The 46,322-nt window shown below is 50.8% G+C and carries 39 protein-coding genes and 1 pseudogene (1 of these 40 only partly in view); 7 read left to right on the top strand and 33 right to left on the bottom strand.

The features are described from left to right. A partial coding sequence (locus tag GCWU000341_RS03825; protein WP_009214428.1) for a helix-turn-helix domain-containing protein occupies positions 1–949 on the bottom strand: 949 nt, incomplete at its 3' end. Positions 950–1,207: 258 nt separating this feature from the next. Between GCWU000341_RS03825 and GCWU000341_RS03820 the strand changes: the two genes are divergently transcribed. Then, positions 1,208–1,669: a helix-turn-helix domain-containing protein gene (locus GCWU000341_RS03820; protein WP_040653055.1), complete on the top strand. Its 462-nt coding sequence runs from the start codon at positions 1,208–1,210 to the stop codon at positions 1,667–1,669. Positions 1,670–1,974: 305 nt separating this feature from the next. Here the strand turns inward: GCWU000341_RS03820 and GCWU000341_RS03815 are convergent, their stop codons facing one another. The 12 genes and pseudogenes from GCWU000341_RS03815 to GCWU000341_RS03775 all read right to left on the bottom strand — a co-directional run bounded on the left by GCWU000341_RS03815 (position 1,975) and on the right by GCWU000341_RS03775 (position 14,021). Beyond that, positions 1,975–4,161 carry a serine/threonine-protein kinase gene (locus tag GCWU000341_RS03815; RefSeq protein ID WP_009214426.1) on the bottom strand — a complete coding sequence of 729 codons (2,187 nt, stop codon included), beginning with the start codon at positions 4,159–4,161 and terminating at the stop codon, positions 1,975–1,977. 40 nt (positions 4,162–4,201) lie between these two features. Then, on the bottom strand, positions 4,202–7,492 hold the full coding sequence (locus GCWU000341_RS03810; RefSeq protein ID WP_009214425.1) for a DEAD/DEAH box helicase family protein: 3,291 nt from the start codon (positions 7,490–7,492) through the stop codon (positions 4,202–4,204). 27 nt (positions 7,493–7,519) lie between these two features. After that, a pseudogene (locus GCWU000341_RS14445) lies at positions 7,520–7,591 on the bottom strand (HNH endonuclease signature motif containing protein); the annotation flags it as partial. A gap of 116 nt (positions 7,592–7,707) precedes the next feature. Next, positions 7,708–8,232 (bottom strand): super-infection exclusion protein B, encoded by a 525-nt coding sequence (locus GCWU000341_RS03805; RefSeq protein ID WP_009214424.1) that lies wholly within the window; start codon positions 8,230–8,232, stop codon positions 7,708–7,710. Between the two features lie 3 nt (positions 8,233–8,235). After that, positions 8,236–8,391: a hypothetical protein gene (locus GCWU000341_RS13425; RefSeq protein ID WP_009214423.1), complete on the bottom strand. Its 156-nt coding sequence runs from the start codon at positions 8,389–8,391 to the stop codon at positions 8,236–8,238. Positions 8,392–8,555: 164 nt separating this feature from the next. Further along, positions 8,556–9,713: a restriction endonuclease subunit S gene (locus GCWU000341_RS03800; RefSeq protein WP_009214422.1), complete on the bottom strand. Its 1,158-nt coding sequence runs from the start codon at positions 9,711–9,713 to the stop codon at positions 8,556–8,558. Between the two features lie 48 nt (positions 9,714–9,761). Next, the gene (locus GCWU000341_RS03795) at positions 9,762–11,261 is read right to left on the bottom strand and encodes a class I SAM-dependent DNA methyltransferase (RefSeq protein ID WP_009214421.1); all 1,500 of its coding nucleotides are present in this window, start codon (positions 11,259–11,261) and stop codon (positions 9,762–9,764) included. Between the two features lie 12 nt (positions 11,262–11,273). After that, positions 11,274–12,332 (bottom strand): Fic family protein, encoded by a 1,059-nt coding sequence (locus GCWU000341_RS03790; RefSeq protein ID WP_009214420.1) that lies wholly within the window; start codon positions 12,330–12,332, stop codon positions 11,274–11,276. A 186-nt stretch (positions 12,333–12,518) separates the two neighbouring features. Continuing rightward, on the bottom strand, positions 12,519–12,863 hold the full coding sequence (locus GCWU000341_RS03785) for a hypothetical protein (protein ID WP_009214419.1): 345 nt from the start codon (positions 12,861–12,863) through the stop codon (positions 12,519–12,521). Positions 12,864–13,064: 201 nt separating this feature from the next. Then, positions 13,065–13,325 (bottom strand): tyrosine-type recombinase/integrase, encoded by a 261-nt coding sequence (locus GCWU000341_RS12565; RefSeq protein ID WP_009214417.1) that lies wholly within the window; start codon positions 13,323–13,325, stop codon positions 13,065–13,067. Between the two features lie 3 nt (positions 13,326–13,328). Beyond that, a complete protein-coding gene (locus GCWU000341_RS12560; protein WP_009214416.1) occupies positions 13,329–13,763 on the bottom strand; it encodes an Arm DNA-binding domain-containing protein in 435 nt (144 codons plus the stop codon). Positions 13,764–13,820: 57 nt separating this feature from the next. Continuing rightward, positions 13,821–14,021, bottom strand: coding sequence for a hypothetical protein (locus tag GCWU000341_RS03775; RefSeq protein ID WP_009214415.1), 201 nt, complete (start codon positions 14,019–14,021; stop codon positions 13,821–13,823). 518 nt (positions 14,022–14,539) lie between these two features. Between GCWU000341_RS03775 and GCWU000341_RS12555 the strand changes: the two genes are divergently transcribed. Then, positions 14,540–15,091, top strand: coding sequence for a helix-turn-helix domain-containing protein (locus GCWU000341_RS12555; protein WP_009214414.1), 552 nt, complete (start codon positions 14,540–14,542; stop codon positions 15,089–15,091). A 112-nt stretch (positions 15,092–15,203) separates the two neighbouring features. Here the strand turns inward: GCWU000341_RS12555 and guaA are convergent, their stop codons facing one another. The 9 genes from guaA to GCWU000341_RS03720 all read right to left on the bottom strand — a co-directional run bounded on the left by guaA (position 15,204) and on the right by GCWU000341_RS03720 (position 25,764). Then, a complete protein-coding gene (guaA, locus tag GCWU000341_RS03765; protein WP_009214413.1) occupies positions 15,204–16,745 on the bottom strand; it encodes a glutamine-hydrolyzing GMP synthase in 1,542 nt (513 codons plus the stop codon). A gap of 122 nt (positions 16,746–16,867) precedes the next feature. Then, positions 16,868–18,814: a selenocysteine-specific translation elongation factor gene (gene selB / locus GCWU000341_RS03760; RefSeq protein WP_009214412.1), complete on the bottom strand. Its 1,947-nt coding sequence runs from the start codon at positions 18,812–18,814 to the stop codon at positions 16,868–16,870. After that, positions 18,804–19,280, bottom strand: coding sequence for a glycine/sarcosine/betaine reductase component B subunit (locus tag GCWU000341_RS03755; protein ID WP_009214411.1), 477 nt, complete (start codon positions 19,278–19,280; stop codon positions 18,804–18,806). The genes selB and GCWU000341_RS03755 overlap by 11 nt, the downstream gene beginning before the upstream one ends. Positions 19,281–19,319: 39 nt before the next feature. Continuing rightward, positions 19,320–20,096 (bottom strand): proline reductase cluster protein PrdD, encoded by a 777-nt coding sequence (gene prdD / locus GCWU000341_RS03750; protein ID WP_036600621.1) that lies wholly within the window; start codon positions 20,094–20,096, stop codon positions 19,320–19,322. A 149-nt stretch (positions 20,097–20,245) separates the two neighbouring features. Beyond that, entirely contained in the window at positions 20,246–20,971 is a 726-nt protein-coding gene (prdB, locus tag GCWU000341_RS13020; RefSeq protein WP_081443126.1) for a D-proline reductase (dithiol) protein PrdB, read from the bottom strand. Between the two features lie 47 nt (positions 20,972–21,018). Further along, complete coding sequence (locus GCWU000341_RS03735) at positions 21,019–21,261, bottom strand: CBO2463/CBO2479 domain-containing protein (RefSeq protein WP_009214407.1); 243 nt, start codon at positions 21,259–21,261, stop codon at positions 21,019–21,021. A 23-nt stretch (positions 21,262–21,284) separates the two neighbouring features. Further along, positions 21,285–23,156 (bottom strand): D-proline reductase (dithiol) proprotein PrdA, encoded by a 1,872-nt coding sequence (gene prdA, locus GCWU000341_RS03730; RefSeq protein ID WP_040653050.1) that lies wholly within the window; start codon positions 23,154–23,156, stop codon positions 21,285–21,287. A gap of 102 nt (positions 23,157–23,258) precedes the next feature. Further along, on the bottom strand, positions 23,259–24,725 hold the full coding sequence (prdC, locus tag GCWU000341_RS03725) for a proline reductase-associated electron transfer protein PrdC (protein WP_009214405.1): 1,467 nt from the start codon (positions 24,723–24,725) through the stop codon (positions 23,259–23,261). A gap of 403 nt (positions 24,726–25,128) precedes the next feature. Further along, entirely contained in the window at positions 25,129–25,764 is a 636-nt protein-coding gene (locus tag GCWU000341_RS03720) for a hypothetical protein (RefSeq protein ID WP_009214401.1), read from the bottom strand. Between the two features lie 211 nt (positions 25,765–25,975). Between GCWU000341_RS03720 and uvrA the strand changes: the two genes are divergently transcribed. Then, positions 25,976–28,843, top strand: coding sequence for an excinuclease ABC subunit UvrA (uvrA, locus tag GCWU000341_RS03715; RefSeq protein WP_009214399.1), 2,868 nt, complete (start codon positions 25,976–25,978; stop codon positions 28,841–28,843). Here the strand turns inward: uvrA and GCWU000341_RS03710 are convergent. Beyond that, entirely contained in the window at positions 28,804–32,508 is a 3,705-nt protein-coding gene (locus tag GCWU000341_RS03710) for a UvrD-helicase domain-containing protein (protein ID WP_009214398.1), read from the bottom strand. The genes uvrA and GCWU000341_RS03710 overlap by 40 nt on opposite strands. 109 nt (positions 32,509–32,617) lie before the next feature. Continuing rightward, complete coding sequence (locus GCWU000341_RS03705) at positions 32,618–36,097, bottom strand: PD-(D/E)XK nuclease family protein (RefSeq protein WP_009214397.1); 3,480 nt, start codon at positions 36,095–36,097, stop codon at positions 32,618–32,620. A 190-nt stretch (positions 36,098–36,287) separates the two neighbouring features. Between GCWU000341_RS03705 and GCWU000341_RS03700 the strand changes: the two genes are divergently transcribed. Then, positions 36,288–36,875, top strand: coding sequence for an ECF transporter S component (locus GCWU000341_RS03700; RefSeq protein ID WP_040653045.1), 588 nt, complete (start codon positions 36,288–36,290; stop codon positions 36,873–36,875). A 295-nt stretch (positions 36,876–37,170) separates the two neighbouring features. Then, the gene (locus GCWU000341_RS03695) at positions 37,171–37,881 is read left to right on the top strand and encodes a polysaccharide deacetylase family protein (RefSeq protein ID WP_040653387.1); all 711 of its coding nucleotides are present in this window, start codon (positions 37,171–37,173) and stop codon (positions 37,879–37,881) included. A gap of 49 nt (positions 37,882–37,930) precedes the next feature. Here GCWU000341_RS03695 and GCWU000341_RS03690 read toward each other — a convergent pair whose 3' ends face one another. The 3 genes from GCWU000341_RS03690 to GCWU000341_RS03680 form a co-directional block, all read right to left on the bottom strand. Beyond that, complete coding sequence (locus GCWU000341_RS03690) at positions 37,931–38,716, bottom strand: class I SAM-dependent methyltransferase (protein WP_009214393.1); 786 nt, start codon at positions 38,714–38,716, stop codon at positions 37,931–37,933. Between the two features lie 301 nt (positions 38,717–39,017). Next, entirely contained in the window at positions 39,018–39,284 is a 267-nt protein-coding gene (locus GCWU000341_RS03685) for an acylphosphatase (protein ID WP_009214389.1), read from the bottom strand. Positions 39,285–39,403: 119 nt separating this feature from the next. Continuing rightward, positions 39,404–40,126: a DNA alkylation repair protein gene (locus GCWU000341_RS03680; protein WP_040653043.1), complete on the bottom strand. Its 723-nt coding sequence runs from the start codon at positions 40,124–40,126 to the stop codon at positions 39,404–39,406. A 454-nt stretch (positions 40,127–40,580) separates the two neighbouring features. Here GCWU000341_RS03680 and GCWU000341_RS03675 point away from each other — a divergent pair, with 454 nt between their 5' ends. Together GCWU000341_RS03675 and GCWU000341_RS03670 are read left to right on the top strand one after the other, a co-directional pair. After that, positions 40,581–40,919 (top strand): PadR family transcriptional regulator, encoded by a 339-nt coding sequence (locus tag GCWU000341_RS03675; protein WP_040653041.1) that lies wholly within the window; start codon positions 40,581–40,583, stop codon positions 40,917–40,919. Further along, the gene (locus GCWU000341_RS03670; RefSeq protein WP_009214385.1) at positions 40,903–41,451 is read left to right on the top strand and encodes a DUF2812 domain-containing protein; all 549 of its coding nucleotides are present in this window, start codon (positions 40,903–40,905) and stop codon (positions 41,449–41,451) included. Before GCWU000341_RS03675 ends, GCWU000341_RS03670 begins: the two co-directional genes overlap by 17 nt. A 38-nt stretch (positions 41,452–41,489) precedes the next feature. Here GCWU000341_RS03670 and GCWU000341_RS03665 read toward each other — a convergent pair whose 3' ends face one another. The 6 genes from GCWU000341_RS03665 to recD2 form a co-directional block, all read right to left on the bottom strand. Continuing rightward, on the bottom strand, positions 41,490–42,047 hold the full coding sequence (locus GCWU000341_RS03665; RefSeq protein WP_009214384.1) for a GNAT family N-acetyltransferase: 558 nt from the start codon (positions 42,045–42,047) through the stop codon (positions 41,490–41,492). Between the two features lie 19 nt (positions 42,048–42,066). Beyond that, the gene (locus tag GCWU000341_RS03660) at positions 42,067–42,891 is read right to left on the bottom strand and encodes a 4Fe-4S binding protein (protein WP_009214383.1); all 825 of its coding nucleotides are present in this window, start codon (positions 42,889–42,891) and stop codon (positions 42,067–42,069) included. 328 nt (positions 42,892–43,219) lie between these two features. Next, entirely contained in the window at positions 43,220–43,531 is a 312-nt protein-coding gene (locus GCWU000341_RS03650) for a YbjQ family protein (protein ID WP_009214381.1), read from the bottom strand. Next, positions 43,512–43,739, bottom strand: a complete 228-nt coding sequence (locus tag GCWU000341_RS03645; protein ID WP_009214380.1) for a hypothetical protein — start codon at positions 43,737–43,739, stop codon at positions 43,512–43,514. Before GCWU000341_RS03645 ends, GCWU000341_RS03650 begins: the two co-directional genes overlap by 20 nt. 548 nt (positions 43,740–44,287) lie before the next feature. Beyond that, positions 44,288–45,133: an AraC family transcriptional regulator gene (locus GCWU000341_RS03640; protein WP_009214378.1), complete on the bottom strand. Its 846-nt coding sequence runs from the start codon at positions 45,131–45,133 to the stop codon at positions 44,288–44,290. Positions 45,134–45,573: 440 nt separating this feature from the next. Continuing rightward, a protein-coding gene (gene recD2 / locus GCWU000341_RS03635; protein WP_009214376.1) for an SF1B family DNA helicase RecD2 crosses the window boundary here: on the bottom strand, positions 45,574–46,322 show its 3' portion. Its footprint extends 2,074 nt past the window's final position; 749 of the gene's 2,823 nt are visible here — the last part of the coding sequence; the start codon falls outside the window, past its right edge; the stop codon is at positions 45,574–45,576.

Here is a 46,322-nt window from a genome sequence, read left to right as displayed (position 1 = left end):
CCGCCAGAAGTACCGGGAACAGATCGGGAAACGTGTTCGGGCCAAGTTCCAGATACAGCCTGCGGAAGAGATCGGTTACCGACTGAGAATCGTTATGCTCTCGTCGGACAGCGAGCTGCAGGCCGTCTGTCACGAAGGTGATCGTAAGCATGACAGCCCTCCCTTTTGTACCCTCTGCCGAATCGAGCTCGACCAAAGGGGTGTCCGGATTCTCATCCATAAAGACCTTGAAATCTTCCAGAGTGCGCCCTTCACGACACCTGGGATCGACTTTTACGGTATCCGGCCTTTTGCGGCGGGGATGCATCCTCACCTTGCGCGGCATATCGATGTTCCGGGCAGAGAAGAGGTTTGCGTCCATGTAGGTATACAGCGTCCGTTCACTGACCATGAGTTCTGCCTTATGGTTCAGGCAGATATGGTGCAGCGACTGGCCTTTTAACAGAAGGGGAGAAATGATATCGTCCAGTCGCTTTTGCTCCTCGTCGGAGAGGGCGATTCCCTGACGCGCCTCGGAGAGCACGTCACGGTATTCCATCTGGGCTTTTGCCCCATCGTAGAAGCGCTTCTCAAGCGTACAGAGCCGCTGTTGGCTGCATCCATTGCAGACGTACGGAGGTTTTGCCAGCCTGGGGCATTCTTCCTTCTTGTAGAGTGTGCAGGAAGTCGTGCACTTGCCGCAGACAGAGCAGTAACGAACCCGAGCCTTTTCCGGTGAACATGCCTTGCAGGCGCTGGAAATCCGGCATCCCTTGCGGTTGATGCAGTCATTGAACGGCCTGCCGTAGGCTCCGCTTTTCTTAAATACCAGGTGAGAGCGGACCTCTTTCGAGACGGTGGAGCAGTCCTTACCGATCCTCTCGCCGATGCCCCTGAAGGAATTCCCCTCCTTGAGACCGGCCTCGATCAAGAGCCGATTATCAAGGGTAAGCTGCTTATATTTAGTCATGGATCCTCCTGTTCTGGTCGGAGCAACAGGTGGTGGACCAAGACCTCCATTATAATACTTTTTCAGAAGAATTAACTTCCATCCCATTCTTCGGAAGAATTAAGTTCCACCTTTCAGATTTCCAGGTGGAACTTCGAATAGCAATTAACAACTGGAAAATTTATAAACTTTTTTGCTTAATTCAACTTGATGTTATCCTTTCTCCGCTGTATACTGTCTTTAGCTTTTATGTTTAATTTCACTCGCAGGGAGCCGCTTATGACAATAGGTGAACGGATCAGGCGCGTACGGATGCAGCGCGGTCTGACACAGAAGGAACTGGGCATCGCGCTGGGTTTTCCGGAACGATCCGCTGATGTACGTATCGCGCAGTATGAATCAGGAACCAGAAAGCCCAAGGACGATCTGATCCGGCAGATCGCCGAGGTGCTGCAAGTCAATCCACATGCCATTTCTTCCGTGGATTACGGAACCTACATAGGTCTCATGTACACCTTGTTCGATCTCGAAGACACCTACGGGATGCACGTGGATGAGATCGACGGAGAACTCTGCATCCGGCTCGACCGGCACCGCAAGGATTATCCGGAGCTGTTCGATATGATGCAGCACTGGTATGAAGCCTGGAAACAGGACCAGAAGGATTCCGCCTCGCTCGATGACTACAGCAACTGGAAGCTAAACTACCCGCATTACATAAATTGGAAAAAAGATAAATAGGAAGAACAGAAAAATAGCGCTGCCTGACTTACACGATGTAAATCAGACAGCGCTACTTTTTTAGAATGATTCAGATGTCAGATACTGTTGCCAAAACGTTGCCACAGCTTAAGCATTTTTGCTTGAACCCCGCATAAAATAAAGCTTTTTAAGAGGTGAGATATTATTCTAGCTCAATTACTCGGGAAATTCAAACCGTTTTTTTCTATTCTTTTCGTATTTCTTATACGTATTATTTGATACGCTTTTCGATATATTCATACCGTTCAAATGCTATTGTACCCAAAGTGTACCCAAAACGGAACTTAAATGGAGACAAATCTTTTTGCTATGACATCAGTAATATTTAACTCCTTTAGTTTGTATGTAGCAATAACATTTTTCCAGTTCTGCCTCATCTTATTGCAATTTGTAATGTAATCCTGTAACTCCTCTTCCTCCTTAAAATACTGCTCCAAATACGTCCTCCATTCAGTTTCTGTTAATCGGGCTAACAACCTGTCCGCTATATCTTCAGCAGACCAACTTGTTCCATACTGATTCCCTAACTTTATAAAGAGTATCGCTGTTATACAATCTTTTAAAGCCAATGAAGGAATTATCGTTCCCAAATCCTCTAATAGCTTAATCTGGCTCGGCTCATTATAAAAATTATTCATTGAGAAATGAATATCTTTTAATTTACGTGCAACTGCAATATATGTACGCAATCTTTCGTTTTCTTTAACATAATCAAATCCATGAACGGCTACCATTATTTTACTAAGTACATTTACGCGCTTAGAATCTCTGTTACTTTGATAATCTGAATACATATCTGCAAGAGCTCTTCTCTCATCAAACTTTAGCCGCCCCCATGCCTTCGGGAAGAAGCTATTCATGTTGATAGAAACATTATCGAACTCAATTCCTTCCGTATCAGAGAACAAATTCAGCAAAGATCTAACTGTTATCTTCAAGTAAAAATATGGGCATGACTCAAACATAACCTCATCATCTTCAAAAAGTTCTGATATTCTGCCTGTTTTTAATTTCTCCCTAAAATCATTAAATTGAAGCCCAAAAGAATCTTCATTGTTATATAAAATGTACTTAATCCCATTTTTTATTATTATATTTGCCTCATCCTTTGGCATTTCTTCATAATCGTCAGCCTCTGTATTTTGGAAAAAATTATAATACTCATTAGCATTAAGAAGTTGTCTTTTCCCTTTCTTATCTATAAATCCGAGCTCACTAGACAACTCTATAACTTTGTACGCAGGCAACTCTCTAACATACTCCAAATCGGTTGTCTCGACCATATCTGCTACAAAGTCTTCGCCCAATGACAGGATTCTTCTACGAAGAATGTTGATTGCCCTGGGCCAAACATGCTCTGTAGCAGTTGCAAAATCCCCATCCATATAATACTTTACTACTTTTGCTTGAACAGGTTTCGGCAACGCGATTCCATACGTGATTAACTGTTCAACATTTGTCTCTAATGGTAACTGCAATCCCGCAGGATTACATATTTCTAAACAAGGATTTAAATTGTTCATCAATTCAGAATATCGCAAAGTAGTAAGCCCATTACTGGTATTCTGGGACATCTCAGCATTTATTACCATTATATCTCCTCCAATCTCTGTCACGCGACGTTCATGTATATTCTGAATTTCTCGTAACAATTCTTTTTCATCCGAATAACGTTCCTCAACATTATTAGCAAAGCATCTACTAAGAATACAGTTTATATTATCCCACGCATTTCTTTCCAATACTTTGGAGCGCAAAGCACTTTGGCACCGATGTCTAAGATGCGGTTGCTTTCCCTCACCATCAAACAACGAATTTGGAATACACCCCGTCAATATATATAAAAACACTGCAGCTGCCTGCGTAATATCAGACTGTGGCATTCTCTTCTGTTCAGAAGACCCACTCACAAGTTCCGGCAAAAGGATGAATCGGTTCCCAAGCTGCTGATTTGTTTCGGTTATTCCCTCTTGCTCTTCACGATTAAACGATAATCCAAAATCTATAAGAACAAAAGACATCAGTTCACCATTTGGTAACATAATATTATCTGGTTTAATATCTCTATGAATGATATTATTCGAATGACAATAATACAAAACATTCAACAATTCCACAAAAAAGTTTAGCGCCGTATCAAAATCTGTATCATGTGATTCAACATATTTTTCTAAGGACATTCCTTCGATAAAGTCTGCAACATAATACAGTTTTACCGTTTCATCCTCATATTGATCCGTATTTGATTCCACAATCCTCATCAAATGAACACTATCCAACTGAGAAACATTCTGAACCTCATAATGCATTCTCTCTCTACGCTCTTGATCTTTTTGTTTATGCAAAAACTTTAATGCATATTCCTCTTCACTTGCATCTTGTTCTACTACCTTATATACAGTTCCTTGGCCTCCCCCTTCACCTTCAGCCTTTACTAGCCACTTTCCAGCAATAATATCTCCAGCCTTCATTTTTCACCAACAGGCCTTTTAAGCCATTCTCCTTTACTATTTACGCCGCTATCGCGTTATCATTTATGCTTTCTATTACCTTCCGGATTCCCATCCAGACATTGAGGTCCGTAAATATCTCAACTACGCTGCCCTGATCTGTAAACGGAGATTCTTGAAGAACGGACAGATCCTTCATCATGCCATTGTGAACGATATACTCTACAATCTGGTTCACAAAGTATATCTGCCGGCTATCAAGGTTGTTGCTCTCCAGGTACTCTGAAAATGCCGCCTTAGCAGCATTCATATCAAGACCGACAATTTCACGAACGAGCTCGCCCAGAGGCTTAGATCCATATTCCTGCTCATATTCTTCCTTGGTGCCAAGTTCTGACCAAAGTACCTTTTCCAATGCCTCAATATCACAATGCGACAGCGGTATGTTGGACTTAAGTTTCTTAATTGCCTCGTTATCCTGATGTTCACGGATGTAGTACTCTGCTTTTGCCTTGTAATTCTTCAGGTCATCATTCTCAAGTTCTGATTCCTTCCATGAAATATCAAGGATATCATCCTCAAAGTTCGTATCATAACGAAGCTTCGTATGAGGAATATACTTCATAAGATTACGAAGTTTTTCTCTGATTTCCTCAAACTCGTTGATGCCACAGTTATCGATATAATCCGTATGAAGAATCTTATCGATAAGTTCTGCCTGCACTTTTATTTCAGGAATATTTGCAACACTTGCAATGCCCCTGACACGTTTAAACAGGTCGCTACGGGCTCTGCCATATTTCTTGCCAACAAGATATGCAAGCTCTATGCCATACATAAGCGCATCAAAACGTACCGCACTTGCCTCGTCATCGTTCGGAAGAATCAGCGGAGCCAACTCTTCCCTGACAAGTAACGTATCTTCATACGTCAGTGTCTGATAATTTGTCTCAACCGAATATAAATCAACATATTTCAAATGTTGCCTTACCGCAAAGTTTTCACGAGGGAGCTCCTGCACCTTTCCGGTCATCATCTCTACCAATGCGTTACGATATGCTATAAGCCTGTCTACCTGGTAATCCAGATCTTGCAGTTTATAAGCAATCTCAAACTGTAGATTAAAGATGGCTCCCTGAAGGGCAATCATATTGGCTGTAGGTTTTCCTTTACTCATGCGGAAGAATTCAAAATTCCCACAAAAGTCAAATATATAAAACTTGCTCTTATCTTCACCATCTATAAGTCCCGGACAAAGTCTGGTTCCTCGACCAATCATCTGCCAGAACTTAGCGTAACTCATTACTTTCTTGAAAAAAACAAGATTCAATACTTCCGGTACATCGATACCGGTATCCATCATATCTACGGATATCGCTATCTGCGGAAGTTTTTTAGGCTCCGAGAACTCATCTATCAATGTCTGGGCATAATTAATCCTGTTATCAATAATCTGTGCAAATCCGTTTAAGTGCGGATAATCCTTATTAAATATCTCAAGGATCTTTTCTGCGTGATCATGATTCTTTGCAAAGATGATAGTCTTTCCAAGCTTCTGTCCATAATCTATCTTAATGCCCTCTGTCATAACGGTATGAAGCACCTGACGAATGGTATCTTCGTTAAAAATCCATGAGTTAAGTGCTGATGAACTTATGGCTTCCGGAACATCTCCGTCTTCCATTTCAAAAGTACTTTCATAAATTGCTTTATCTTCCTCAGAAAGATCTCCATACACGATTCCCTGCTCTATGAACTTAAGCTTTGTCTCTACGGACAAGAAATCCACAAGATATCCATCGGTTACAGCCTGCCCAAGCTCATAACCGTAAGTCGGAACGCCTGGTTCCAGTTCAAATATCTCATAAGTATTCTTATCAATATCATCCTTCGGAGTAGCCGTAAGACCTACAAGTGGCGCATCAAAGTAAGTAAAGATATCTCTATATTTGTTATATATTGATCTATGAGCCTCATCACATATCACGAGGTCAAAATGGCCGCTAGTAAACAGCTTTTGATCTTCAGCCTTTACAGAATCGATACAACTCATCATTGTCTGATAAGTTGAAAATACACAGTGGGCATTATAGTTGTCTTTTTCTTCGCAAAGATTTGTAACCGAAAGAGAAGCATAGTTATTTACAAATGCTCTCTTAGCCTGTATTACAAGAGATGTTCTATCAGCTAAGAAGAGAATGTTTTTAATCCATCCTGCATCTAGAAGCACATGACATAGTTCTATTACTGTTCTTGTCTTACCGGATCCTGTAGCCATGACAAGAAGCGCTTTCCGACGATTCTTCTTATCAAAGCTGTCACATACCGCTTTTATAGCAGCCTCCTGATAGTAACGACCGGCAATCTTCTCATCTACATTTATATGATCAAGAGATGTCCGCATCCTTCTGAGATTAAACATCTTTTCAAGGTCAGCTTTAGAATAAATGCCGGCAACCTTTCTCTCGGGGTATTGCCCATCTATGATTCTTGTCTCGAAACCATTTGTTAAGAAAACGCAAGGTCTTCTCTTATATTGCTTTTCCAAAAGATCTGCATAGAGTTTAGCCTGCCGATGCCCTTTTGAAACGTCGGCGCATGTTCTTTTTGCCTCAATAACGGCAAGCGGTTTATGCGAATTGTCATAAAGAACATAATCAGCGTATCTCACTTCAGATTTGTTCGGCATTCCAGGAAGTTCTACTTCATTGATCCAATCGGAGCCTTCCTTCCATCCCGCATCCATAAGCATTGCATCAATATAAATCTTACGAGTTTTATACTCAGAAAGATCCAACGGCTTCGGAACGTAGGTCTCCACCTGTTCTTCACGACGTGAAGTCAATTCTTTCTTTAACGCAGAATTCTCTTCAATGAGCTTTTCAATATCTACATCCGGGAAATCATTATTAAACTGTGCTGTTTCATCCTTTACCAGGAGAGCCTTGTCAAAGGTATGTTCTTCATACTCATCTGCATAGCAATAGCATACAAAATCAAAGAAAATCTGAAGATTTTCAAGACACAGGATAGCTTGATCCTCTGTAATCTTCTTGTTTGAATGAGCAGCATTATTCCCCATCTTACGGATGAAGTCCATACGTTTCATAAGGTCATCATCGATAATATCCCTGAATTCTTCTGTGCTCATAAGACTTATCAGATTGTCCTGATAAGGCATGGTCAGGGATGCATCAACGGAATACATCCACTTTATTGCAAACTCCATTGCCCTACGACAGTTAATTATGCAGGAGGTAGGATCTATATATAATATTTTTTCAGCTGCAATCGCCACATCAGAAAATGTGTTAAATTTTGCCTCCTTTTTCAAATAATCGAAATTGGTCATGTAACTACCTCCTTGCCAGTAAGCATTTTACAGTGTGTCGCTCTTTTTCGAATTACAAGTCGGACACAATACCTGTCTGTTCTCTATCTCAGTATTGCCGCCTTTGCTTCATGGAACAATATGATCCGCTTCCCAATCATTTTCTTAGATAATGTAAATAATGGCCAGGTGGCTTTTGTAGGCATGCTAACTCTCCTTCCAGGACTCAAATCTGATTACTTAAACAAATCAGGTTCTTCATTATACAATTCGATCAACCAAGGCTGAGGAACATATGTCAATATCATTTCATTATTCCATCCTAATGTAAAAGCTTGCCCTGGCATGTGCAAAAACAAGTTGTTTACCAAATAAATGGTATCTCCAGAATTTTTGTCCAGTGATATAGTTTTATCTTCGCTTCTCAAAACCTGTAAAATAATAGTTTTTTGTTTCGGACTTAGTGTCTGATATTTTTTCCTCAAATTTGCTCTAATACGCTTATTTCTCCTTTTTTCAGTAATCTGAGAAATCACTGAAAAAACAACCATCGTAGAAATCAGCGCTACGCTAAGCAGGAACACTATTCCAATAATTTGCTTCCATAAATCCGGCAGTTCATTGAGGCTCATTCGCGCCAAAACATTTTCAGGAAGAAACAATAGCAGTCCTGCCAAAATTGCAACAGCTACCAAAGCTGGCGTTATTTTTTTAAAATTATCAAATGTCTTTTCAGCTATGCTATCAACTGATACACTCATCTATCATTTACCTTTCTTCATTCCTTGTGAAATCTGTTGTCTTATCTCTGGTATTTTCATTGCTTCAGTCAGCAACGATGAACTCAGAGTCGCTTCAAATTCCTTTTGTTGAAGTTCCAACTGATGCGTATGTTCCAAATTCAATTTTTCAAGCTCCATCTAATGCTTGCGCTCTAATGCCTCTAAATCAACTTCATGTTGCTTAGTGATGATCTTTATATCATTTTTTGCCTGTTTTCTTGCTATTGCATAACTAAAAATTCCTGATAAGAATGCACACAGCACAGAAACAACGTATGGTAAATATTCCTGCATACACTCACCTATCCAAAATATTCTTGCATCAAACTATTAAATAAGACTTGCGTTTCCTCCAATGCCTGGCCAACTATATTTTTTGATTTCTCAATTTGTTTTACAAAAGTCGAAAATTCTTCTTGCTGTTTAACTGGGGGCATAATCATTTTAAATGTTTTAATATCGCCAACATTGATATGTGGCGACGCCGAACCGCTCATACCCTTAAGCGCATTATTCAAAAAAGAATCAAAATTCATTGCTACAGATAGAAATTCTGACGTGCAAATTTTATCATCAGGTGACACGAGCATGGATCGCTGACCAAGTGCAACATTGCAATCCCTGTCTATAATGGCAGCTATCCCTAAAATCGCGCCTTCACGAGTATAGACGACATCTCCCTTCTCTGGCTTTTTTCTTTGAGTCCTTTGTTTATACTCTTCCTCTGGTATGAATTCTATATCATCCCACATAATTCTATTTTTTTTGACAATCGATGTTCGAATGCACATAAATCCAGTGTTTTCAGACGTATAGTTTGGGGTGGAATGAGGACAATCGACAATAGACCTGCAGGCATCCTCCAGCGCCTTTGTAGACCATTTTTTTTCATTATTTACCGGATCTCCAAACATCTCAACAAACCGCGCATTGATTAATTCATCAAGTTTGATTAGCTGGTTTTTCCTTTTCGAAATAATAACAGCAAGCTTATCCAACTCATCTGCTATCCTTTCCTGTAAATGGTAATCAGGAACCCTAATGAATATTTTCTCAAGGCCGGCGTTTGTAATCGCTTTCTGTGTTGCTCCTGAGCAATTCTTATCTTTTTGAGATAAAAACATTTCACTTGTCACCAAATGATATAAGCATCTATCTGTAAGCACGTCATCCTTTGGTCTCACCGCGCAAAACCCAGTAGAATATATATTTTGCGATAATGCATCGTCTATCAAAAGAGTCTTTTTAGTACCCTGCATTTTTGCAAAAATAATATCACCTTTATTGACTTCAAGGTTAGCTCTAGAAGGACGATTTTCAAATTCGAATCGTTCTATCTCGTCCGACACTATATAATCCACATCCACAGCGCCAGTACTTATGTAGTTCTTTACACCATCATATTGCTTACATGCGCTGCCAACAATTTCGACGCACTCGGTAAATGCTCTTTTTTTCATATATATCCCTACAATCTTTATTTTTCTTTATCCATTAGACCGCTACTATTACACATTAAGAAGCTTTTCAAGCTCGTCCATTTCCTTGCCTATCTGCTTCTCGATTTCTCTAATATTTGCCATAATCTCAGATGTCGGCGGGTACTCTACAGCAACATACTCAACCTCTTTATATTTATTAATTGAAAGATCATAATCATTATCAGCAATCTCCTTCTTGGATACCATGAAGGATTTATCTGTACGTTTTCTGCCTTTTTCAGCCTCCAGATTCTTGAATCGGCTGATAATATCCTGAATGTCATTATCCTTTATTTCAGTTCGCTTATCATCAAGGCTGAATCCGTCCGCTGTCATATCATAGAACCATACATCATCTGTTCCACCGTGACCGGTCTTCGTGAAGATAAGTATTCCGGTGGAAACTCCAGCGTATGGTTTAAATACGCCGGAAGGCATCGAAATCACCGCTTCAAGTCGCTGATTTTCGACTATTTCTTTTCTGATTGCCTTATGAGCATTGGAAGAACCAAAGAGCACTCCGTCAGGTACGATGCATGCGCATCTGCCGCCTATTTTAAGCATCCTTACGAACAACGCCAGGAATAATAGCTCTGTTTTCTTAGTCTTGCAAACTTTCTGAAGATCCGTTGATACTGTATCAGCGTCAAGGTTTCCCTTAAAAGGCGGATTTGCCAGAATAAGGGAATACATCTCCTTATCAGGATTCTGATCCGATAAGCTGTCACGATACTCTATAAACGGATTCTCCACCCCGTGAGTCATCATATTCATGGCCCCAATACGAAGCATGGTTCTGTCCATGTCATATCCGTGGAACATATCATTCATAAAATGATTTCTGTTCTGCTTATCAAGAAGAACTTCCTTCTTGTACTTTTCTCTGAGATAATCTCCACTGGCAACAAGGAATCCGGAGGTTCCGCAAGCAGGATCACAAATAGAATCTGTCGGCTTAGGATCCATCATCTCTACCATCATGCGGATAATATGTCTCGGCGTTCTAAATTGACCGTTAACACCGGACTGAGCAATCTTGGAAAGAAGATACTCATATACATCCCCGCGGATATCTGTCTGGTGAAGTTCTTCCATCATGGAATAAATCTCATCCATGGCATCCACAATCTTGGAGAGCATCAAAGGTGTATTTACCTTGAAGATTGCATCATCCATATATTTGCTGTACGCAGAGTTCTTATCCCCGTGAAGATTCTTAATAAACGGAAATACCCACTCCTGAACCACCGCGTACATTCTCTGTGCCGAAAAATCATGAAATGTGGACCACTTAAGCTGATTGCCGTCAATCTTTCGATCACCGATTTCAACCTCATCTGCGAATATGCTCTTATACGGAAGTCCCAGCATAGCAGCTTCCTTAGCACGAAGGTTGTCTGTATCATCCAAATCCTTTATAAACATGAGGTATGTCATCTGCTCAACAACATCAAGCGGATTGGTGATTCCTCCGTTCCAAAAAATCTCCCATAAACTATCAATCTTATTACCAAGTTCACCGGTCATTATCGTTCTCCTTTATTCCTTGTCTCTGTTCCAAACATATTTTGTATATCTACCGCCACCGATCTTTATAATACTTTCTGATGACAACAATTCAGACAATGCTCTTTCTACCGTTATACGGCTGATATCAGGACACTTTTCCATAATCTGAGACTTTGTGATCTCACCGTATGTGTTCTTAATCAGTTCAGCCACACGTTCCGGTTTTGAAAGTCCGCTTGTAACCAATACCTGTACTCTGTCAGAAAAATCTCTATATGCTGCAATTACAACGCCCAGCATATACTGAACAAACGGAACGTAATTGTTTTCGTCTTCATGCCAGTTAAGAGAGCTTTCCTGCAAGCATTCATAATATGATTCTTTTGTCTTTTCAATCAGGTGCTCGATACTGATATATTTCCCTACGATGTATCCGGCTCTGTATAGCATCAGCAATGTGAGCAATCTACTCATTCTGCCGTTACCGTCATTAAACGGATGGATACAAAGAAAGTCCAATATGAACATCGGTATCAGAAGAAGCGGATCTATTGTCCCGGAACCGAGAGCTTTATCAAATTCATTACAAAGGTTCTCAATTGACTCAGGTGTCTCCCAAGCAGGGACCGGTCTAAATCTGACAAACTTGTTCCCCTTTTCGTCTTCCTCCTCAATGATATTGTCAGCAGCTTTATATTTTCTGCCGATATCATATCCTTCAAACTTGTATAAATCTCTATGTAACTGAAGAATCATATTCGGTCTGATTGAAATATAATCATGATTTTCATGGATGGTATTAAGCACATCCCTGTAGCCGGCAATCTCACGCTCATTTCTTGTCTTAGGTGTAGTCTTATCCTTTACAAGAGCTTTCAATCTGGCATCAGAAGTATAAATACCTTCAATCTTATTGGAAGACTCAGTACTCTGGATTTTTGCAATCTCCACAAGTTGGGTCAGTGTATCTGCCTTTGCTTCTATAAAAAGTGACTGCTCGCCTTTATACTCGTGGATTTGCGTAAGCAATGCCACGATTTCTGGCGTCAGTAGTTTTTCCCATTTTTTACTGTAATCAAAATTTCTCATTTCAATATCCTCATTCAAACATCAATTCACTCATAAGCGGATTTTATGATGCATTTAAATAATAACACTCATTATACTCATTGTCAATGTTAACTACGTCAAATTTTAGAGAATGATGTAGTTAAGCAAGTGATGATGTAATTTAAAAAAACCGGCGGGAGAATTATCTCTCCCGCCCATTTTACATCATTCCATCGTTTCTGCAGCTACCCAGGTGTAATTTCCCTTCTCATTTTTCTCAACAGCACAGCGCCACCAAGTGCCATCTTTGACTTTTTCAAAATCAACCTCGCACAGCTTCGGACGATATTGGTCCTCACCATTCTTAGCGTGTCGGAAGCAAAATAATTTACATCGTTTTCCATCAACCGTTTCAAAATAACATATTAAGCCCATCGAAAATGCCTTTCGATACCACCCTCTGAACTTTAGCTTAAGTCCAAATATGCCTTCCTCTTTCAAGGTTTCATAAGAGTGGTCATCACGCTCCTCAAATTCTTCCGATATTGTTAATACTCCATATACATTCATATTAAAATCCTTTCCCACTACTATATTGCGATATCATATTTTTTATTCGTTACTACGGTTAAGTTTTTCTTTTGAATCTCCATCTTACGAGATTTTTGCTTTCCGATTTCCAGTTTTTCCTTCATGGACTTTGGTCTGATAAATTTCCTAAATGCTTCCATTAGACCATGTTCGGAAACGAAATCCGTGAACTCTCTGACTTTACAATTCTTCCGTAAGTTCTTCATGGATGACTATGGTTCTGATAGAATTCTCTGTTTTCGGAGAGGATATGATATCCTTGCTCTTTAGCCTTGTGTACGACTCATCAATTCTGATGAGTCTGGCTTCAAGATCAATATCTTCCACTTTCAAAGCCAGAAGCTCTCCAACCCTGATCCCCGTCCAAAACAGAATCTGAAATCCCATCCATGCTTCGTGTTTATTACTTATGGCATCACTGAATTTATTGAATTCTTCCAAGGTCTAGTATGGTCTTTCGTCCGCTCTTCCCTTACCCATGCTCCCCGCTTTCAAACAAGGATTAGAACGAAGGTCATAAAATCTCACCGCGTAATTCATAACTGCTGAGAGCTGGCTGTTGATTGACTTCAGATAAGTCAGCTTAAAACCTTTTTCAATCATCTCGCTCTGCCACCGGCGAATCCTTGACGGAGTAATTTCATTTATGGGAAGATCTCCGAAATACGGCTCAATTTTGCATCTCCATATATGTTCTTTATTCTCTATGGTAGTTTCCTTGAGTCTTTTACCCATATCCTCCATGTGAATCTTCCAAAAATCCCGAAGCGGCATACTCGGATCTGAAGACTGCTGATACTTGAAGTGAGCAACCCATTCCTCCGCTTCCTTTTTGGTTTTGAATCCACGTTTCTGTGATTTACGCTTTTTCCGGTCCAATCAGTAAATCTATAATTCGCCATGTACCGTTTGGATCTCTCTTCGCACTGCTCGCCATCAGGCACTCACCTCCTTACCTCTTGTTCCTCCGAAATACTTTGCATCAAAGAATTCCTTAGGCACCTTACCTCGAACTGCCAGGAAGCCACGGCTCTTGAGCTCCTCATTCATTTGTTTAACGATTCCATAGGCAGTTGTTCTTCCAACGCCTATCCTCTGCGCAATTTCTGCAGCAGTGTAATAAAGTTTTTCATTCATATAGTTTTTATCCTTTCTTAAAATAGTTTTTTGTTACTGTCTCCAACAACCGGTCTGATGGTAGGATTCCCATCACACATGCATCCTTTCAGCATCTCCGAGAATTAGTTCCCCCAAGCTTCCCCCATTACGTGCGACGGATTTTCACCGTTCAAGTTGTGGCTGGGAAGGAATATCATTTGTGGCCTTCATTGCGATTGAAGATTCCTTTTCTTCATTTTGGAATTCCCCGTTATTCGCTCCGTCTATTGACATCTTCGCGCGGGATCCGCATCGCTCGTTACCTGTGTAACCGATTGCGCCTTATTCACTTGTCAAGGTTCGATAAACGGTTATTCGTTCGTTTTATTCTATGCGTATCTTTTAATACGTTTCTTTGTTTTGTATATTCCGTATCTTTTGATACGTGTCAATATCTTTTTCTTGTATTTCCGTATCAAATGATATATTATTTATCTAAAAGGTACGCACAGTACATTTTTTTTGTTTTATAATTACAGCGACAGGAGCATAAAATCATGACTATTGGAGAAAACATCAGGCGTATCCGCAAGGAACGTGGTCTGACGCTTAAACAGCTTGGCGATGAAGTAGGTGTGAGCGAAGCCTATATCCGTGCCTATGAAACAGGCAGAAGAAACCCTAAGCTAAAATCTCTCGAAGCACTTGCTAAAGCATTACACGTAAATGTCGAAGCATTAACCGGCGCTGATTTCGATGGTGTCAAAGCCATGCACATGCTTTTTCAGATTTTCCGTCAATATAGTGGGGAACTTGTTGAATACAAAGATAAGGAAGGCAATAATCAGATTGCTGTTTCCTTTGGGAGTCTCATGTTAATGAGTTCCTGGCTTGAAAGATATGAAGAATATCAAAAAGAAATTAAGGAATGCGAAAAGATAAAAGATGTTTTCGAAAGAGGTCTTGCCCTTATTAAGGCAGAAGAAGCCTTCAACCTCTGGATGGATATTTATCCCGAATCTGAGCGCTGGCCCGATAAGCTGAAAGCACAGAAAGCACACGATCAGTTCATGGATCATATCGGTTTGAATCCTAAGAATGAGTATTAAGTCATTGGGTATAATTCCGAAGAATAATGAAAGTGTACCCAAATCGTACCCAATGCCAATTAAAAAATCCCTACAACCCGCTTAAATTCACGGTTTGTAGGGATTTCGTGTATTACTCCAACTCAATCGTCCCCGGCGGCTTGCTGCTGAGGTCATAGAGCACGCGGTTCACCCCTTTGACCTCGTTTACGATGCGGTTCATGATTCTCTGTAAAATCTCGAAGGGGATATTGGAACACTCCGCACTCATAAAGTCATCCGTTTCGACGGCGCGAAGCACAACGGCATAATCGTAGGTCCGGAAGTCCCCCATGACGCCGACTGAGCGCATATTGCTCAGAGCTGCAAAATACTGGCTGATCTTTCTTTCAAGCCCCGCCTTCTTAATTTCCTCCCGGTAGATAAAATCGGCATCTCGGACGATGCGGAGCTTTTCCTCCGTGACCTCTCCGATGATGCGGACGCCGAGTCCCGGCCCCGGAAAGGGCTGACGATAGACGAGGGACTCCGGGAGCCCGAGCTCCAGACCGACGCGGCGCACCTCGTCCTTAAAGAGATCCCGGAGAGGCTCAATGATGCCGCGGAATTCGATATTCTTCGGAAGCCCTCCCACATTGTGATGGGACTTGATGACGGCGCCGTTTCCGAGCCCGGACTCTACGACATCCGCGTAGATCGTCCCCTGAGCGAGAAAGTCTACTGCTCCGATCTTCTTTGCCTCCTGCTCGAAAATGCGGATAAACCGCTCTCCGATAATTCTCCTCTTCTGCTCCGGCTCCTCCACTCCCTTCAGCTTCTCCAGATACAAGGGACCGGCATTGACGCGGATAAAGTTCAAATCGTACTTTCCCGTCGACCCGAAGACGGCCTCCACCTCATCCCCCTCGTACTTTCGAAGCAGGCCATGGTCCACAAAAACGCAGCTGAGCTGTCTCCCGATCGCCTTGGACAAAAGCGTCGCTGCGACGGAGCTGTCCACGCCGCCGGAGAGCGCGAGCAGGACCTTCCCTCCGCCGACCTTCTCCCGGATCGCCTCGATCTGGTCTGAGACAAAGCTGTCCATCCTCCAGTCCCCGCGGAAATGGCAGATATCATAGAGGAAGGCGTGGATCATCTTCCTCCCCTCCACGCTGTGCTGCACCTCCGGATGGAACTGAAGGGCATAGATGCCCCGCTTCTCATCCTCCATCGCAGCGATCGGGCAGTTTTCCGTGCTCCCGGTGATAGAAAACCCTTCCGGCGCCCTCGCGATATAATCGGTATGAGACATCCATACGCTCGTTCGCTCCGATACCTCCCGGAAAAGTCCCGCGCTTCGGTCTACCGAGAGCTCCGTCCTCCCGTATTCACTGATCGGCGCCTTTTTCACCTCTCCGCCAAGCTCGTAGGCGATGAGCTGCGCCCCGTAGCAAAAGCCCAGGATGGGGATCCCCATATCGAAGATCCGGGGGTCTATGTGCTGACTCTCCTCCCGGTAGACGGACTGCGGCCCCCCGGTAAAGATGATGCCCTTCGGCCTGCGCTCACGGAGCTTTTCGAGGTCGATGTCCGAGCGGTAGATCTCCGCATAGACGCCCTCATCCCGCACCCTTCTCGCGATCAGCTGATTGTACTGTCCGCCGAAATCCAGAACGGCAAGCAGTTCTTTCTCCATCCTTCTCCCCCTCTTTATAAGCCTCTGCAAATCTTCGTAATACGCTGTTCTCCGCTTCGGAAATATCGCGCCGGGAGCGGACGCCCGGCTGAGTCGCTGCAATCGGGACGGCAGAGCCGGACCTAAAAACGTTCCCGCTCGCTCTCTATGCCATTGTACCTTGTAATATGATTTCTATCCAGAGTGCGGAAAAAGATTTTTGCGTTTTTTCGGGAGATTCCCGTCTCATCCCTCAGCCGGTCGATCGTGAGCTTCCCGCTCTCTGAAAGCTCCTGCTCGGAGAGAAGAAGGAGCTTCTTATAAATGCTGTTCAGCGTGCAGTATTCCTCGTCCAGCTTCACGATGGTCTTCTTATCGAAGAGGCAGTCTGAAACATCATTGACCCAGGGCTCCAGCTCCTTTGGAAAGGAAATATCCCGGATCCTTAGAAAGGAAAGTCCGGTCTTTTGCAGGGAATTTACGATCTGATTTGAGATCTCCGTATAGCGCGCGTCCTTTATTACCCGATATCCCGCGGCGGATACTCTGTCCTTATTTTTCCAGATCCTCTTTTCCTCATTCCATGCATCGAGAAGCAAAAGATAAGGCTTCGTATCGAAATCCGAAAAGATCCGGCTTCGAAGCACCATCTGCTTTTCTCCCGCCCGATAGGGATAGGCTTTGTGGAAGTCCGCAAGATACTTCTCCAGCTCTTCGAGCTTTTTCTCCAAAAGCTCCTCGCTGAACACATAGCGCTCCGGGCCGGAGGAAAGGATGCGAAGCTCTCCTTTTTGTCTCAGCGCCTCTGCCATTTCAGAGAGCTCCGAATCCCGGAGCTGCATCTCCCTTTTTAAGGCGGAGAAGGAAACAAAGCCTCCCCTGCTCCTACGGAGCTTCTCCCGAAGGACTGCATCCTGACTCCCCCTCTCGAGCTCCAGGAGCTCAAGATACGCGGCTCTCCCTCTCCGGTGCTTTCCCCTTGGCACGGGGTCGATGATGCATCCTCCTCCGAGGGTCTCCCGGATGGACTCGTCTCGGAGGATGAAGCGATCCCCCCGACTCGCCGCGGCCGGCTCCTCCAGCTGAAGCTGCGCGAGTTCGCTTTCTCCATTTCGTACCTCCTCCAGGGATGCCTTGAGAAGGACGAGCTTCGCGCGGATATGCGCCGTGCCGAGGAGTAGCTCCAGGTTCGCGTTGTGGCGGATGCTTCTCCCCGCGTCATTCAGACTGCGGATCCTCACATCGAGGAGGAGGGAAGGGCGCATGGAATGCGGCTCTGCGAGGACCGCGCCCCGTCTCAGCTCCTGCTTTTCAATCCCCGAAAGATTCAGAGCAGTGCGTTCCCCTGCGAGCGCTCTCTCCGCGTCCGCGCCGTAGACCTGGACATTCCGGATCCTGACGAGCCGCTCCTCGGGATAGATCATGGCGCTGTCCTGATTTCGGATCCTGCCGGAGAGGAGGGTCCCCGTGACGATCGTGCCCTGGCCCGGGATCGAGAAAACGCGGTCGATCGGAAGGCGGAAGACTCCCTCCGGGGATTTCCCCCTAAGCTCTCTCCCGCCCTCGCTGATCGCCCGCGAAAGCTCCGCAATTCCCTCCCCGCTCTTTGCGGAGACCGGATAGATCCCGGCACCCGCGTAGGCCGTTTCGGAGAGATAGCTCCGAATCTCCTCCTCCCGGAGAGAGACCTGCTCCGGCCCTGCGAGGTCTGTCTTTGTGAGCGCGACGATGAGCTTCGGGATCTGCAAAAGCTCCAGGATCGAGAGATGCTCCCGGGTCTGCGGCATGATCCCCTCTGCCGCGGAGATCACAAGCAGAGCGAGATCCATGCCCACTGCGCCGGCGGCCATGGTCTTTACGAACTTCTCATGCCCCGGCGTGTCGACGATACCGATGATATGTCCGTCTGCTCCCCGAAAGGAGGTGAAGCCGAGCTCGATCGTGATGCCCCGCCGCTTCTCCTCCTCCAGCCGGTCCGTGTCACAGCCGGTCAGCGCCTTGATGAGCGCTGTCTTTCCGTGGTCGATATGTCCCGCCGTTCCGACGATGATGGGGTGCTCCTCCGCCCCCGCCGGAGCGCTATTTTCCATTTTCTCTCTTCCTCATCTTGAGCTTGAGAAGTGCAGCGGCCTTCCTCGCATCCCGCTCGTCCAGGTTGTTCTCTCCGACCACATTGGTCTCAATCCCTTCCGCGCTCTTATTGATGTCCACGATCGTATCCATGTACTCATTGCTCACGACAAACTGGGCCTGCGTCCCGACGAAGCTGACGCCGACGACGGAGATGCCCCGCTTCCCGATCTCCTCAATCGCGTGGGCGAAGTCCACATTGCTGTTTCCCCAGCTGTCCTCGCTCACGACGGCGCCGTCCGCCCTCATCGCCTCCAGCCAGGCGGCGACGCGCTCTCCGGTGAAATATTTATTCTCGTTGTCCTGCGGGATACCGGCGATGACGATCCCCAGAAGATCCAGGTCCTGGTCCTCAGAGAGAACCGAAAGCAGCGGATCTCTGAAATGATGAAGTGTGGTTTCCTTTGTAGAGGGTCCGATCCCCATAATTCCTCCCTTCTTCCCCGGGGAAGCTCTGAATCTCCCCTAGTAGAGCGCGCGGATCGCTCCGTCCCGGTACTCATTGGGAGACAGTATCATCGGAGCGCCTGTGATATCAATGATGGATCTCCCGCCCAGAAAGGCCGAGGGCTCCTTCGCGAGAAAGTGCGTATCATACATCGCCCCCTGGCCGGACACGAGCTTCACGAGTGCGACCTTCTTCTTTCCCGGCCGGGCGATGTCCTGGTAGCTGTGCTTCTCGGTGAATTTCCCGGGGTTCAGCTTCTTAAGCTTCTCCCGGATCTCCTGGCAGAAGCGGTCGCAGAGACGGTGGACCGCATCCGGTCCTGTCCTGTGATAGCCCTCCATCGCCTTCAGCGTCACATCCAAAAGGAGAATGATGTCGTCCTCTCCCGGTGTGCCCGCCCGTCCGAAGATCATATGCTCATCCAGCATCCCGTCCGAGTTTCCGAAGGCGCTGATGGGATTTCCCTCCGTATCCGCCCCTGTCAGCACCACATAGACGCCGGTCAATGTATGCGTGATGCCCTCTCCGAGTCTCCCGAGCACCTTCGCGGAGATCGGAATGACATCCATGATGGAATTCACCGGGATGTGTCTCTTTCCGGGAGGAAGGATGCTGAGCCTCGCATCCGTGATCAGCGGCTCCTCCTTCCTAAACTCCGAGAGCGCGGCGGGATTCAGCGAGAGCAGATAGCTCCCATCCTCTCTCTGTTTCAGAGAAAAGCGCTCGGACTCCTCCACCTCCGATACATGATAGGCCTTGATGCAAAGCTGGCGGAATACGATTTCTCCGTCCATGCTGTCTCTCCTCTCTTCTTCGCTCTCCCGCGGCATCCTCCGAAAAATACCCCGATGCCTCTCCTTTCGGAAAATCCGGCGGAGAAAGCGCTGTCACAGGCGAAGCCGGATACATGGATGGATCCCATGCATCCGGCCTCGCGGATCACTTATACTTTTGCTGCGTATTCATACGGTAACGGAACTACCTTTCCTGCTGACTCGATCTTCTCGAGCTGCTCTAAAGTATCCTTTACAATATTATACTGCATTTCCCTGTTATTTGGCTCACCGGCATTTGCACCCATCGGAACGAGAGGAGCAACTGCTCTCGGAGAACCGGTCTGTCTTACGACAGGAGGAAGCGCGGCAATGATGATTGTCGGAATGCCCGCTGCCTCGATCGCTCTCTGCACAAGCACGGCAGAACGATGACAGGTTCCTCAGCCAGCGGTGAGGATTACAGCGTCAACGCCTTCATCCTTTAAGATCTTCGCGATCGCAGGTCCCGTTTCGTTTTTGAACTTTTCCTGATTTCCGCCGCCGCCCATGAAACCGACGTGTACCGGAGCTACACTGCCGATGACGCCGTCACGCGCGAGCTCATGCAGACGGTCAATCGGGAACATACAGTTGATATCTTTATTGACATCACTGTTATCATATCCGCCGTGAGACACCATCAGATCGCTGGAGGGCATCGTATCCTTGATGATCCTGTAGCTGAAGTCGCCGGCCAGGTTAAAGCGCTTGTCCTCTTTCCAGTGGACACCGGCCGCCGTGGCAATCGCGATCTTCATCTGATTCAGCGGCTTTGTGACCGGAGCCCATACAGGAGGAGGCGTGACCGGTACGAAGATCTCGGACTGGAGCCCCTTTACTACTGTAAAGCCCATGTCTTTTCTCCTTTCATAGATTTTTATGTAATCCTCCGCTCCTTCGGTCAATGACCTCTATGGCGGAGATTACAGACGTACTTTTCATTGACCTCCGGGCCGAGCTGTTCGATGAAGCTCATGCGAAAGCCGACCTCCTGCCCGACCTTTGGTTCATAATCCGTGATGAGCATCCTCATCGGGATCTCCAGATAGCCGAGCCTTCCTTTCAGGTCAATGCCCACGGAACCATCATGCACCTCCACGATGATCCCCTCCATGTCTATGATTTTGTCCATGTATTTCGGCATATCTTTCCAGCCTTCCCGCCGAATTACATGTACTTTTCCTTGAACTTCTCGCTCATGGGAAGAGAGGTCTCATTCTCCACAAGCTCGACAGGCTTTCCTGTGACATTGGAGATCAGCTCCTCATTCTGCGACTTGACGCTCGGATTCCACTTCTTCTCCGCCTTCTTGATCTCCTCACCGGACATCTCAGCCTTCAGCATATACATCGCGCGGACCGCATCCTCCGGGCAGAGAGTATTGTTCGCGAGAATCTCGTTCTCGATGCCTCCCTCGGACTTGTTGTTGTCCACCATCGCGGTCATGTACTTGTTTCCGACGACGAGTGCGCCCTGGTTCGCGCAGAAGGACATTCCGACGACGTGGATGCCGCGCTTTCCGATCTGCTCGATGTGGCTTGCGAAGTCGATATGGTTATTTCCGAAGCCCTCGGTGGTGACGAACGCGCCGTCCGCTCCGATGACCTCCAGTGTCATGCCGACTCTGCGGGAGACATAGAACTTCTCCGCATTGATCTGCGGGGATCCGACGAGCACCACGCCCGCGAAGTCGATCTCCTTGTCATAGAGCGCCTCCAGGACAAGCGGCTCCCTCCAGTAATGGCGGGACATCTCCTTCGACGCCGGCCCGATACAGGTCAGTGCGTGGATGCAGCCGTCCAGAAGTTCGAGTGGAGATACGACGACCGGGACATTTCCGAGGTCTACGTTCGGGCGCGCCCCCAGGACGCCGACCGGCTCGACCGGGAGGAGGAGGTTGTCATGCATCGCTCCCTGTCCCATGATCTCCTTTACGACGACGACCTTCTTCTTTCCGGGGTGCCTGTGCTGCTCAAAGGTCTCCGTCCCGACGACGAGACTCTCATCTGCCTTCTTCAGGGCCTCGCGGATCTCCTGGGTGATGACATCCGTCGCGCTGTGCGCTGCCAAGGGGCCCGGGCGCTCCATGTTCATCTTCGCCTTGATCGTGACATTGGTCTTGATGAAGATGTCTCCCTTGTCCGGCGCACCGGGGCGGCCCCACATGATATTCTCATCGAGGAAGCCCTCGGAGGAGCCGAACTCACCGATCTGAACGCCGTTCTCATCCGTCCCGGATACGACCATGACGACATCGTCGAAGACTCTGGTCACGCCGCTTCCGAGCTCATCCTCTCCCTCCTTCACCGCGATCGGCTGCACATCCATGATCGTGTTGGAGAAGGTATGGTACTGATCGGGGGTGATGATGTCGATCTTCAGATCCAGCACGATATCCTGGGAGTCGACCGCTTCCTTCTCAATCCCCTCGCGGATCGTAAGGACCGTGCCCTCCAACTTCGTCTCCGGACCTCTCCGGACCTCTGTGATCTTAAAATGCTTTCTCGTGAGGCTTCGGACGAGGATATCCTCCTCCTTCTCAGACGCCTCGGCCTGGGGCAGCGCGGGAAGAGCCTGTCCGGCAGCCGCCGCGCTCCGTCCTGCGGCGGGAGCCGCTGCCGCAGCGATCCCCATCGGGATCTGAATGTCGATCCCCTTCCCCTCTCCGATATGAATCTTCAGTGTGCCGCCTGCTGCCAGGGGAGCGCTCCCCTGTACCGGCGCGGGCGCTGCTGCAGGCTCTGCCGCAGCGGGGGCCTCCGCCTCCTTCTTCTCCTCTGCAAAGCTCTCCGCCGATCTCTCCACGAGATCCGCGGTGAGCGGCGTCAGGGAATCACAGGTCTTTAAGAGCTTTCCTCCCAGAACCTCGCCGATCTTCAGCGCTCCCTTCAGATTGAGAAGTCCGGAATCCACGAGCTCATCAAAGATCTCCGGATCCTCCAGATTGTGACTGGAGAGAATCACACCTTCCTCTGCACGGCAGCAAAGCACTGCCGGGCTGTCCTTGTGACTCTCCGCATATTCTGCCGAAATAGACATAAAACCTTTCCTTCCTTTCCCGCTGCTCTGATTCCCTGTGACTCTATCCCTCGCCATCCGGCGCGGCAAAGCGCTGTCCGCCGCCCCGGATTCTGCCGTCCATCAGACGACTTCGATGTGGATATCTCTTCCGGAACCTATATGGATACTGAAGCAGCCATCCTCCGTCCGGAAGACGTAGTCCTGCTCCTGGCTCTCTTCTCCGCCCTGAGGCTCCGAGGGCGCGGCTTCCTTCACCGCCTCCTCCGCTTCCTCTTCGACCTTCTTCGACTTTGTGAGATAGCGCATCGGCTCCATCCCCACCGTCTCGAAGACATGGTCCGTCTGATGGTGTACGACGAGCCCCAGCTTCGGGGCCGATCCCATGACGGTATTGGTGCAGTCGCTGCAGTTCCCGATCAGGATGTCGGTGCAGCCGGCCTTCTTGAAATTCAGGCACTTCTGCGCCTGGCCGGGGCAGTTTCCGGGGTTCTCACACTTTAATGTGCCCTTCACATCTACCGCCTGCTTGCAGGCCTGGACCTCCGTGACCACCGCGTTGTACTTTTTCGCGAGGTCCTCCATCCTCTCCCGATTTCCGCCGCAGGCGCAGAGGAGAAGCCCGAGCTTTGCCTTTTTCAGATCCGGGAAGGGCTCCGTCACGATGATCCCGCCTGTCGTCTTTGTGATCGGCTCATCCATCCCCACCGCATGTCCGGTGAACGGTCCGCCGAGGATGATCTCCCCGTACTCTCCGTCGATGCCCCCGGCTCTCTCGATCAGCTCTCCGACGGTCGTTCCGATCGGAACATCCTGGAAGACCTGGGACTCCGTGCCTCTCTTCAGCTTTCCCGCGACCGTCAGGTTCTTCGTGAAAACCGGCCGTCTGTCCTCGATCGCCTCCGCCACTCTCAGCACGGTCTCCACATTGATGACCACGGCATCCGCCGCGGAGGGAAGAGCCGTCGGAGGCAGCAGCTTTCCGAGGACCTCGCGGACCACGGCGCGCTCCTCTCCCATCGGATAGAGATCCGGGAGGAGGTGGATTCCGATGCCCGGGTGCTCCGGGAGGTATTTCTTCAGCTCCTCGATCTCTCTCTTATGCTTCGCCTTGATCGCGATCACCGCCTGCGGAGCATGCGTTATCTTCATGCAGTACTCGACGCCGCGGAGCGTCTTCTCGCACTGCTCCATGATCTGCTTCATGTTGTGGGCGAGCAGCGGCTCACACTCCGCCGCATTGACAAGGACATAGCCATTCTTCAAGTCGAGCTTCAGCTTGACATCCGTCGGGAACCCCGCGCCGCCCATGCCGACGACGCCGGCCGCTCTCACGAAGGAGAGAAGCTCCTCGTCCTCCGGCTCGATCTTCACAAAATCCTCCGGCTGCTCCCCGCTCTCTTCGATCACGACTGCGGAATCCGTCAGCTCCTTCACCCTGCCTGCCGTGCTGGAAAAGATGCGGGCTCCGAGCTTCTCCGGCTTTGCGAGAAGGCTGCCGGGCCGAACCTCATCTCCCACTGATACAAGCGCTGTGGCAGGCGCGCCGATATGCTGCTTCAGAAGTATTGTTTTGTACCCCTTCCCCATCCGGGCTCTCCTCCATTCTCCTTTATCTCCATCCCGCCCGAAAAGGGTTTCCCGAGAAGCCCTCTCCCCGCGGGGAGCTGCATCCCCATTGACTCAACCTGACTGCGGCTCTCTGAAAAAGCAAAAGCAGCTGACGAAATAATCAGAATTTTCTATCAATGATCTTTCGTTCCATTAAGATTCCTTGTTGATTCGTGCTAAATATATCGCGAATCTCCTGTTTTATCAAGCCCCTCCGGCCTTTATAGAAAATTCCCATAAATCCCATTGAGCATCCCCATCTTTTCGTCAAAATATCTTGAACCCCGGGAATACTTCTGCTCTTCCGGCCGGCTGTTCCGACACGGGAAGCCCTCATTCATTCCTGCTGATGCCTCCCGGGGGAAGCCGCGTAGTCCCTAAGCTATGGATGCAGCCTCTTCTCCGCGAGGATGAGCTCCTCCGCGTAGGGGAGCGTCTCGATCCACTCACAGAAGCGGTGCCACTCGAAAAGCTTGTGCGACCTCCTCGCAAAATAGATATTGACCAAGGTCTCGTAGTCCATGCTCAGGGTGCGAAGCTGATGATAGGAGCTCGGGAGGAGCTGGATGAGATCATACCAGTCCTCTTTTTTCTTTCCCCCCTCCAGATAGCGGAGGCGGATTTTCTCAAGCTTCGAAATATAGTCCCGGAAGAGGGAGAGCGCCTCCCCGCTCATCTTATCATGGGAGAAATCCTCGAGCGAGAAGGGCTTCGCGTGAATCCTGTGCATGGTGGAGGTGGAGTTTGCGACGGTCGCGACCTTATAGGTGTCATATTCCTTCCACCAGTAGAGCGGTGCGGTGACATCCACAGAGACGAAGATCTGCCTTATGAACTTCCGGTGATCCGAACCCGCGAGCCTGAGCCGCCTTGCAAGGGAGAGGTCATTTTCTCCCAGAATATAATTCCCCTCTTCGTCATAAAAGGAATCCGAGTTCTTCCAGGAGTTCATTGGATTTCTCGCCCCCCTCATCGCATTCTCGAGATTCATGACAGCGGTCCGCTCCAGTATAATCATGGACTTCTCCTCTCCCTATCCACTATGCTCCCCCCGTCCCACTCCCCCCCTCCCCTCCGAGAATCCGGGCATTTTAAGGGCAGGAAGCGCAGCGCGAATTCCGCTTGAATCCGCGGGGAAAGCATGCTATCCTCTTTTAGAACAAATGTTTTGAACTGCAGTGCGGCAGACTTTCGAAATCGAAATCCTATTATAAGGTAAAGGCCTGAGAATGGAAAGAAAATACATCAAGATCCGCGGCGCGAACGAGCACAACCTAAAGCATATCGATCTGGATATCCCGCGGGATGAGCTTGTGGTTCTGACCGGTCTGTCCGGCTCCGGAAAGTCCTCTCTCGCCTTCGACACGATCTATGCGGAGGGGCAGCGCCGCTATATGGAATCCCTCTCCTCCTATGCGAGGCAGTTCCTGGGACAGATGGAAAAGCCCGATGTAGAGCTCATCGAGGGGCTCTCTCCCGCGATCTCCATCGATCAGAAGTCCACGAACCGGAATCCCCGCTCCACCGTGGGGACCGTGACGGAAATCTATGATTATATGCGGCTCCTCTACGCAAGAATCGGTATCCCCCACTGCCCGGTCTGCGGGAGGGAGATAAGAAGGCAGACAGTGGATGAGATGACGGACCAGATTCTGAAGCTCCCGGAGGGGACCCGGCTTCAGCTTCTGGCGCCCATCGTGCGCGGGAAAAAGGGCATGCACGAAAAGGTACTGCAAAGCGCCAGGAAATCCGGTTACGTCAGAGTCCGCATCGACGGAAATCTCTACGAGCTCTCCGAGGAGATCCGGCTGGAGAAGAATCTCCGCCACACGATAGAGATCGTCGTGGACCGTCTGGTCCTCCGAAAGGGGATCGAGAAAAGAATCACGGAATCCATCGAGCAGACACTGGGACTTTCCGGAGGACTCCTCACATTGGATGTGATCGGCGGGGAGAGTCTGAACCTCTCCTCCAGTTTTTCCTGCCCGGACTGCGGGATCAGTATCGAGGAGATCGAGCCCCGGAGCTTCTCCTTCAATAACCCCTTCGGGGCCTGTCCGGACTGCTTCGGCATCGGCTATAAGATGGAGTTCGACCAAAGCCTCATGATTCCGGATGAATCTCTCTCCCTGAATCAGGGGGCTATCTCCGTGCTCGGCTGGATGAATTCAAAGGACAGCGGGAGCTTCGGCCACGCCATGCTCCTTGCACTCGCGGAGCGCTATCATTTCAGTCTGGACACCGCCTTCCGGGATCTCCCGGAGGAAGCGCGCAGCGCCATTCTCTACGGCACAAAGGGCGAAAAGGTCACGGTCCACTATGAGTCTCAGTTCGGAAAGGGCAATGTCCATCATGTGGCCTTCGAGGGTCTCCTCGCCAATGTGAACCGCCGCTACCGGGAGTGCTTCTCCGAAAAGATGAAGGCAGAATACGAGCAATATATGCGGATCACGCCCTGCCCGCTCTGTAAGGGGGCGAGATTGAAGAAGAGCTCCCTCGCGGTGACGCTCGGGGACCGGAACATCTACCAGGCGTCCGAGCTCTCCATCGAGAACTTCCACCGCTGGATCTCGGAGCTCAAGCTCTCGGAGAGGCAGCTTGCGATCGGGGAGCAGGTCATCCGGGAAATTAAGGCGAGAACCCGTTTCATGCTGGATGTGGGCCTGGACTACCTGACCCTCTCCCGGGCCGCCGGCACACTCTCCGGCGGAGAGTCCCAGAGGATCCGCCTCGCGACGCAGATCGGATCGGGTCTCGTCGGAGTCGCCTATATCCTGGACGAGCCCAGCATCGGACTTCACCAAAGAGACAACGACCGCCTGATCGCGACGCTGAAGCGGCTCCGCGATATGGGAAATTCCGTGCTGGTCGTGGAGCATGACGAGGATACGATGCGGGCCGCGGACTGCATCGTGGATATCGGCCCCGGGGCGGGAGAGCACGGGGGAGAGGTGATCGCAGTCGGAACGGCAGAGGAGATCATGAAAAATCCCCGGAGCATCACCGGGCAGTACCTCAGCGGAAAGCGAAGGATCGAAATCCCAAGGAGGAGGAGAGAGCCTGCCGGCTGGCTCCGGGTCCTCGGGGCATCCGAAAACAATCTGAAAGGGATCGATCTCTCGATCCCGCTCGGCGTCTTTACCTGTGTGACCGGCGTCTCCGGCTCCGGAAAGTCCTCTCTCGTAAATGAGATCCTCTACAAGTCGCTCGCAAAGAAGCTGAACCGGGCGAGAACGATCCCCGGGCGCTGCAGAGCGATCGAGGGAGCGGAGCAGCTGGACAAGGTCATCGACATCGATCAAAGCCCGATCGGGAGGACGCCCCGCTCGAACCCGGCGACCTATACGGGCGTCTTCGATCTGATCCGGGACCTCTTCGCCTCCACCCAGGACGCAAAGGCGAGGGGCTACAGCAAGGGACGCTTTTCCTTTAATGTGAAGGGGGGCCGCTGCGAGGCCTGCTCCGGAGACGGGATCGTAAAGATCGAGATGCACTTCCTCCCGGATGTCTATGTCCCCTGCGAGGTCTGCGGCGGAAAGCGCTACAACCGGGAGACCCTGGATGTAAAATACAAGGGAAAGAGCATCTATGATGTCCTCAGCATGACCGTCGAGGAGGCTCTCTCCTTCTTTCAGAATGTGCCGTCCATCACGAGAAAGATTCAGACCTTAAATGACGTGGGCCTCGGCTACCTCCGCCTCGGACAGCCGAGCACAGAGCTATCCGGAGGGGAGGCACAGAGGATCAAGCTCGCCTCGGAGCTGAGCCGCCGGGGAACCGGCCGGACGATCTATGTCCTGGATGAGCCCACGACCGGTCTCCATTTTGAGGACGTGCGCCGCCTCGTGGAGATGCTGCAAAAGCTTGCGGAATCCGGAAATACCGTGCTTGTCATCGAGCATAATCTCGACGTCATAAAGTGCGCGGACTATCTGATCGACATGGGCCCCGAGGGCGGGGATCGGGGAGGCCGCGTCGTATGTACCGGCACACCGGAGGAGGTCGCGGGCTGTGAGAGCTCCTTCACCGGAAAATATGTGAAGCGCTGCCTCCTCTCTCAGGAAAGCTCGATCGCCCTTCCGAGCGAGAAGGAGTAGATCAGCTTCCGCCTTACGGAATGCCCGCTAATCCCGCATAGGGCATCGGCGTAGAGGGAAAGCTGCCTTTCATAGCGCCTCCGAAGCTGCTCCTCGCTCTTTGTCCTGTCCGTCTTGTAGTCGACCAGTGTGATCCCGTTCTCCGAGAGGAAAAAGGCATCGATCACTCCCTGGAGAAGCACCGGCTCCGTGATCCCGCTCTCCGGAAAGAGATAGGAAAAGGGGACCTGCTTCATAAAGCGCTGCTCCCGGAAAAGCATCCCCTTCTCCGCGGCCTCCCGAAATTCCCTTCCCAGCTCAGAATCCAGGAAGTGCTGAAAGCTTTCCGGATCGATCAGCGCATACTCCTCCTCCGTGAGAAGAGCCCTCAGCTGCCCGCTCCCCCCTCCTGCAAGATAGTCATAGCGGGAGAGGGCGCGGTGATAGGCATCTCCTCTCCGGGCTCCCGGCGTTTTCTCATTCTCCTTCTCTCCTCCGCCATTTTCAGAAGACAAAGCCCCGGCTTCCCGCAGAGTATCGGAAGGGAAGTCGGGGCGCTCCATAGGCGCGGGGAGGACAGCTTCCGCGGGCTGCTCCCCGCTCTCCCCGATCTCAGATACCGAATACTTCGGGAAAAGCTTCGTCGCGTCCTCATGCGGATAGCGGAAGTCAAAGCGCCGGACGAGCCTCTGGAGCTCCGCATCCTCCGGATCGAAGTCCGAAAGCGCCTCTGTGAGCTCGGAGGAAAGCCTGACGGAACGCCTGAGAAGCTCCTTCCCGCTCTCGATGAGCTCCCCCCTTGCAAAGCTGTCCAGGCGGATCGCTCCGGAACTTCCGCTTCGGAGGAGAGAGTCTCCTCCCGCCATCAGGATCCAGTCCAGCATGGAGGAGGCGGAGCGGATCCTCCCCGCGGAAAGCCTGCCCCGTCCGGCAGCTTCCTCCGCCTTTTTCACGCTCTTTTCCATATCCGTGACTGACGCCGTCATGATAAGGCGCTGCTCCGCCCGGGTCATCGCGACATAGAGAACCCGAAGCTCCTCGCCGAGCTGCTCATTCTCCTGCTTCTCCCGGATCGCCATCCGCTGCAGGGAGGGATAGCGTATCCTCCTCTCCGGATCGATATAGTCCGCTCCGATCCCAAGATCCGGATCGATCAGTACCTTCCCCGAAAGATTCCTCTTATTAAAGCGTTTATTCAGTCCGGATAGGATGACCACCGGAAACTGCAGTCCCTTGGACCTGTGGACGGAAAGGATGCGCACGAGATCGTCCTGCTCCGAGTAGATCGCGGCCTCTCCCTGATCCGCATTCTCCTTCCTCAGTCTTTCGATATAGCGGATGTAATCGAAAAGCCCGCCGTAGCTGCTCGCCTCAAAGGAAAGGGCGGAGTCGATCAGCTGATCGAGATTCGCGCGGCGCTTTCTCCCTCCCGGCATCGCGGAGACATAATGATAGTAGCCGCTCTCCTCGTAGATCCGATAGAGAAGCTCATGGATGCTGAGTACGCGGGAGAGCTCCCGGTAGTGATCGAGGCTCTCCCGAAAGAGGCGAAGCTTCCGGGAAAGCTCCTCCGGCAGTATCCGCTTCCCCTCTTCCTCCGCTCCCTCTCCTCTCCTCTCCTCCGATTCTCTCTCTCCCTCCGCCGATCCGGAATCCGTCCCGACTCTCCTCTCCTCTGCCTCTCTCTCTTCCTCAGCGGAGTCCTCCTCTCCTGTCCCGCCCTTTTCCCCCGGGAGACTCTCTCCGGCGCTCTCATAGAGCTCCTCCTCCCCCGGAAAGCTTCGCTCGATTCCGCCTGCTGCCGCAATCCTCGCGAGCTCCTCATCGCTAAAGCCGTAGATCGGAGAGTGCATGAGCGAAGCGAGCGGGATGGACTGACGGGGATTATCGATGACCGCCAAAAAGGCGAGGATGATCTCCACCTCGACCGCGCGGAAAAATCCCGTGCCGGAGATGGAGTAGGCGGGGATTCCGGCATTCCCCAAAAGCTCCGTGAGCTCATCTGCCCAGGCGCCGGGAGAGCGGAGCAGGATCACGATATCCCGGTAGCGATATCCCTCCTCCCTGAGGCTCCGGATCCTCCCTGCGATCAGTCTTGCCTCCGCCTCGCTCTTTCCGAGCGCTTCGCCTTCTCCATCCTCCTCTTCTTCCTCTCCCGCTGCCCCGCTCTCCACAAGGAGAAGCTCGGTCCTGAGATCCCTCTCTCCCGCGGGCGGAAAATCACTTCTCCCCGCCCGGAGACTCGCCTCCTCCGTGTAGTCCACTCCGCCGACCTCCGCTCTCATCAGTCGGAAAAAAAGCTGATTGACCGAGCGCAGCACCTCTTCACGGCTTCGGAAATTTTTAGAGAGCTCGACCTTCGGATATTGGCTGTCCCGATATTTTCCGAGAAAGAGATCCGGGCGGGCGAGCCGGAAGCTGTATATGCTCTGCTTTACATCGCCGACCTGAAAGACATCGGGGCGTCCGAAGCGCTCTGCGGAAAGCGCTTTCACAAGCTCCTCCTGGACGAAATTGGAATCCTGATACTCGTCGATCAGGATCTCCCGGAATTGCCTCGCATACTCATCGGCCGCCGGGGAGGGTCTTCGCCCCTCCTCATCCTCTATATAAAGAATTTCCAGAGCCCTGTGCTCGAGATCGGAAAAATCCAGTATCTTTCTCCGCTTTTTCTCCGAGGCGAAGCACTCCCGGAACTCTGCTGTGAGGGAGAGGAGCACATGAATGCTCTCGGAGAGCCCCTCCTGCATGGCCTCTCTCTCTGCGCCCTCCGGGAGGAAAAGACGCCCCTGCAGCTTCTGGAGCTCCTTCTTCACCCCGTTTCTGAGTCCCGCGGCGGCCTCCTTCTTCGGGGACTTCGTGGCCTTAAGACGCGAAAAGGAGATTTCGGAGAGCTCTGAAAGGAAAAGCGGAAGCTCTGAGATCCCGCTGAGCTTCTTCAGAGCTCGGACATCCTCCTCCAGCATCGGAAGATACTCCCCCGGTCCGTCCTCCTCCACGGCGATAGAGAGCGCCTCCTCAAGCTCTGATAGTAGATCCTCCATCCGGCTCTTAAGGCTCTGAAGGAGATAGTCCTCCGAGAGGGAAAGGTCCTTCCCCTCTGCATCCCTGAGGTAGTCCTCCGGCCACGGCGTCGCCTCGGAATACTCATAGACCTTCAGGATCAGTTCTTCGATCCCGGCGTCATCCTTCCCTCTCGTAAAATTTTCGAGGAAGCGAAAATAGCCCGGGTCGCAGGACTCATAATGCTCCTCCAGGAGCTCTGTGACAAGATCGGAGCGGAGCAGACGGAGCTCCCCCTCCTCTCCCACACGGAAAGAGGGATCCAGGTCGATCGAAGCATAATTTTCCAAGATAAGCCTTCGGCAGAAGGAGTCGATCGTGCTGATATTCGCATTTTGCAGATTCCCCGCCTCGCGGATCAGCCTCCCGTTCTCCGGATCCTTCCGAAGACGCTCTTCCAGAGAAAGCCGGATCCTCTCCTTCATCTCCGCTGCCGCGCTCTCCGTGAAGGTCATAATGAGAAGCTCCGAAAGAGATGTCGGGTCCTCCCTCTCCGTTAAAAGGGAAATGACGTGCTCCACTAAAACCGCGGTCTTCCCCGATCCCGCCGCGGCGGCAACCAGGAGATTTCCTCCCCGGTGAGAAATCACTCTTTCCTGTTCCTCTGTCCAGACCCTCTCCATGGAAAAGCCTCCTTTTGCTCTGCCCTCTGTCACGCCGCCTCTGTCCGTCTTTTCCCCAGGGCGCGCCCGCGCTTTCTCCCTCTTTCCGCCTTCTCTCCGCTTTCAAAAATCACGGCGCGCTGTCCTCCCGCTCCTCTGTGAGCTCCTGCCAGATCTCCTCCGTCTTTTTCTTTCCGCTTCTTCGATAGGAGTAGCCCTCCAGCATGGGATCAAAGCCGCAGATACTGTGATAAGGGCAGTAGTCGCAGGCACTCCGCTCAGGGGACTCCCGGATCGGATTCACGGAGATCTCTCCGCCCCGTATCTCCGCAGCGTCCCTCTCCATCCTCTTTTCCACAAAGTCCATGAGCGCGGAGAAGCGCCTTGTCGTGGCGATCGCCTTCTTCCGCTCCTCCACCTTTCCCTCCCGAAGCGTGACCGGTATCACCCTGGATTCCTTCTGAAATTCCCGGTCCAGGTGTGAAATCACCTCCCGGTCGGCATTCACAAGCCCGTCCACGCGGAGAGCCCGGAGCCTCCTGTCCTCTCCGCCGTCCTCATCCTCCCCCGGCACATAGTCCAGAATCGGATCGTCGATTCGATAGTAAAACATCGCGGCGGGAAGCACTTCCTTCCCGGGATAATCCCGCTGCAGCTCCTCCAGGGCGACCTTGAGATAAGTCGCAAGCTGCAGCTGCAGTCCCTCGTAGATCCGATTTAAGTCAAAGACCGTCCGCCCCGATTTATAGTCCAGGACCTTCACATAGATGCTCTTCTCCGTCTCGCAGAGGTCCACGCGGTCGATCCGCCCGCTCAGGCGAAAACCGGGCCTCGTAAGATGAAAATCCTTCTCCAGAAAAGCCGGGCGGAAATCCCCTCTCCGGAGCTGCTCGGAGAGCGCCCAGACCGTCGTCCGGCAAATCTCGGAGATCCGCCGGAGAAGATAGCGATTTCTCGCGCTGTCCTGCATCATCCTCTCGTTGTACTGCTCCGAAGCCCTAAGAACACAGGCATCGGAAAGCGCGCAGGCTTCCTCCCGGGAGAGCTCCGGCAGGCTCTGTCCCCTCTTCGAAAGCTCCCGAAAGAGCTCCTCCATCGCGAGGTGATAGAGATTTCCGAGGTCGAGGGCCCGCACTTCATTGCTCTTCCTCTCCGAAAGCTGAAGCCCGTAGCGGAGAAAATGTGCGTAGGCGCAGCGATTATATTGCTCAAGCCTCGTGATGGAGCCATACAGAATCTCCCCGTAGATCTCCTCCGCGATCTCCCGGTCCAGTTTGCCGCTCTGATAGCTCGTAAATGCCGCGTCCAGAAGCTTCGAAGCCCGATCCCGATAGGAGGGATCCCTGAGAAGAGCGGAAAAGCCCGAAAGCAGCCTCCCCTCCGAGGGAGCTTCCACGGCTTCCCTCCCCTCCGAAGCGCTCTCCCCCTTATCCTCTCTCGCCTCCTTCCTCTCTCTCTCCTCCAGATAGAGCGGAAGAGTGCGGGAGAGAGAGCGGAGCAGCTCCTCCCGCGTATAGATCTCCTCCGGCTCATGTCGGAGAGAGCGAATCGAAAGGCCGGGAAAGATCCCTCTCAAAGCTTCGATGAGCGGCGAGGGCTTCCGGCTCTTCCCGTTTCTCCCCCGGAGCGGATAGGAGAGCAGCAGCTTCTCCGAGGGATTCAGAAGCGCCCGGTAGATATAAAAGCGCTGCAGGAGTGCGTCCTCCGCCTGATCCGGGGCGAGCTCGATCGAAAGAGAGCGGAGAAGCGCTCTCTCCCGGTCCCCCAGTATCCCCGTCCCCTTCCCGGAGCCCGGGAGAGCCCCAGCGCTGACCCCCACCAAAAAGAAGCGCTTCGGAGAGGAGAAGCGGGAGCGGGTCAGATCCCCGATCACGACCTGATCCAGGGTGGCCGGGATGATGCGGATGGACGCCTCCGAGAGGCCGGCGTCGAGAAGCTCCGAGAACTCCCTCCGAGAAATCCGCGTCTCCCCGAGGAGCTCCGAAAAGCGGAGAAGGAGCTCCTCCACCGCATCCATCCCGCGGAGAAGCTCCTCCGCCCGGTTCTGTTCCCCTATCTCTCTCAGCCTCTCCGCCTCCTTCGAGATATACTCCCTCGCTCTTAGCTCTGTGAGGAAGCCCCGGAGGGCGGAAATCCTCCGGGATGCCGAAGCTCCCCTCTCATTTCCCTCGGAAAGAAGCCGAAGCAAGGGCCCCGCGAGCTTTCTCCTGAGGCTGTCAAAATGCTCCCACTCCCTCTGATAGGCGGCCGCTCCGCGGATCCCGCGCTCGCGAAGCCAATTTTCAAAGAGATCAATCTCGTTTTCCTCCTCCGGAGTCCTTCCCGGAAGTGCCCGGAGGCAGCGGATCACGCTGTCAAAGCTGAAAGCTCTTTCCAGCACCTCGATCGCAGCGCGCAGAAGCTTTGCGGGCGGGGAATCCAAAAGGCTTCCGGGATCATCCAGAAAATAGGGGATTCCTGCCGCGAGAAAGCAGCGATAGATGAGGTCCCGATATTGCTCCGGCTCGGAAATCAAAACGGCGATGTCCTGATAGCGAAGTCCCTCCTCCCGCACCGCCCTCTCGATCTCGGACGCTAGCCTTTCGATCTCCATCCTCTGATCCGCCGCCTCCCAGATCTCGATCGAGCCGTCTAAAGCGAAGTTCCTTCCCTCCGTGCCCGCGGCCGAGTAGCGGTAGAGCGAGCGCTCCAGATAATCCAGCGCCGGGGCATTTTGAAAACGCGGAAGAGGATGGGAGGGATTTCTGGCCCTCCCTGTCAGGGCATCAAAGCGATTCAGATCGATCGGAGGAAGGATAGGACAGGAGCATTTTTCGGCCCTCAGTCTCAGCTTTTCCGCGGTCTGTCCCGTCAGAAAGAAAAGCTCCGATGCCCTGTGCTCCCCATAGAGAGCCCCTCTCGCCCCCCTCCCAAGACAAAGAGAAAAGAGAAGGCTTCGGCAGCTTTTCATCATTTCCTCAATGATATCCAACTGCACCGGCGTAAAGCCGGTAAAGCCATCGAAGAGGATCGTCGCCCCGTCCAGAAGCTTCGTCTCCGGAAGAAAAGAAAGGAGGCGGTCCAGAAGCTCCTCCTCCACCATATATCCCCGCTCCTCCATGTATTCCAAAAAGGCCCGGTACAAAAGGGAGAGCTCCCGAAGCTTCGCCCCCATATGTGAAGAACTGCATTTCTCCGCGGCGTCTTCCAAAAGCTCCGGCCGGATCCTGTACTGATAAAATTCCGAGATCTGCGATTTCAGCTCCGAGAGAAAGCCCGGTCTGCTCAGCTGATTTTTATAGAGCTCCAGCTTATCCTTGACCCGCTCCGAGGATTCCCGGAGAAGCATCACCTTTCCGGTATCGTCAATAATGCGGGGCAGAGGCCGGTCCAGAAGCTCAAAGACCCGGTAGGCGAGGCGGTGGAAGCTCATCACATCGATATTCAGGATTCCCTTCCCCGGATTCTCCGGGTGCAGCGTGATCCTCCTCTGCATCGCAAGGGTATCCTGCTCCGGAACCAAAAGAATCCAGGAGCTCCGATAATCCTCCCGGGCTCCTCTTAAAGCCCTGCGGAGCAAAAATTCTGTCTTTCCGGCTCCGCTCCCGCCCAGCACGAACTGTATTGACATTTTTCCGCTCCCCCTTCTTTCGTCCCATCACTTTTCACAAGTCTAGCACAGCAAAGGGAGAATTGCGAGCTCACAAAGCTTTACTGGTATTATATTATTTTCATATTTTGAGTATTTTAATAAATCCAGAATAGGGGTATTGTATAAGAAAAGCGTTAGACAGTACAGCAGCTCAGGAGGAATGACAGAAATGAAAACAGAAAAAATCGGCAGCTATCGACTTGCCTTATGTGCACTCTTTGCGGCACTCTCCTATGCGGTCTTCACCTTCCTTCAGATAAAAATCCCGGTCGGAGCGGATATGACCTCCATTCACCTGGGGAATGCCGTCGTTGTTCTCGCGGCCTTTGCGATCGGCGGCCCTCTGGGCGGCCTCGCCGGAGCGATCGGGATGAGCATCGGGGATCTGCTGGATCCTGTCTATTTCCCGCTGGTACCGAAAACGCTCTTCTGTAAGCTCATGATCGGCCTGATCAGCGGCTTCATCGCCCACAAAGTCGGAAGGATCAGCTACAGCACAGACAGAGGTCACATCCTCTTTTGGACCTCCCTCGCCGCGGCGGCGGGACTTCTCTTCAATGTCTTTGCGGACCCGATCCTGGGCTATTACTACAAGATCCTGATTCTCGGGAAGGCGGCGGCAGAGCTCTCCCTGAAGATCAACTTCTTCGCCTCCAGCGTCAATGCGGCAGTATCCCTGCTCGTCTCCGTCGTCGTCTACATGGGACTGTATCCCGTCCTCCGAAAGGAATCCCTGGAGCTGCATCCGGCGGTCTAATTCCTTCACAAAATAAAGCGAAATCCCCGACCGGCAAGCCACCGGCCGGGGATTCGCTTTGCCCTCTAAGCTTCCGCTCCGAAATCAGCGGCGGCGAAACAAATCCATGAAATCCGACACCCGCAGCGGGACGCATCGGATTTCCGCGGGACAGATCCGTCTGACGCAGCGGCTCGCCGAAGGAGATTTACATATATATGGTCTTAAGCAAAAGCCGCCGGAAAGACCCGGTGATATAAAAGAGCAGCTCCAAAATAATATTGCTGCCGCGCTCGTCCGTGGCGGGAAAGGAAAAATGATGCGGAAGAAAAACAAATTTCTCACCTTCAGCTACGATGACGGCGTGACGCAGGACAAGCGGATCGTCAAAATTTTCAACAAGTACCATTTAAAGGCGAGCTTCAATATAAACTCCGAGCTTTTGGGCCGACCCGGCTATCTTCGGCGCGAGACCATGTGGATCGGGCACAACAAGGTGGAGCCGCGGGAAGTGTCAGAGCTCTACAGGGGCCATGAAATTGCGGCACATACATTGACGCATCCGCATCTTCCGGAGCTTTCGGATGAGGAAGTGATTCGCCAGGTAGAGCAGGATCGGATCAATCTGGAAAGACTGGCGGGACAGCCGGTATACGGTCTTGCTTATCCGGGCGGCGGTCCCACCCATGACGAAAGAGTGGTGAAGCTGATCCGGGAGCATACGGGAATCCGCTATGGAAGGACCACCATCAGCAGCTACAGCTTCGATGTACAGGATGATCTGCTGCAGTTCCGGCCCACGATATCACACAGAGAATTTGACAGGATGATGGAGCTGGGAGAGAGATTCATCAAGCAGGCAGTCAGTGAGAAGCCGCAGATCTATTATATCTGGGGGCACAGCTATGAGTTTGATTATTATGACAGCTGGGACCTGTTTGAGGAATTCTGCAAAATGATGAGCGGCCGGGAGGATATTTATTACGGAACAAGCCAGGAGATCCTGCTTCACAGAGGGGAACTGTGAAATCTCTGAAAATTCAATATGAAGCAGGCATTCCGCCCGCAGATCCCTCTCACTTTACACCGGTCAGGATGGCCGAGCCGGAAAGCGCCATCCACCCCGCCTCCCCCTTCTCCATGAACATTCCCTGCGTGGTATCGATCAGCTCGGCTCTTTGATATCCCATATCCCTGAGCCTTTGGAGAAAGGCCTTCATATCCCCGTATTTCGATACGGAAAAGATGTCATGAATGGCAAAGCTTCCGCCCTTTTTCAAGGTCCGGAGTGTTTCCAGGAGGATCGCCTGCCGGTCATGGGACGGGATATTGTGATATACATAATTGCTGGTAACCGCGTCAAAGCTCTCATCCGGAAAATCCAGATGCAGCGCATCGCCCTTTCGAAAGCAGATATTACTGACGCCCTCTGCCTCGGCATTCCCTTCGCAGAGCGCTTTACTAAAGGAAGCATATTCTCTGCCCCAGCGGTCAATGCCGATGACCCGGGCCCCCGGATTTCGCTTCGCGACGGCGATGCCAAGAGCACCGCTCCCGCAGCCAATGTCCAGGCAGCTCCCGCCCTCCGGCAGCTTTACATACGAAGCCGTGCCCTCGATGATCTGCCGCGCCATCTGCCGCGTTCCGTTGTAATCAAAGGCCCGGTACATCATCAGACTCCATATTCCCAGTCCGAAGAAAATAAGTCCGCCTGTTATCAATAGAATCAAAAGCAGAGCCCGAAGTATCCCCGTCGGCACGAGGCAGCCCGCGGCGGCCGCTAGAATAAAGAGGAGGAGTGCCACTCCGAAAAAAGCAAGGATCATGCCCTTTGGCACCCAGTTTTTATAATTCGCTTTCATATGCTTCTTATCCCCCTTCCGCTCCCGGCAGAAGCCTTCCGGATGCAGACTAAGCTGCCCCGCTTCTCCCCGCCCGGCGCATCCCAAAAGACGATGCCGGAAATCCCTCTTCTCTTCATATAAGCATTGCAAAAAGGTATTCCCTGGATAAGTTAGTTTATGCTAACCGAATTATAGCCCAATATTCCGGACTCGTAAACCCCCTTTATTTCTCCTTCTGATAAATCCCTCCTTTTGGGATATGAGAATGCCGCTTCTCGATTCGATCCGCATAAGACAGCATAAGGCAAAAATTCAGCCCCTATCGGATCCGAAATCCATGCTCATCCGGCTCTGTCGGGACGGTCCGAACGTCCATGCTCTCAATCCTCACATAGCTCCCCTGCCTAATCATGAGAATCACCCGGTCGATCTCCTCCTCCGTGCCCTGGATCTCCATGCTGACAGAGCCGTCCGACTCATTCCGCACCCAGCCGACAGCACCGACGAGATCCGCGGCATGCCTGGCGCGCCAGCGGAAACCGACGCCCTGCACCCAGCCATAGAATCTGATATGCTTTCGTATCATAAATGCATCCTTACTGCCGGCCTCTCCGGCCCGATATTTCTTTTCCTAATAATTCGGATCCGCCCGGAGCTTGTCCCGCGCGGCCAAAGCCAAGGTTAAGCGGAGAAGGAAAGCCGGCTCTATTTGCCGCGCTTTCCGGACGCCGGCTTCAGACTCTTCAGATAGAGCTTCTGCTCATCCGTGATGCGATAGCTCTCTACAGCCTTCTGGATCGTCTTATTCTGTGTCCACGGATCCAATCCGCGCTCTTCTATCATCGGCAGGACGGCATCGTACTGCTTCGCCAGCGCCGTTGCAAAATACCAGGCCCTCATCATGTTAATATAATATTCCTCGGAGCGGTGCTCCAGAACTATTTTCGGATAGGAAGGGTCAAAATCCTCCTCCAGGAAATGCTGCATCAGCATCCCGATCGCAAAGCGGACGGTATAGCTATGCTCCGATCCCATCCAATCCCTAATCTGAGGAAGGAGCTCCCCGCGGTGCTTCTTAAAGATCTTCGGTGAAAGCTGGTCGCAGGTCGCCCAGTTATCCACGTAAGGGAGGAAGGCGTTCACCGCTTCGATACAGCGCCCGTAGTCCTTCATTTCCGAAAGAAGGAAGGCATGAAGCTGATTCTCATCAAAATACCGATGCGGGAGCTTCTGCAGGAAGGCTTCGATTTCCCGTCTCTTTGACAGCTCCTTCGCGTATTTTCTCAAATCCGGTGTCCGGACCCCGATGATAGCTTCCGGCGCCGCCGTGGGAATCAGCCTGCTCTGAAAGTCCCGGTACTTGCTGTCCCTCCGCAGAAAAAGCCCCTCCCTGATCTCATCCTCGATCCCCTTAAAATGATCTGTCATGTTCTCTCCGTTTCCATAGCGGCGCTGCCTCCCCCTGCATAGAGACGTCTTCCCTATCGGAAGAAAGCTATTCCAACGCAATAAGCGCTGCGTCATAAGCCCGCCGGCGATGTCTCCGCATTTTTTGAAATGGCATTTAAGGCAAGGAAAATCTGCACGCGGAAGCGGCGGCGCAATACGATTTTAAGCGCATTCTAACGGGTCAACGGCTGGAAGTCAACGATTCCGATACTTAACGATGCCAAGGCTCTGAAAGCCTCGAATATCCGCGGTCCCCCGGATGCTTTTACTTTAAAGCACCGGATTCTGCAGCGGAAACAAGCCGCAGCGGATCGGGGCTCCCCGGACAGCTTGGCGGATGACAAAAAAATTCATTTTGCTATTGACCGCTATTACGAATTATGATATATTACTTATAACGATATATCAAAAAGCGTATTAGAAAGGAGAAGGCGTGGGCCGATCAGCCAACAGCGGTGCTCTCAGCGAATCCATCTTCTACATTCTGCTTCGTCTCCATCAGCCGGCACATGGCTATGCTTTAATGAAAGACATCGCACAGATGACAGACGAGCGCGTCAGCCTCGGAGCCGGTTCCCTCTATGGAGCTCTGGACACTTTGCAGAAAAAGGGATGGATCAGAGCGCTGGATGAGCATCCGCAGGACAGGAAGATAGAGTACATCATAACAGAAAAGGGAGAACAGTTTTTTGAAAAAGAGCTGCTTCGCCTGGAGGAATTGCTGCGAAACGCAAAAAAAGTAAAGGAGGAAAGCAATGAGAACAAGCGTTAAGAAGGCCTTCCTGGATATTCAGAACGAGGAGAATTGGCTGAACGAACAGGGAGAAAAGGGCCTGATGCTCGTGGGATACCATAATGGCATCTATGAGTTTGAGGACGTCTCCCCGGCAAAGTATCAGTATAAAATCGATCTGCCCGCTTACACCGGAAGCAGGAAAAAGGACTACCTTGACTTTTTGGCGCAGAGTGGGATCTACTTTGTGGCGGAGTACGGCGGCAGAGTCTACCTTAAGAAAAATGCGGCGGACGGTCCGCTGGACATGTACACCGGAAACGAGGAGATCAATCAGCAGGTAAAGCGGCGCTACACCTATCTTATCACTATCGGCGTCTCCCAGTTCCTGCTGGGGCTCTGTTTCTTGATTCAGGCACTGCAGTCCATGCAGCAAAGAGGCGTTCCGTTTTGGATCGTGCTTGTCGTCGACGTCGGCTTATTGATTTCCGGCCTCATCTTTTTCATCATGGGCATCCGAAAGTGCGTCAAATACTCCATCCCGAAGGAGGAGAGAAAGCTCTGGGAATAAGGGATAATTTCGAGTCGATAAGAAGCAGCCGGCAAGATTCACCGTTCGCTCCGCAAAAGCGCATACCAGTCTGCGTCGCAGATTCCCTGATTATTTCTATCGGAGCTTCTCAGTCTGCCCTCATACTTCATCCCGCACTTTTTCATCACCATCCCGGAATGCGGATTGTTCGGATCATGCCGGCTCTCAATTCTGTTGGCCTCCACTTTGTTAAAGAAGAAATCCATAACAGCATTCAGCGCCTCTGACATGATGCCCTGATGCCACCACTTTCTTCCGATGCAATAACCGATATGTATCATTTCCACATCGTCATTCATTCCGACCGCGGTAATGCTCCCGATCGGTTCATCCCCATTCTCCTTCGGAACAATGGCCCACTGATAATAATCCTTCCGCTTATAGGATTTCACCCAGTCCTCCAAAACCGCCTTGCTGACGTCCCGATCCGCATGGGGAGGCCAGGTCAGGAACTTTGTCACCTCAGGATCTGAAGCCCAGTTTTTATGCATGGCCAACGCGTCCGTGAGAGCAAATCGCCGCAGGACTAATCTCTCTGTTTTCAAGCGCAGTGTTCCGCAGTGTTTCAATGCCATAAACCCTCCAGGCCATGGATTAAAGCGCGTCTTTAGGACAGTTCCTGACGCACTCCATACACAAAATGCACTCCGTCCCGTTTTTCCTTTTTCTGGAATTATCCGTAACATCCACATCCATCGGACATAGCTTTTTACATTTCCCGCAGGATATGCACTTTTCTTTATCGCAGCTCACCCGAATCAGTGAAAAATAACTCATCGGCTTCAGAAATACGGTTATCGGGCAGATATACTTACAGAATGCCCTATTGTCCTTAAGCATAATAGCCAGGGCAATGCCAAGAGCATAGTACGCGGCATTTCCGATAATAAATGCCCAGAACATGACGCGTTCCATATTCCCGGCCTTTGCCAGAAAGAGTGCCGCCACAAACAGAAAAGATGCCATAAATGTAAGGTACCTGATCCAGGCGATCTTTTTTCTCGGCCGTGTTGGAATTTTGTAGGGCAGGAAGTCCAGTACCATCGCCGTCCAGCAGGCATATCCGCACCAGCCTCTTCCAAATAACAGCGGCCCGAATATCTTTGCAATAGCGTAATGGATTGTTGCCGCTTCAAATACGCCCGTAAATAAGTAATACCAAAAGCCTTCGATCTGCATATTCTCGCTGCAGATAAGCCCCAGATAGATGAGCATATACAGTCCCACCAGCAGCTGGACAATCCGCCTTGCATATTTGTATTTCCTGAAAAACAGGAAAACGCCCAGTGAAATGGAAAGACCGATATAGCTGAAATTGAAAAGATAAAACAAATTATCCTTTGTCAGCCATAGTGTCACTGCCACTGTCTCAAAAATCGCAAGCATTATGACCGGCAAAATATATTTTCTATTCTCCATATCGAATCCTCCGGAGCAAAAACGGCGATGGCGGAAGATGTCATAATCCCGCAGCTTATGAAACAATATGGTTCGGGAGGAAAAAAGGATCGCTGAAGAAAAAGCAGATGAGAATCCATGAATTAAAAAAACCTTCGGTGTCCCGCGTACGCGAAGCAGCCCGGAATACATTCCGCCATGCGACATGCCGATCACACCGGCTGTCCGCGGCAGAGTAATCCCGGCTGCCTTCGATCACCGCGGCGATGGACTTAAGATCCGTTCCGCTTATCTTGCTGTCTCTCACCGCGAAACGGCTCAATCATCCCTCTCCGAAGCCGCTTTTTCCTTAGCGAAACTTGACCGCCGTGCCGTAGGCCATCACTTCGGCTGCGCTCTGCATGATGGAAGCAGACGCGTAGCGCACGCACACGACGGCATCGGCTCCCATGGCATCCGCTTCCTCGACCATGCGCTTCGTGGCCAGCGCCCTGGCGTTGTTCATCATCTCGTTATAATTCTTCAGTTCACCGCCGACCAGGGTCTTCAGACCGGCGCCGATGTCACGAAACGCATTCACCGTCTGGATGGTGCTTCCCTTGACCATGCCAAGCATTTCCAAATCCTTGCCGCCGATGCCTTCAGTAGTTACTAAGATCATCTTCTTCACCGCTCCTTATCTCATTGATGCGTGATTTGAGTACATATATCATAGCAATCCCCAAAGCCAGAAGGGGGGCTGCAAACAGGATTATCGCCGGGATGAACTTTATGGCCGGCAGGAGAAAAACAAGATAAAGCGTCAGATATAAGAGGATTGCAATCGTAATGATGATCGGTGCGATCATTTTCTTTTTCCGATCTTTCACATTCTGCCTCCTTCCGGATTCTTCCGTTCTGCGTTATGGAACGATCCTTTCTTCTCTTTCACTGCCCGGCTGCATTCGTCCCGCATCATCGCCCTTCCAGCGGTCTTATCGCTCTCTGTCTCCGCACAGCGTTTCGAATCGGCTCTCGATGGATAGGATAATACGATCGCGGATCCTGCAAAGCCCGACTGACCGGCGGCAGGCCCTGCTTTGCAGCGCTCTCGGCAGTCCCCGCCTTTCCCTCTTTGATATATACTATAACACGATTAACGACATCGTTAAATATTTAAGTTTCCGTTTTGGAGCGAGAAATGTATCCCGGTTTTTATCGGCAATCAACAATGAGCCGTCATTTCGAGCAGGCTCTCGCAGAATACTTCCTACGATATTGCGGGAGCGTATCCCTCCAAAAAGGAATCCGAAAAAGCAGCAAACCTTTTCAGACTTACTGCTTTCCGTGCCGTTTTTTCGGACGGCGGTGATCCCGTTTTCATATTTTCATAAAGAGAGAACGGCAGCTCTTTTTACGGCCTCCGCCTGATTACAGACTATTCTCTCTTGGCGAGGGGAATCCAAAGCTCCATCTTATAATCGGGGCTGTACATGTCCCCATCAAAATAGACCTCGAAGTCCGGCGTTCCCGCATGTACATATCCCTGCTCCGGCAGAAATACCTCCATTGCATATTTCCAGCCTTCATGAATACAGCCGGGAACCGCTCCCTTTAATGACAGGATGGCATACTCTGCCGCTCGTATCTCCTTGACCTCAAGTCCCATTTCCCTTGCTTTTGCAATGTCACTGACATGGTAGCAGGCCATGTAGTTGATCTTGTTTTCACATTCCACGTCAAAGCATACTCCGTAGCTCTGACCATTCCCCAGACGGGAAAGAATGTCGTGATCGTATTTTTTGTAAAGCTGATCCCAAACTGCGGGGCAGGACGAGGAATCAATATTGTTTAATTTGACCCCGGCCACCGCGAATTCGCCCTTCTTCTGGATCTTCACGTCCATGTGTTTTCCTCCTTTTACACTGAGCGTCAGCTGAATGGGAGAAACTACCCGGTATGCTTCTCCGCTTCGTACTTCTGTAGGCGTAGCGTGATGAAAACTCTTAAAAGCATTCGTGAAGGAATCCGATGATTCGTAGCCATACTTCACGGCAATATCAATGATCTTGGCACTTGTTTCATTGATCTCCACAGCGGCCTTCGTCAGCTTCCTGAGCCGGATATACTCTGACAGCGTCATGTTCGTCAGAATGGAAAACAGTCTGCTGAACATAGCATAGGAATAACAGGAAAGCATGGCCACCCGGCCTTCATCAATTTCGCCGTCCAATTCGCTTTCAATATAGCGTATGGTTTCATTGAATGCTTTGATCATCCGCATATGATTACCTCCTACGCCACAGATTCTAGCCGAGTTTTGCGAGAACTGCCCGATATTTCCCGTACTAAGAAAAACGTAATGCTATGCAGTGTGAGTATGGCAGGTACAGGCATCTCTCTTCCATTTATTAAAGTGTCATCCGAAGTGTCACTTTGATTTGGATGTCACTTTGAAATCGCGGCTGATATAATGTAATGCTTCGGAGCTTTGAGAAAGTATTCCTTATTTCAAATGAATATAGCCGCTGGTTTTCACGCTTCAGTTCACCGGCTGCAGGCATTTTTCTCGGCACAGACTCTGCGGCGCTAAGGCTCAGGGCGGAATCTGCTCCCGGAGATCCTGTTTTATGAAACGAGCGATTTTATTCCGGCTTGCCTCGCGAATCCTATCAATATAATATAGAAGGCCCTATATACCGCTGCTTTTCAATAGTAGAATATTCATATATTTCGTCTTTTCATCTGCCGGTCGATCCACTGCATCAGCACATCGACTATGTAGCCTTGCTCCGTTTCCGTGAGCGCCCTTCCCTTTGGAATCCCATGCCACTTCTCAAGGCAGCCCCGGCAGCAGGTTCCGGTAGCATGCTGTCCCAGGAAAATGGGGTGTCCCTGCGGTGCACCCCGCATCGGCGTCTGCCTGCCGTCATTCTTCGGCTCCGCGGCTGAAAGGCGCCGCCGTACGATATCGGCCGCGTGGGAGCGAATCGCGGCGGGCCCTTTTTCCCGGATGTACTGGCAGTCAGCTTCCCTTAGCTGGAAGCGGCTTCGAAACCTTGACTGCGCCAGGCGGTCAAAGAGATCCCGTTTCAGCCACTCCTCATGAGAGAGACGTTCCTGTTCCGAGATCGGAGCTGCTGGGCTTTTTGGAGAAGCTTCGCCGTATTTCGCCTGGGATTCCGTCACTATCTGCGGGGAGGCGCTGTTTCCTATCGGATGAGCGCTGCTCCCTGCCGGCTCCAGCTGCGGTATCGGCATCGGTTTTTGCCGTATTCCCGATCGGGAAACAGGCTTCTTTGCTTCCTGCGCCGGATGCGCCTTTACTGTGATATCCAGCCTCTGTAGCCGCTCCTTCAGCATGGTGTTTCGTTTGCTGACCGTCACATTCCGAACGGCATACGCCAGTGCCTTCTTTGTCCCGACCAGGACCAGCACCTTCTTCGCGCGGGTGATGCCGGTATAGATAAGAT

The sequence above is a fragment of the Oribacterium sp. oral taxon 078 str. F0262 genome (genome assembly GCF_000160135.1).
Lineage (GTDB): Bacteria > Bacillota > Clostridia > Lachnospirales > Lachnospiraceae > Oribacterium.
Note: the sequence above shows the minus strand (reverse complement) of the source record. Positions and strands in the feature narration are given on the sequence as shown.

What these genes read in the sequence shown, in the direction of transcription:
- GCWU000341_RS03820 (WP_040653055.1), top strand. Translation starts at nt 1,208, where the DNA reads ATGACAATAGGTGAACGGATCAGGCGCGTACGGATGCAGCGCGGTCTG.
- GCWU000341_RS03815 (WP_009214426.1), bottom strand. Translation starts at nt 4,161, where the DNA reads ATGAAGGCTGGAGATATTATTGCTGGAAAGTGGCTAGTAAAGGCTGAA.
- GCWU000341_RS03810 (WP_009214425.1), bottom strand. Translation starts at nt 7,492, where the DNA reads ATGACCAATTTCGATTATTTGAAAAAGGAGGCAAAATTTAACACATTT.
- GCWU000341_RS03805 (WP_009214424.1), bottom strand. Translation starts at nt 8,232, where the DNA reads ATGAGTGTATCAGTTGATAGCATAGCTGAAAAGACATTTGATAATTTT.
- GCWU000341_RS13425 (WP_009214423.1), bottom strand. Translation starts at nt 8,391, where the DNA reads ATGGAGCTTGAAAAATTGAATTTGGAACATACGCATCAGTTGGAACTT.
- GCWU000341_RS03800 (WP_009214422.1), bottom strand. Translation starts at nt 9,713, where the DNA reads ATGAAAAAAAGAGCATTTACCGAGTGCGTCGAAATTGTTGGCAGCGCA.
- GCWU000341_RS03795 (WP_009214421.1), bottom strand. Translation starts at nt 11,261, where the DNA reads ATGACCGGTGAACTTGGTAATAAGATTGATAGTTTATGGGAGATTTTT.
- GCWU000341_RS03790 (WP_009214420.1), bottom strand. Translation starts at nt 12,332, where the DNA reads ATGAGAAATTTTGATTACAGTAAAAAATGGGAAAAACTACTGACGCCA.
- GCWU000341_RS03785 (WP_009214419.1), bottom strand. Translation starts at nt 12,863, where the DNA reads ATGAATGTATATGGAGTATTAACAATATCGGAAGAATTTGAGGAGCGT.
- GCWU000341_RS03775 (WP_009214415.1), bottom strand. Translation starts at nt 14,021, where the DNA reads ATGAATGAAAAACTTTATTACACTGCTGCAGAAATTGCGCAGAGGATA.
- GCWU000341_RS12555 (WP_009214414.1), top strand. Translation starts at nt 14,540, where the DNA reads ATGACTATTGGAGAAAACATCAGGCGTATCCGCAAGGAACGTGGTCTG.
- guaA (WP_009214413.1), bottom strand. Translation starts at nt 16,745, where the DNA reads ATGGAGAAAGAACTGCTTGCCGTTCTGGATTTCGGCGGACAGTACAAT.
- selB (WP_009214412.1), bottom strand. Translation starts at nt 18,814, where the DNA reads ATGGAAAATAGCGCTCCGGCGGGGGCGGAGGAGCACCCCATCATCGTC.
- GCWU000341_RS03755 (WP_009214411.1), bottom strand. Translation starts at nt 19,280, where the DNA reads ATGGGGATCGGACCCTCTACAAAGGAAACCACACTTCATCATTTCAGA.
- prdD (WP_036600621.1), bottom strand. Translation starts at nt 20,096, where the DNA reads ATGGACGGAGAAATCGTATTCCGCCAGCTTTGCATCAAGGCCTATCAT.
- GCWU000341_RS03735 (WP_009214407.1), bottom strand. Translation starts at nt 21,261, where the DNA reads ATGCCGAAATACATGGACAAAATCATAGACATGGAGGGGATCATCGTG.
- prdA (WP_040653050.1), bottom strand. Translation starts at nt 23,156, where the DNA reads ATGTCTATTTCGGCAGAATATGCGGAGAGTCACAAGGACAGCCCGGCA.
- prdC (WP_009214405.1), bottom strand. Translation starts at nt 24,725, where the DNA reads ATGGGGAAGGGGTACAAAACAATACTTCTGAAGCAGCATATCGGCGCG.
- GCWU000341_RS03720 (WP_009214401.1), bottom strand. Translation starts at nt 25,764, where the DNA reads ATGATTATACTGGAGCGGACCGCTGTCATGAATCTCGAGAATGCGATG.
- uvrA (WP_009214399.1), top strand. Translation starts at nt 25,976, where the DNA reads ATGGAAAGAAAATACATCAAGATCCGCGGCGCGAACGAGCACAACCTA.
- GCWU000341_RS03710 (WP_009214398.1), bottom strand. Translation starts at nt 32,508, where the DNA reads ATGGAGAGGGTCTGGACAGAGGAACAGGAAAGAGTGATTTCTCACCGG.
- GCWU000341_RS03705 (WP_009214397.1), bottom strand. Translation starts at nt 36,097, where the DNA reads ATGTCAATACAGTTCGTGCTGGGCGGGAGCGGAGCCGGAAAGACAGAA.
- GCWU000341_RS03700 (WP_040653045.1), top strand. Translation starts at nt 36,288, where the DNA reads ATGAAAACAGAAAAAATCGGCAGCTATCGACTTGCCTTATGTGCACTC.
- GCWU000341_RS03695 (WP_040653387.1), top strand. Translation starts at nt 37,171, where the DNA reads ATGATGCGGAAGAAAAACAAATTTCTCACCTTCAGCTACGATGACGGC.
- GCWU000341_RS03690 (WP_009214393.1), bottom strand. Translation starts at nt 38,716, where the DNA reads ATGAAAGCGAATTATAAAAACTGGGTGCCAAAGGGCATGATCCTTGCT.
- GCWU000341_RS03685 (WP_009214389.1), bottom strand. Translation starts at nt 39,284, where the DNA reads ATGATACGAAAGCATATCAGATTCTATGGCTGGGTGCAGGGCGTCGGT.
- GCWU000341_RS03680 (WP_040653043.1), bottom strand. Translation starts at nt 40,126, where the DNA reads ATGACAGATCATTTTAAGGGGATCGAGGATGAGATCAGGGAGGGGCTT.
- GCWU000341_RS03670 (WP_009214385.1), top strand. Translation starts at nt 40,903, where the DNA reads ATGAGAACAAGCGTTAAGAAGGCCTTCCTGGATATTCAGAACGAGGAG.
- GCWU000341_RS03665 (WP_009214384.1), bottom strand. Translation starts at nt 42,047, where the DNA reads ATGGCATTGAAACACTGCGGAACACTGCGCTTGAAAACAGAGAGATTA.
- GCWU000341_RS03660 (WP_009214383.1), bottom strand. Translation starts at nt 42,891, where the DNA reads ATGGAGAATAGAAAATATATTTTGCCGGTCATAATGCTTGCGATTTTT.
- GCWU000341_RS03650 (WP_009214381.1), bottom strand. Translation starts at nt 43,531, where the DNA reads ATGATCTTAGTAACTACTGAAGGCATCGGCGGCAAGGATTTGGAAATG.
- GCWU000341_RS03640 (WP_009214378.1), bottom strand. Translation starts at nt 45,133, where the DNA reads ATGCGGATGATCAAAGCATTCAATGAAACCATACGCTATATTGAAAGC.